This window comes from Staphylococcus caledonicus, from assembly GCF_016238465.1.
GTDB lineage: Bacteria > Bacillota > Bacilli > Staphylococcales > Staphylococcaceae > Staphylococcus > Staphylococcus caledonicus.
Genome location: NZ_JABTXV010000002.1, coordinates 57,672 through 115,342, shown reverse-complemented (window position 1 = coordinate 115,342; position 57,671 = coordinate 57,672). Strand labels below are relative to the sequence as shown.

The window sequence follows — 57,671 nt, the reverse complement described above, 5'->3', positions numbered from 1 at the left end:
AAGTCGGCTGCTTTCGCTACATCTTGTTTCACTGTTGGGAAGTATTGTTGTGCCGTTTGCATTGCTTCAATATACGTTTGTTCTAAAGCTGGCAATTCACTTTGTATCGTAGCGACACGGTTTTGACCTGTAGAAACAATATCTTGCCCTGCTTGAATGACTTGATTAATAGTGTCGAGTTTAGATTGAACACGTGATAAGGTGTTTTGACCTTGATTCAATTGTTGAGTAATCTCGTTTGATACAACTAGTAATCGGTTATTTAAATCTTTTTTGATGAACTCACGATAGTCGCTTAAGCCATTATTTAAATCTGGTAACGTACGTAATACATTGACCGCTTCAGATTTACCTGAACTACTATTTCCTAGTGCTTGAGTAAGTTGGTTGGTAGAACGTAATGTCTCATTAATACGTTGATTAGCGTGTTCAATTTCTTTGATTTGGGATGATAAATCTACATGTTCTTTGTTTTCTAATTCTTTTAAAATGTCTACGAGTTGCTGGTTGTATTTCGCATTATTTTCAAGACGGGAAGTAATATTACGCAACGTCTCATTAAACTCGGTTGGTCGATTAGAACCAAGCACGCCATATGTACTATTCTTCAAGGCTTTGATATCGGATTGAGTCGCTTTAGCCTGAGTATCGGCGTTGCTAGATAGCGCTAAGAGTGCTTCCGCAAAGGCACTATTCATCGATTTAACATCATTGTCAGACACAATTTGTTTATCATTAACGGCGTCATTACTACTATCTGTGCTTAACGGGGTCACGGTATACTTAGGCATGCTTGCAGTACTTGGTTGGCGTAACACATTATTGGCTTGGCCGTTGACTTCTTGCGCCCGGTTAGCGGCTTCTTGATAGTCTCCAACACGTTGTTGGGCCTGTGTAAGATAACCCTGTGCATCGTTCAAGCGCGTATCCGCTAAATCTAAGCCTTCGCTAGCAATATCTACGCCTCTGTTGAGCTTAGGAAATTGTGCCGGGATATCGTTTGAAGCTACATCAAGTAACTTTTCAACCTTAGGCATATAAGCATCTAAAGCGAGAATAAGCTTAGCTTTCTCATTTAATGACGGTATTGCCGCGTTGACGTCGTTGAGTTTCTGTTGGGCATCTAAAATATCGCCTTTATAGTTACCAAGCGCGCGGAATTTATTCGCATATTCATCTAACTGATCTTGATGCTCATTAAGATAGACGATGCGGTCGGCTATTTTATTAATCTTCGGTAATGAATTATGCGCGGCATAGACGGCGTTTTTAATTTTATTAATCGTTGGCACTTCATCTTCTATTTGTAGCCCTACTTTATTGGCTTCTTGAAGTAACGTTTTAGTGACGGTTTCATTGAATTGTTTATTCGCCTCATCGACGATAACCGTTGAACCTGTATCTGTCATTTTAGGTGCGACGGCATTGATTTTTTGATTTACTTTATATTCAATGTCTGCTTGTTGCGGTTTCTTTCGTAGTGTACCGGTAATGTGGTGCGAAAATGATTTAGGTATGTATATACCGGCATAGTATTTTCCCATTTTAATTTCGTGGTCTGCCTTTTCACGGCTAACGAATTGCCAATCAAATTTATCATTCTTTTTCAAATTATCTTCTAGGGTGTTCCCGACGTTAATCTTTCTACCTCGAACTTTATCACCTTGGTCTTCGTTTACTACTGCGACTTTAATATGTCCCGTATTGCTATAAGGATCCCACATCGCCCATAAGTTGAACCATGCGTAGAATGACGGCAAAATAGCTAACCCTGCGAGAATAATCCAGACGGCAGGCGTTTTGGCGACGCGTTTTAAGTCCGTTTTAAATAATTTTAGTGCATTTTTCATTTCCACACTCCTAAAAAGGAAATATTAAGATTTTATATTAAAAATGTTTTTGGCATTGTTTTTTACTTTGTAGAGTTAGTATAATATTTTTATTAAGTAAAATAACCATTAGTTGATATGTATCAACTATATAAATTACAATAAGCATTATACCAAATTATTAACTGTTCGCATACCACCACATTACATTGGTTAGGAGGATTATATTATCAATGTCCAAGCACAAATTAATGCTTTATTTTTTAACAACTACCCTGGTGTTGCCACCATTTTCAATAAATATCGCGCAAGCAAAAGAGAACTCAAACGAAGAAACAACATCTGACGCGCCTACTAAACAGGAGCGTGAAACATCTGAAGCTAAGACAGATGAGACAGTGAAATCTACTGACAATCACGAACACAGTGATGCTAATTCAAATGAAAAATCTAAAGAAGATACTCAAAGTACCGAAACTCAAGATGATGAGGCAACATCTACTAAGAAAGCTACGCCACGCTCATCTGAGAAACATCAAGCGCCGGCTAAAGACAAGAAAGAGACGCCACGCTCATCTGAGAAACATCAAGCGCCGGCTAAAGACAAGAAAGAGACGTCACATCAACAGAGCACGTATCATACTCCTTTATCCCCTGTCTTCGATATTAGCGATTTCAACGGGGAACCGGTATCTAAATTTTTAGATCCTAATCAGTATGAAGATGGTTTCAGTCTTACCAATTTAATCGCATCTTTATTCAATTTCGATAGCGATATTTCAGATTATGAACAACCAGCCACTTCTTCTGAAAATGAAGCATCCAACACTAATGACAATGATGAACGTTCTACTCAAGATAGTATACTCAACAAAGACGACACAGCTGAGGCGCCAAGTAGCGAACCAGCTACAACAGAAGACTCAACTGTTTCTAAACAAGAAAATAAAGCGTCAAACTCTAATACTAGTAGCGATGACGCGAGTGTAAGCGAAGCCTTAGATGCTATTGATGATTTAGCATCCGAGACTACTGAGGATAAAGACACCAATAATACAGATACTGACAACCAGGCATCACATGAACGCTCTTCTTCTGAAAGCAATGAGGCTTCAACAGAAGATAGCGATGCTAACTCAAGTTCTCATGCTAAAAGTGATAGTTTGTCAGATGCAGCCATAGATTCAATTCTTGATAAATATAGTGAAGATGCGACTGAAACACATCAAGATTATGAAAAGGCGCAAGACAATGGGTCATCAACTCAAGATAAAGGGAACGAGCACAAAGCTAAGGATACGGACAATCAAGCGTCATCAACAACGAATCCTCAATTGCCAACTAAAAAAGAACTTGAACACAAAAGTGAACCAGCGCAATCCTTTGAACAAGACATTAAACAAAGCAACACACGTTCAACAAGCCTGTTCCAAACCTTACCACGCCTTGATGGTAATAACGTAAGCGACGACGATATCGCGGTTGTTGAGAATAAGGATACACGCGAGTTCATTAAATCAATTGCTAAAGATGCACATGATTTAGGTCAGAAGAAAGATATTTATGCTTCTGTTATGATAGCTCAAGCTATTTTAGAATCGAGTTCTGGCAATAGTGCATTAGCACAAGCGCCAAATTATAATTTATTTGGTATTAAAGGTAGTTATCAAGGACAAGCTGTGAATTTTAATACACTTGAAGCCGGTCAGGATCATTCTATGTTCAGTATTAGTGCTCATTTTCGAAAATATCCTAACCTTAAAGCCTCATTAGAAGATTACACCGAGTTGATTAAACATGGTATTGATGGCAATCCAACGATTTACAAGCCGACTTGGAAGAGTGAGGCTGCAACCTATCAAGCGGCTACACGTCAGTTGAGTCGTACATACGCGACAGACCCTCGCTATGCAACGAAGTTAAACCAATTGATTAAGCACTATGATTTAACTGCATTTGATAAGAAGAAAATGCCTAATTTAAATCGTTATGCTAAGGCGACTTTGAACGGTACAGACGTGTCAGGTGGCGACTTTAAGCCATTTAGTATCACGGATAGTTCATCACCATATCCACAAGGTCAATGCACGTGGTATGTTTATGAACGTACACAACAGTTTGGCAAACACGTCGGTCGTGGTTGGGGCGATGCGCATAACTGGGATAATCGCGCTGAAGATGATGGTTATAACGTGACTCAGACACCGAAAGCACATACCGCTGTAGTCTTCGAAGCAGGACAAGCCGGTGCCCATGAAATGTACGGTCATGTTGCTTTTGTTGAAAAGGTAAATGATGACGGTTCAATCATTATCTCCGAATCCAACGTCAAAGGTCTAGGCATCGTGTCTTACCGCTCAATTGACTCAGAAACAGCTCAAGAATTACATTATATTGAACCTAAATAATATACATGAAAATAAGCCTGCAACATTTTTCGCAAATGTTGCAGGCTTTTCTTATAGAAGTAACTATTTGAGATACATAGGTACTAAAACTCATTTTCAACTATAGTTAATCTTACTAAGAGAGAATCTTAGTTTGTTTATGAATAAATTAAAACTTGCGTGATTAACATACCGCCACCAAAGACGAGCACGAAGACGACGATAGGCCATACGAATTTCAACCAATGTGAATATTTCATATCCAACATTTGTAACGTCGCCATAATTAAGCCAGTTGGAGCTAAGAATAGCATCGCATATTGACCGAATTGATAAGCCGTTACAATAACGAATCTTGGAATACCTACCGTATCAGCAAGTGGCGCAAAGATTGGCATTGATAGTACAGCCAAACCTGATGATGACGGAATAATAAAGCCTAGGAAGAAGAAGATAATTAATAAGATGATAATAAAGATTGGACCACTTACACCTTGTACGAGTGATGATGAGAAGTTCAAGATGGTATCTGAAATAAGTCCATCGTTCATAATCATATTAATTCCACGCGCTAAACCAATGATAAGTGATACCCCTACTAAGCTTGAAGCCCCATTTACGAAGGCATCTACTACTGCTTTTTCACCAATACCATTCTTACCTAATGCGACAATCAACATAATGACGATTGTGAAGGCTAAGAACATTGAAGCCATGACTGGGAACCACCAGCCTTGAGTCATAACGCCCCACACCATAATTGGAAATGGTAAGACGAATAGAAGTAAAATAATTTTTTTCTGTAAGGTAAATGGACTTTCTTCGCCATTATTATTAATAACAGACCATTGATTTTCAAATTTATCTTTATCTTCAATTGTATAAGATGCATTTGAGTCTTTTTTAATACGTTTAGCATACCAATATAGATATCCCACAGTGAAGATAGTTGCGATGACTAACCCTGCAATTCTCCAATACAATCCATCAACAAACGTTGTCCCTGCTGCATTAGAAGCAATAACTACTGAGAAAGGATTGACTGTTGAAAATGTACTACCGACCGAACTTGCAAGGAAGATAGAACCTACACAAATAATTGAATCATAGCCCATCGCAATGAAGATAGGCACCAGTACGGGATAGAATGCGACGGCTTCTTCTTCAATACCGCAAAGCGTACCCCCTAACACCATTAAGACTGATACTAGAAAGACTAGTAAAAATTCATGACCTTTTGTCTTTTTAGTTAGTGCTAGTAGTCCAGATTCAAATGAACCACTCGTTTGTACTACACCAATCAAACCACCAAGTACTAAAATGAAAACCATGACATCGACCGCTTCAATCGTACCGTTCACCATACTTGATGTAATTTGATCAGGTCCAGCTGGATTTTGTTCTAAACGCTCATATGTATCTGGGATAGAAATAGTTTTATTAATCGCACCTGACTTAAATTGGTCGACATCGATTTTAACACCTAATTTATCTAATTGTTCTTGCGTCCCAGGTACAGTTTTTGAATGTTGATGCGCATCCACAATTTTAAATTCTTGTGCCCCTGAATCATATGATAACTTTGAATACGCTCCGGCAGGAATTAACCATGTAGCAATGACAGCAACGATGGTCAAAATGAATAAAATTGTAAACGCACCAGGCATTTTAAAATTGAATCGTTTTTTACGACCTGTCACAGCTGTGTTAGAAATTTCTTCAGAATATGCCATATATTTCATCTCCTTTTTCTATTTTTGAAAATATATCACGCATTTAAAATGCATAAATTCTGGGTAGTTGTTTATAGCTAACATTTGCTACTATTTTATTTATCATTACTAGTGTATGTCTAATGTGGTTTACATTCAATATCAATACAAAATAAAGTATAAATATTCTGAAGGAAATTATAAACTTTTCACATAAATTTAAGAATCATTGAGAGAAATTTCACTTCTTATTTTGCGTTCTTTATGTAATCGGTTACCTGATTACAAGCACTCTTTTCAATAAGAAAAAAGTAGATAATTGAGTGATGCATACTCGATAATTATCTACTTCTTAATTGTATTATTTAATTATTTGAATGATGACGGCGTTTGCGATGTCCTATCCAAATAAATGTACTACCAATCAATACTAGAATTGTGGCAATAGGTAACGCTGATTTCTTAACTAGTTCACCTGTAGCTGGTAATGAAAGATTACCATCGTCATCAAATAGTCCACTCAACAGACCACCATCACTATCTAAGTTTCCAAGTGACAGCCCCTGTACAGGATCTGGAATATCCGGAATATTATCTAATAAACTATCCCCTGAATTTAGACTGCCTAGTAGACTACCTCCAGTAAGATTGCTTAATAAATCTGAACCTTGAGGTAAAGTGGTTGATTGGTGTGAATTACCTGAGATACAGTCCATCAATGACGGGCGTTGTGTGATTGGCGCTAAAATATAATCTAAGTTATTTTTAGCTTGGCCTAAGCGTTGTTGAAGACCTAGTAAATCATTCGCTTTACCATTTAATGTGTTTTTCACTAACGCTAACATGTCTGCTTTTCCAGTTTGTGCTTGCATAATAATATCAGCAAGCGCATGTGCTTTGGCTTGATTTAATTTAGTTGCTAATAAAGTTTCTATCGTTTGTTTAGGATTAGATGAATGTTCTAATACATCTTTTAAAATATCATCTGACGTCATTGAGGCATGCGTTTTATATTCATCTTTTAAGCGATTGACCAGCTCAGAAGTTGATAAATTTTCATTAGCTAAACGTTGCGCGATAGTTGTTGCTTCGCCATTACCTAATCTCGTAGACAATAATGTTTTTAAAAGCTTTTCTTTATCCGTTGTCTGGTCAAACATTGATGTTAAGATGTCGTCACCTGTGGTAGTTGTCAGTCCGTCTAACCGTTGCATCAGTTGGTCAGTGATTTGTTTATCAGACATACCTTTAGTATTCATATCTTTTAAGATGTGTTGCGCTTCATTTTTACTGAAAATGTCCCCAACTATATCTGCCACAGTGGCTTGCTTATTTGAAGTATGATTTAAGCGATCAAGAATAGCCTCGCGATTACTTTTTACGTTATTACGGACAGTCGTGATATCTTGTTCAATATGATGTTTCTGTGTTGAAGATAAGTCTTGGTTATCATTCACGTGTTGACGCAAGTGTCTTAATTGTTCAAGTTTACGGTCAGTATAACGTTGCGTTGCTTCATTAGATTTGTCTTCAATTTCAGTAATTGCCTGGTCGATTTTTTCAGGTGCCGTTAATTTATCTTGAAGAGGGTCTTTATGTTGAATAGCACTTGTCTCTTTTTGTTGAGATTGAGTTGATTTATTAGCTTTGTCCAAGCTATTCAACATACTTTCAGTAGAATGGTGGCTATCCGCTTCTTCTACTTTATCTTTAATAGAAGTTTCTAGTTCAGAACTTGCTTTTTCTTCAGTGGTAGATGTAGCTGTGTTTTGCTTACCCTGGTCAACTTCGTCTTTTAGATTATCTAATTCGTCTAACACAGAAGTTGCATCATCCTTATTCAAGCGAGAAGCTTCACTAGCCTCAGTAGTTGGTTGTTCTTTTGAAATCTCAGCCGTATCGTTCGAATCTTCTTCAGATGTTGTGGCATTATTTTGTTGATGGGTATCAACCTTTTCAGAAAAAGCATTCAAATCTTTTATCATTTCATCTAATTTGGTAGAAGTTGCTTGGTCATTATTCAAGTCTGCATTCTTATTGTTAGATGAATGTTCGACGCTATGATCTCTCATTTCTTGAGTAGATAAACGGTCTTCTTCTTTAGCATCTGTGATGATGTGCTTAATTTCATCCTGACTTTGTGCATCTTCAATATCCTCTTGATAACTGCGCAGTTCAGTAGCATTTAAATTATGTAGTCGGTTAATTTCTACTTTTGCCTTAGCCATCGCTTTATCTAATTCACGTTGAACAGATGTTACATGTTCCGAAACATCGGTATTGTTTTCTTTCGTTTGCGCAAAAGCATCTTTTGTAAATCCATAACCTACTAGTGATCCACTTAATAATACCGCTGAACATGACGCTTTGACGTATAAGTTTAATTTAGACATTCGCGTATTATCTTTCAATCATGTCACCCTTTTTGATTAATATTTCCCTACATTATATAACATTTATTGTAAAACTTATACGCTTTATCTTTGAAAATTAAGAACCTATACGCCACTTGAGAACATGCTAATACTTATAGTTTTAGACGTTTACAATTTACTTTTTTAATATCTGTTACATTTACCGAATATTGATATTGATTTGTTAAGTCTATAAGTGATAAATATTTGTCATGCCCTGCACCTGTGTCGATATCTAAGATGTTTTTCTTCCTATATAATTCATCAATTTTTAAACCAAGACGATAGTTTGGCACATGGCCATGTATTAAAAGCTTATTTTTAGGCACATTAGTATTCAATTCATGGTTATAATGGCCAGTAGTATATTCTTTAATTTGTTTACTTAAAGGTTTACTCGTATCTATCCCAGCATGCGCAAAAATATAATCGCCTATAACTTCTACAGTAGATAGTTCTCTTAAAAATGTATGCCAACGTTTAACCTTCTTATCTTTACTTTCTAGCCAACGCATCTCATGGTTACCAGCTAAAGCTAGTGCGCCTTTACGTTTTAATCTCTTTACCAGTTTTAACGTTCCAAATGAATCAGGCCCATTATTCACGTAATCTCCTACTAATATCAGTTGATCTTTTCTAGCATTATATTTCGCCTTTTTCAAAAGCGTGATAAGTGCTTTCCGATGACCATGAATATCAGAAACCACTAGTAGCCTGTCCTTCATTTCACTCTCTCCTAACTTTTAGTTATCACTTACCTCTTATGTAAAAAAACACTCATTAACTAACTCTAAACAAAATATTAACGTCTCCTTAACCTTTTCTATTTATGATAAAGATAGTATAGACAAATTTAATTTTTGGGGAATCAATTTATGAATACAAAGCAAATGCTTATTTTTAAACACTTTGTAGAAATACAAAACGAAAACGCAGTTGCCGATAAACTCGGCATTACGCAACCTACCGTAACGTTTCATCTTAAAAACTTAAACAAAGAATTTGGATTGTCCTTATATTTTAAAAAGGGCAAACATTTTAATCTCACAGAAGCTGGGGAACTGTTATACCATAATACCAACAAGGTTTTGAACCTTATGGAAGAAACGACAGATATGATGGAAGAGTTTAAACAATCTAAACGTGGCACTCTAAGAATCGGTGCTTCTCATGCGCCGATATATAGCATCCTGCCCTCAGCCTTCAAAAACTACATGCATGAACATCCAAATATCGATATTGACTTAACCGTTGAGACTGCGCCTATAATTATAGAGAAAGTTAAAAACAGAAAGATAGATATCGCTATTATTTCTGAAAAGGGATTTAATGAAAATGAAATTCAGACTAAAAGGTTACAAGAAAATCCTTTAGTACTCGCAATGGACAAACGTCATCCATTAGCCCAACAAGACAAAATCTCTTTAGACGATCTACAAGACTATCGCTTTATCATACATAATAGTGGCTCTACTCGAGAAAGTATCGATGAATGGCGGAAAAATAACTTTGTTAATTTAGATGTTCACATGGAATCAAATAGTATTAGTAGTATTTTAACAACGATTAAAGATTCAAATTATTTAACTTTAGTGAGCGCTAGCGTGTTATATCATCATCCAAATATTATTGCTAAGGCGCTACCTTATGCGCCATCAGCCGGTCATATATCATTATTATATCGTAACGACAGACATCTAACACCTATCATTGAGGACTTTATCACCCTGATTGATACACATACGTATTATTAATTTCATTTCATATAGCGACGAAATTGAGTCACGGATACAAGTTATTCATTTCTCAATCTCCTCGCTTTTCAATTTCATCAAACTACCGCAATATCCCTTTTATTATCATTAAACTCTTTCTAAATCTTCCTTATAAGCAACCTGTAAGTTTAATTTTTAAATTAACTTTATAAAATATTAATATTCTATAAAGTTAATTAATAAATCATCGATAAAAATATAACAATTTTACAATATATTAATATAACTCTATAAAAATAGTTAGGTAGATAATATAATAGGTATGAAAGCTCATACATACGAAATAATTTAACAATTATGCAACTATTGATTAAGGAGGCTATGTTGATGCTCGTTCTAGCAATCATTTTATTATTGATTGGCTTGATTTTGATTGGTACTAGTAGATTCGTTGCCTATCAACATGATGATATTGACCTCAGAGAAAAGATCTATATTCCCGGCGTTATTCTCGTCTTAGTCGGTGCTATATTACTTATAGGTTATTTCGTCAACTAACCACATACATATTTATTTTCAGGTAAAGTCTTTAGTAACTTACCTGTTTTTTTGTAAATTCTTCTCAAATCTTCTTTTTAAATCCAACAAAACTCTTAAAGTGTCGCATTTTCCAACGTCATAAAACTTTTAATGGTACCAAACAAGGGTATAACTTGTTACATTAGCAAATGTAACATTAAAATACGCTTATCTTTTCGTAGTTGGATTTATATATTATCTGCTCACATCTCATCAACACTACATCCATATGTTAGGCGTTCAAAATTTAATAAATAGGAGGAAATGTCTTGGCAAAGCTATTATACAAATTAGGAAAATTTATAGCTAAGAACAAATGGCTTAGTGTCATTGGATGGCTTGTCATTCTAGGTGTGATTATTACCCCGTTAATGATTAGTGCGCCTAAGTTTGATAGTGACATTACAATGAATGGTCTTAAATCATTAGACACGAACGATAAAATCAGTAAAGAATTCCATCAGGATAGTGAAAAAGCCTCGATGAAACTCGTCTTCCACTCCAATAGAGAAGATGGACTTACAAAAGACGATACTAAGAAAGATATTGAAGATGCATTAGATAACATCAAACAAAAAGATGATTATATCCAAAACATCTCAAGTCCTTATGATAGTGGACAAGTAAATGATGAAGGCGATACAGCCATCGCAAACATTAGCTATGTCGTCCCTCAAACAGGCTTGAAAGACTCATCTGAACAAACAATTGATAAAGAATTAAAAGATGTAAAAGATAACCACAACGTACAGATTGAAAAAACACAAGGTGGCGCAATGAATGCTGAACCTGGTGGCGTTTCAGAAATCGTTGGTATTGTAGTAGCATTCGTTATCTTACTTATTACGTTCGGCTCACTTATTGCGGCAGGTATGCCAATTATTAGTGCCATCATCGGCCTAGGCTCAAGTGTTGGTATCATCGCATTACTAACTTATATCTTTGATATTCCAAACTTCACATTAACTTTAGCCGTGATGATTGGATTAGCCGTAGGTATCGACTACTCCCTCTTTATTCTATTTAGATATAAAGAACTTAAGAAAAAAGGCGTCGATACAATTGAAGCAATTGCGACAGCTGTAGGAACTGCTGGTAGTGCCGTTATCTTTGCCGGCCTTACCGTAATGATTGCCGTTTGCGGATTATCATTAGTAGGTATCGACTTCTTAGCAGTTATGGGATTTGCCTCAGCAATCAGTGTATTATTCGCTGTATTAGCAGCATTAACTTTATTACCTGCATTGATTAGCATCTTCCATAAAAGTATTAAAATTAAAGACAAACCAACAAAAAGTAAAGATCCTAAAGATCATCCTTGGGCAAAATTCATTGTTGGTAAACCAATTATCGCAGTTATCGTCAGCTTGCTTATCTTAATCCTAGCAGCTATTCCGGTAAGCAGTATGCGTTTAGGTATCCCTGATGATAGCTTGAAACCAGTCGATTCATCAGCACATAAAGCATATAACTTAATCTCAGATAACTTTGGCGAAGGTTACAACGGACAAATTGTAATGTTAGTTAACACGAAAGATGGCGGTAGTAAAGACGATATCAATCGTGACTTAAGTAATATGCGCAGTGACTTAGAAGATTTAGACAACGTTGACACAGTGTCAAAAGCACGTCTAAACGATAATAACAACTACGCATTATTTACAATCATTCCTGACAAAGGACCAAACGCTCAATCAACTGAAAACTTAGTATATGACTTACGTGATTACCACAGCCAAGCTCAAGAAAAATATAATTTCGACTCAGAAATTTCTGGTCAAAGTGTAATCAACATTGATATGTCAGAAAAACTTAACAACGCAATCCCAGTATTCGCTGGCGTAATCGTTGTATTAGCATTCATATTATTAATGGTAGTCTTCCGTTCAATCTTAGTACCATTAAAAGCCGTACTCGGATTCATCCTATCATTAATGGCAACATTAGGATTCACAACACTTGTCATGCAACATGGTTTCTTAAGTGGTCTATTCGGTATCAGTAACACAGGCCCATTACTCGCCTTCCTACCAGTAATTACTATCGGATTGCTGTTCGGACTTGCGATCGACTACGAACTATTCTTAATGACTCGTGTACACGAAGAATACAGTAAAACAGGCGACAACGACCACTCAATTAGAGTTGGTATCAAAGAAAGTGGCCCAGTCATCGTCGCAGCAGCACTTATCATGTTCAGCGTATTCATTGCCTTCGTCTTCCAAGATGACAGCGCAATTAAATCAATGGGTATCGCACTCGGATTCGGCGTACTATTCGACGCATTCGTTGTACGTATGACATTAATCCCAGCCCTAACTAAACTATTCGGTAAAGCATCATGGTACCTACCTAAATGGTTAGGCGCAGTATTACCAAACGTTGACGTTGAAGGTCAAGCCCTAGAAGAAGATAATCACGATTCTTCTGCTTCTAGAAAAGGTCATGAAGATGCACGTTACAGAGAATTCACTAGCCCAGATCAACACAGCGCTAGCTATCAAGATGACAGACGTAGCGACAGATACTATGACAATAGACAAAACCAACACCCAGACAACAACTACTACAATGCAGGATATGCAGCAGGCACATACCCTCACGATAACTATCGTGACAACAATCAACGTCCTGAACATTACAACAATGAAGATTACAACCGTTCCGTACGCTTAGATAGCGACCAAGCTCAACCAAATAGACGCTACGACGACCGTCGTGACTACGACCGTCGCGAAGCTAGTCAACGTGACAGAGATGCACAATATCAACAACGCCGCGATGATAATTACCGTTATAATGATTCAGCACGTCGTCCTTATAACAACGAACAATATCATGCTCGCCCATCTTATGGACAACCAATGACACCACGCGATGATGTCGATTATGAAACATTGTATACTCAAAACGGCAATAGTTATTATCCTAATGACTATAACCACTATAATAACCAACATGATAACCATGAACGTTATTATCAAGAGGATTGTCGTCATGAAGGTTACGATCGCCAAGACGATAGAAACCATCAACACGAAGATAATTACAATTCTAGTTTCGATAAAACAACAGATTTATATAAAGATTTAACAGATAATGATACTGATCAAGATGTATTATTTAAAGCATTAATGTTATACGCTCGTGAAAACAATAAAGGTATTTACGATAGATATAACCGACAGTCTAATACAAATCGTCACGATGACGAACGCAGAGATTAATTCTAAAAAGGAGGAAATACGTTATGTTTAAACGACGTAGTTCGAAGTTTCTAGGACTACTAGCCACACTTGCCTTAGCCATTGTGCTAAGTGCATGTGGTAATAGTGGTAGCGGTAGTGGCTCATCTGACGAAAGTAAGACGTCACTTGGTAGTAAAGAAATCGAAATTCCATATATCGCAACTGACAACTCTACACCACGCTCTTTAGTAATTGCGGAAGTATTAAAAGATGTTGGATATGATGTAACAACAACACCTGTAACTGCCAGTGGCCCATTATATGCTTCAGTTTCAGAAAGTAAAGATTCATTCCATGCATCAGGTATCTTCCCTACTACTGACAAAAGTTACTACAACCAATTCAAAAGTAACTTAAAAGTTTATGACGATAAACATTTAGTAGATAACGTTAGAGTTGGTTTAGCTGTACCAAAATATGAACAAGATATTGATTCAATTAGCGATTTAAAAAATAAAGACTTTGGTGAATCTGTAGATTGGACAATTCAAGGGACAGACGCTAGAAATGGCGTTATGAAATCAACAAAAGATGAACTTGATAGCGATAATTTAGATAAATATAGCTTGAAAGAAAGTTCTGACCAAGATCAGTTCAAAAAAATCCAAAAAGCTTATAAACAACAACAACCTATCGTCTTTACTGCTATGGAACCAAGTTGGTTTACTAAAGAGTTAGACGCTAAAATGTTGAAAGACCCAGATAATATTTATGGTAATAATGATCAACATATTGATTTAGTATTTAACAGTGACTTCAAAGAACAACATCCAGCTGCATATACTATTGCTACTCGTATTGCTGATGATTGGAGTAAGAAAGACGAAGAAAAATTAGCTAAGAAAATCTTTGTCGACAACGAAAATCCAGAACAAGTTGCAAAAGATTATGTAGATAATAATGACAACAAAGTGGATGAATGGCTAGAAGATATCAATACTAAATAAGTTTTGATATCAAACAATCGGGAGAAATTTTTTAAGGGGCATGCTTGATAAAATAGCATGATAAGAGGTTAAGACATTTAATCATTAATGTCTTGGCCTCTTTTTTATATTCTGTGTTAATTATTTTCAACACTCTCCTTTAGTGTATTTTCAAACTTATTTTAATTTCCTTTCACATATATAAACGTGCCTCAACCACAAATTACTTTTTAAACTCTCACTTTTTTTTATAAAAATTTTTCAACCTACAAAGATTTAATTCAATTGGAATTATAAGCAAATATGATAGAGTAATGTTTATTTTTGGAAATGTACGAATTAATGTGATAAATTACTCTTATTAAGTCAGGCGATCTAATATAAAATTGTATAGGAGAATCAGATTATGCCGACAGCGAATCAAAAACGTATGATTAAACATATTCATGAAACAGTATTTAAGTTATTATACGACTATCATTTTGACGAAATTACTGTTCAAAAAATATGTGAAGTAGCAGAAATTAATCGAAGTACATTTTATCGCTATTTCCAGGATAAGTACGATTTGCTTTATTCTTTAACCAACTTTATCACTCAAAAAATTACTATTACTGAAAATGACTCCGAGGGTATTACTACACCTGAGTCGTTTCAGGAACTTATTTATTACATAGGACAAAATAAAAAGATATTCAAACACTTATTAGTATCTTCTCGACAAGTCGATGTATTTCGTACTTTAACAAACGTCAGTCGGGAAATGATTTTGAATGATACTAGAAAACAAAATGACCCGCTAGCTATAAAAATTCAAAACAGTAAGCATCCTGAAATTATTGCCGATTTTTATAGTAGTGGCGTTATAGAAGTGTTAAGACGCTGGGTGGAAAATGATTACAACTATAGCGTAGAAGAAGTTTTCGAAACATTAAATGATATTTTAGAATCATCATTAACCTCCCCTAATAACTAAAAGCATTCTCACCAACCATTAGTGAGAATGCTTTTTAAATTATACGTTATCGTTTATTTTCTTTAGATGGGATAGACTTATAAACCATATAACCACTATTAATTACCATCAAAATAGCGATAATAGCTAAAACCCATGTGGATAAATTAGTCATATTATAAATGATTAACATGACCAATAATATAATGTTTATGATATTAGCGATTATCATCTTCTGATCCATTAATATCACCTCATTAATCCTTTACCCTAACCAAAGTCTTCATATTTATAAGGTAAATAATACAGTGATTATCCCCTCTCTATCTACTCTTATTTTTTAACTAGTTATCTATATAAGATTATATTTATTTACGGAGTATTAATGTCGAGACTCCTGAGGAAATAGGATGAGCGTCGAGACCGAGGCTCGACCCATCCTCCTCGGAAAGCGAGACATTCAATACGAAGTATTGATAAACATCTTCAAGTAATTACTTTCAAATTTTCACTCCTACCTTTATCTTATTTCATTCTTTTTACGTGGTAAGAATAAAGCAATGACAATAGCAATAATGCCGATTACTGCAATGACATTAAATTGTACTGTAAAGCTTTTAATACGATTTAGCTCAATACTTAAAATTGGCGCAATAGCCGTACCTAAAAATAGAATAAATGTATTTACAGATAAGAAGAAGCCTTGGTTGCCATTTACAGTAAGACCTACTTTAGAAATTGTCGAAGGTATAGCAAAGGCAATCCCGCCTACAAACGTTACACTCCATACAATAAGTAAAATAATATTCGTCGTTATAGACATTAAAATAAGAGAAACTGTACTTACAATTAATGCACCTAAAATAATATTTTTTACTCCGATACGATCACTAATTCGACCTGCAATAAGTGATAACAACATACCGATAATGCCAAATAATTTAGCATTGATTGCAGTCGTCTCATTGCCTCCAATAATGTCTGAAGTGACATAATTATTAAATACGGTATACATACTAATAAACATTGTAAGTAATGTTAGTGATACCCCGTAACAAAGCAATACCGCTTTATTCGTTCTAAAATCACTGAAGTTATTAAAGAAACGTAATAGTTTAATTTGTGGATTTTTAACAGGACTTTCTGGGATGTTTTTATAAATAACGAATGCTAGCAAGATATAAAGAATAGTAAGCGTAAAGTAGACCACGTGCCAATTTGAGAAACTAACAATAATTTCACTTAAATTCTGACCGATAATCCCCGATAACATAAAACTCGTACTAATAAAGCTAATCGCCGTCATACGTTTTACTGGTGAATATGTTTCCGTCACATAAGTGATTGATATTGGTGAAAAGGCTGCTGCAAAGACGCCTTGAATTGCACGTAGAATGACTAGTAGCGTAAACGAATGAATAAACCCTATCACTAAACAAATAATAATTAGTCCGCTAATGCCAAATAGTATCGTACGAATACGACCGAACTTTTCGGATATAGTGCCATAGAATAAACAACTTACTGAGTAGGTAATCGAGAAGGCGACGCCGTTTAGCGTAGCAACAGATGGTGGAATCTTGAAGTCTTTGGCGAATTCCGCAGTTAATGGAATGGCTGTATATAAACTACTCATAACAATAATTCCAGCGATAAAGAATATCGTTGTTATTTTATTATAATTCATTGGTTTTTGAATAGACATTGTTATTACCCTTTCATAAAGTTTTTCACAACATTTATATTATGCCATGATATTTTACTTTTCTAAAGACTGTTTAAAATTTACAAAATACTTTTAAAGTTCATATATTTGCGTTAACTCTTAATATTCATGCTTCCAAATTGTTTAAGATAACGCCCTTTACGAAGGTTTCACTTTATGCGAAATAACGGGGTTGAGCCTTTTCAAAAATAAATATCTCTAATTCGAAACATTTCTATTGACTAACCTTTAAAATAGGCATACAATTCAAGTATAAAATTTATACCAATAGGAGGTGGCGTGTTGAAAATAGAATTAGGATTGACTTCATTTGCGGATAACGGAAATATCTATATGCCCGACGGAAAACAAGAAGCAGTATCCAATGCTCAGAGAATTCGCGATATTGTTGAAGAAATTGAATTGGCTGACCAATTAGGATTAGACATTTATGGATTAGGTGAGCATCATCGAGAGGATTACGCAGTTTCAGACCCTGTCACTGTATTAGCTGCGGCGGCTGGCCGTACTACCAATATTAAGTTATCTTCAGCAGTAACAGTCTTGTCGTCTGATGATCCTGTGCGTGTCTATCAACGTTTCTCAACATTAGATGCGGTATCTAATGGACGTGCTGAAATAATGATTGGTCGAGGGTCATTCATCGAATCTTTTCCATTATTCGGTTATAATTTAGATGACTACGAAGATTTGTTTAATGAAAAGTTACAATTACTCTTACGCATTAATGAACATGAAGTAGTCAGTTGGGATGGTAAATTGAGACCAAGTTTCGAAGCGACTGGAATTTATCCACGTGTAGAACACGGTAAATTACCTATTTCAATTGCAACTGGTGGCACACCTGAATCTTCATTAAGAGCTGGTGCCTTTGGATTACCAATTACGTATGCGATTATTGGCGGTAATCCTAGACGATTTACACGTAATATTGAAATTTATAAATCTGTGGCAGAATCATATGGCCATAATCCTGATGAGTTGCCAGTCTCTGTACATTCTTGGGGTTACGTAGCTGAAACAGATGAACAAGCTAAGAAAGAGTACTTCCCTTCTTTAAAAGCACATCATGACATTTTAGGTCGCGAACGTGGTTGGCCTGAATTTGATGAAAATATGTTCGAGAGAGAAATAGGAAGTAATGGTGCAATCTACCTTGGCAGTCCTGAAACGGTTGCCCAAAAGATTATTGAGACGGTAGAAACATTAGGCCTTAACCGCTTCATGATTCATACACCTGTAGGCTCTATGCCTCATGACTATGTAATGAAGTCAATTCGTCTATTTGGCGAACGCGTTAAACCTATTGTTGATAAATATTTTGAAAACAAATAAAAAGGAGATTTTTAAATTATGATTTTACGTTATGCTGCAAACTTAAAACTTGCTAAAGAATTATACACTGCTTCAAAACCAAAACTTAAAGGTGACCAAGAAATGAAAGAAACTTTCACAAATGTATTTGGTTTACCGGAAAACTCAGTTAAATTAGCTGGCTCATTAGAAGCTGCTGCCGCTGCTTTCTATGCAGTTAGTTTCTTAAATAAAAACTTATCACGTTTAGGTTCAATCGCTACTTTCGGTGTTTTAGGCGTTGCTGCTTACAAACATTTCGAAGCTGGTCATGGTAAAGAAGGCGCACAACATGCGTTAGACTTATTAGGCTTAGCTGCGTTAAGTTTCGCTGATACTTTTGATTGTGATAATAAATAATTAATTTAAAAAGAGAGGTTGGGCATTTATTAAAATGTTCCAACCTCTTTTTTCATGCCTTATTATTGATTTTTTAAGAATTCTGGAAAAGTTTGTGGCTTGTCATGAACAAGTTGTTCAAAGTCATCTGAATGTTGATCAAGTAAACCTCTAGCCCCTGCCTCGTACATTGATGCTAATAATGGACCAAACCCTTTTGGCTCATCATACATTTCTGAGAATTTTTCCAAAGAAACGGGACTATATTGAATTTCTGTACCTGTTACTTCAGATAAAATAGCTGCTAACTCTGTCATGGAATAACTATAGCCAGACAATAGATATCTTTGGCCAAACTTTTCAGGCTGTTGTAATAACGCAACAATTCCTCTTGCAATATCATTTCTTGAAATATAATTAATGCGCCCGTCACCTACTGGATAAATCAACTTCTGCATCTCAGCAAGTTCTGACAAATATGGTTTAAGTGGGTCCATATACATTGCCATTCGTACATACGTATAGTTGAGCTGACTTGAGGCTAGCAATCGTTCTGCATAACCAAAGTAAGGACTCATATGGAATGGATTATTATGTTGATCGGCGTAATACCCAATAAACATAATATGCGAAACATTAGCTTTTTGTGCTGCACTTACTAAGTTTTCAACTTCTGGAAGTCGTTTAAATGATGGATGTATGATACTTGGAATAAACACTACTGTGTCGATTCCGTTAAATGCGTGTACCATACTTTCTTCGTTAAAATAATCTAATTCACGAACCTCGACATAATCCTTCCAATGTGCCGGAACTTTATCAGGGTTACGTATCCCTATATGAAAATCGGGTAGCCCTTCTTTTATGGCGTGTTCAGTAATATGAGAGCCTAGGTGGCCAGTCGCGCCTGTTAATAGAATAGTCATATTTATCGCTTCTTTCTATGTATTTCATTAGCTTTTGTCGTGTGATACCGTACGTTTTACCTATTCTATAGTATTGCCTTAATTACTCTGATTATGCATGCTTTCCATAACATAAATTATAATTTTATTTTATACATATTTAGTTAGTATATCCGGACGAATATGGCAATAACTGATGTCTTCTGGCGATTTATCTAATCTGTCTTGATGTTCTTCGGCACTTTTAACATAATTGTTTAATGGTAAGACCTCGACCGCAATGCGTTCTTTATCTTCTCGATTGTTAATAAAGTCCTTTGCTTCTTGGAGATGCTTATCGTCTTCACTATAAATGCCTGTGCGATATTTAGGACCTTCGTCGACACCTTGTTTATTCACACTATAAGGGTCTATTATTTCGAAAAGATAATTCATTAGGTCGGTAATAGTGATACGTTGTGGGTCAAATACAGTTTTTACACATTCTGCATAACCATCATAGTCGCCATCTAGTTGACTTGTAGTTCCATTCGCACGCCCTGCTTCAGTTGAAATTATGCCAGGCAATGTCTTAATAAATGCTTGAGCACCCCATAAGCATCCCCCTGCAATATAAACTGTTTCCATCGATATCACTCCTTTTCTCTAAATTATACATAAAAGAAATAAAGTGATGTATTATTTTTATGCAGCGTTATCTTCTGAATTAGTGTCTTCTTCATCTGAAGATGATTCTGCACTTTCGGCTTCTTCTGCAGCTTTTTCTTCTTGTTCAGCTTCTGCTTCTTCTTCGGCTTGTTGTCTTTCGTACTCTGCTTCTTCCTCAGCTTGTTCTTTTTCAAACTCTGCATCTTCTTTTGCCTGTTGTCTCTCATATTCTGCTTCTTCTTGTTCGGCTTCCGCTTCTTCTTTAGCAGCTTGTTTTTCGTACTTTTCTTCTTCTTTTTCATACAATGCTTCTACACGTGCTTCTAATTGGTCATATTCGATTTCTAACACATCTTTTGACACATGATTCATCTTTTCACCATCAGTAAGAGAATTATATTCATCAACCAAGTCATTATACATAGAAGCTGGGTATGTTATACCTTCATCTTCTTCAGTATCTGTTGAGTTGTCGTCTGTTGTTGAATCGTCAGAGTCGTTTGTTGATGTATTCTCCTCGCTAGCTGAGCTATTCCCTGAAGTATTATTATTGTCATCTGAATTGCTAATGTCAGATTTATTAATAACCCATTTTGCTCTTACTTTATTAAAATTTGGTATCGCATCTAATTCTAAAGTATAGTTATCACTATCTGGAACGTCATAAGTTATGTAACCTGAAGCTGTATTATTTTGATTCAATTGATGACTAAATCCTTCATGCATATCATCACTGCCATACCACTCTTCATAGTTCTCATTATTCACTTTCATTCCAAAATCAGTATTATCTACTAATACTTGATCATCATTATTATTTTTAAATTTCATATAGACTCTTAACGCTTTACCATTTTCTGGTGCATTAAATTCATCGTAACTATTAATGAATTCTGCTTTTACAACTTTAATATCAACACCATCTGCTTCAACAACTTGTCCCATTTTAAAAGACTTCATCTTATCTGTCGCTTTGGCTTTACTATTTTTCTCTGAATTTTCATCGGAATCTTGATTATTCTCCCCGAGAGAACAACCCACTAATAAAAATAAAAACATAATGCATATAAAAAATAACCTTTTCATATTGGCCTCCTAGTTTTATTTGTAAATCGAAAAAGATATCATTCACACATATAATTCTATATCCAAAAAACTTAAATGCAATATATTTTCATAATAAAATTAATATTGTTACGCAATTTAACTATTTGCTAAATAGTAGTATCTTCGGATTCGTTTTATTACTAGCCATAATTTCCCGGAAAATATATACGCTAATAAGTTTACTTTCAAGGGTTTGATGATAAATATCTAATAAGGAGGGTTCTTATGTTTGGCAATAAAGAAAAAGAATACAACAGATTTTTAGTTGAAAAAGTTGGAGGAAATGGTTCTACAAGATGCTATATTTTAACGGATAAAAAGACAGGTATTCAATACTTATCAACTTGGATAAGTACAGGTGGCGGAATCACACCACTATTAGATGAAAATGGCAATGTTACCAAAGTAGATGTAAGTAAATTAGATGAAGAGTAAAGTAGGATTATAATATAAACGAGAGGTAAGGCATCAATAGCTTATACTCTAAAAGCTGATTAATGGAGCCCTACCTCTCGTCTAAAAATATTAAACAATGCGTTTACGAAGTGCACCTGAAATTAAATCTACGATAGCCACCATAATAACTAAGCCAATTAAAATAATACCGACACGGTCCCAAGAACGTGTTTGTAGTGCAAAGATTAATGGTGTACCGATTCCCCCAGCGCCAATCAGACCTAAAATCGAAGCTGAACGAAGATTTAATTCAAAGCGATATAAAATAAGCGATAAAAATGATGGCAGTATTTGAGGAATAACCGCAAATACCAAAGTTTTGATCTTATTGGCACCACTTGCTTTTAATGATTCTACTGCAGTGAAGTCTAGACTTTCAATTTCCTCTACAAATAATTTACCTAGCATACCCACTGAGTGAATACCTAAGGCTAATACCCCAGAGAATGACCCTGGACCTACTGCTTTAATAAAGATAAGTGCCATGATTATTTCTGGAAAAACTCGAATAACACTTAGCAAAAATTTTGTTGTTCCACTTACTGGACGTACTTTAACTAAATTACGTGCCCCTAAGAATGCGAATGGAATGCAGATAATTGCTGCAATAAATGTACCGATGACTGCAATAGCAAACGTTTCTAACAATCCACGTAATAAGTCCTCTCCTTCTGGAATATACACATAACCAAAATCCGGATGGAATAGCCCATAGAAAATAGACTTTAATATGTCGATAGATTGAGATTTTAAATGTAATAAAGGTATGCCTGCAAATCCCCAAGCGATAATAATGATAACCACAAATGCAATAGTCCAGTTCTTAATGAGTTTTCGCTTATTACTTTTCGTTTTCAAAAGATATTTTTGTTCTAAATCATACTTATCTTGTGTCATACCAATTGTTCCCTCACTTTCGAACTCACGTAGTCAATAATGACTACAATGACAAGTGTGAATAAAATAATCATCGCTGTTTTAGCATATAGGAATAAGCCCAGTGTTGAATCATAAAACAGACCAATGCCGCCCGCTCCTACGAGTCCTAATACTGCAGAAGCACGAATATTAATTTCGAAAGAGAATAATACGTAAGATAAGAATATTGAAACAGTTTGTGGGATAACACCAAACATAATCCACTTTACTTTATTAGCTCCTACGGCAGTCATAGCTTCCATAGGTCCTGGATCAATTGTTTCTAGTGATTCATAAAATAATTTAGCTATGATACATATTGATAAAATAAATAACGCTAACACCCCAGGCACTTGACCAATACCGAAAACGGCTACGAAAACTGAGGCTAACAATAAATCAGGAATTGTTCGTAAAATATTTAAAATAAAACGTGCAGGAATCGTTATCCATTTCGTTTTGATGATATTACTCGCACAAATTAAAGATATAGGAATAGACGCAATCGCCCCTAGAAATGTTCCTACAATCGCCATGCGAATGGTATCTAACATTGGTTGCATAATGGCGTGTATGTAAGACCAGTCAGGTGGTACCATTTGTACAAAGAAATTACCAATTTGAGGAAGTCCCACCAGTAAATCGCTAAAGCTAAAACCAGTGTATAAAAAGCTCCATACCACTAGAACCATCACTATTAGAATAGAGAAACTTGTTTTAAGAGATAATTTCTTATTTAAATATTGATCGTATTTACTTGTTGTAGGTGTTGTCATATTAGTCCACCCCTAGCTTTTCATCTTCTTTAAGCGCACGGCCGTAAATGTCATTAAATATTTCTTCTGTTGCTTCGCTTGCAGGTCCATCATAAACTAACTCGCCATCACGTAAACCTATGATACGAGTTCCATACTCTAGCGCTAAATCGACAAAGTGTAAGTTGATTAAAATTGTAATCCCTAACTCTTCGTTAATTCTTTTCAAATCGTCCATAACTTGTTTCGTTGTTAAAGGATCTAATGATGCTACTGGCTCATCGGCAAGAATAATCGAAGGCTCTTGGGCTAAAGCGCGCGCAATAGAAATACGTTGTTGTTGTCCACCTGATAATTCATCTGAACGTTGATTACATTTATCTAGGATATTTACTCGATCTAATGCATGCATTGCTTTGATTTTATCTTCTTTTGGAAATAGGCCTAACACCATTTTCCAAGTGGGGTGATAGCCGACACGACCACTTAAGACATTGCGTAGAACTGAAGAGCGTTTCACTAAATTAAATTGTTGAGAAATCATACCGATATTGCGTCGCATAAGTAATAATTCTTTACCTGACGCTTTAGTAATTGATTTACCTTCGATAGTAATGTTACCTGATGTCACGTCATGCAAACGATTCACAGCTCTTAATAATGTAGATTTACCTGCACCAGATAACCCTACAATGACCGCGAAGTCCCCCTTTTCGATATTTAAGTTTATATTTTTTAACCCCACGTGCCCGTTAGAATAAATCTTATTGACCTCTTTAAATTCAATTTGACTCATTTTTAACACCCTTCTTTTATAAAAAGAAAGAGGTCGGGACATTAAGTAGAGATAGGCCAAAACCTTACTTTTAAGTACCGTTCATCGGTTCCAAACTTATGTGGTTAATGACCTAAACTCTTACTATTTATATGCCCTAGCCTCTTTCTATATCGCTTATTTAATTGTGCTTGAATTAGCTTTTATTTAAGTAATAAACAAGTCACTTTATTTCATATCTTGAACTTGTTTTTCATATTTTCTAACAATATCAAAATCAGAATCTTGCGCTTCTACATAACTTTCATGGCCATATATTTCACTAATAATGTCATGACCTTCTTTTGTTTTAGCTAAATTTTTAAATGCTTGTTTTAATTTCTCTTGGAAATCTTTATTCATATCTGAACGTACTGAAATTGTATCATTAGGAATTGGTTCAGTTATTTTAATAATTTTAGTATCTTTAAATACATTAGGTTGGTCTTTTTTCACTAAACTACGTGCATCTTGATAAACTGCAGCTGCGTCAACGTCACCATTTAATAATGAAATTACCGCTTGGTCATGACCTTTTACATTGATTACTTTCATGTCTTTAGTTACGTCGAGACCTGCTTTTTCTTTAAGTGTTGCAGCTGGGAAAGTGTAACCTGATGTAGAAGTTACTTCTTGTAATGCAATTTTTTTATTTTTTAAATCTTTCAAGCTATTGATACCTGAATTTTTCTTAACTATAATTTCTGATTTATAGTTTTTCACAAGCTCTTTAGATTCAGACCCATCGAAATTAACCCCATAACGTTGAGCCATTAATAATAAATCCGCAACTTTCTGATCATGAGCTAATGTATAAGCTGTTGGAGGTAAGAAACCAACATCTACTTGTTTAGATTTCATTGCTTCTACAATAGTATTGTAGTTTGTTGATACTGATACTTTAACTGGAATATTTAACTCTTTAGATAATATTTTTTCAAGTGGCTTAGCTTTCGCTTCTAACGTGCCAGCGTTTTGAGATGGTACGAATTGAACTTTTAATTCTTTAGGCGTATAGCCGTCTTTGCCTGAACCACTGTCAGAACTATTATCTTTGTTGCTTAAAGAACTATTATTTCCACAAGCTGTCGCAAAAATAAGGATTGCCATAGCCATTACTAAAAGATAAGTGATTTTTTTCATTACATAATGCCCCCGTTCAATATGAAAAGTCTTCTATGGTGTCAAATCACTTGACAATATAAGAGTATCACAATATCGACATAAATAGTATTTAATAATCTATAAATTTTATACATATTTTATATAAAAATCAGAATACCATGCAATTTCTTTTCTATTTATTAAGTTTTCAATAAAATTTTTAGGCTAAGTGCCAAATAATTAGTTGCTTTCTCTTTAAATAGAAAAGTTATAATTAAAGAAATATAACTAAACTAAGGATGATGATTATGACACAACTCTCTTTTTATATTGTTAGCGATGTACATGGCTACATATTTCCAACGGATTTTTCGCAACGTAATCAAGCGTTACCTATGGGGTTACTCAAGGCAAACCAGTTAATTGAAGAAGAACGTTCACATGATGATTATAGTTTAAAAATTGATAATGGCGATTTCTTACAAGGCGCCCCATTATGTAATTACTTAATCTCTGAATTGGGTTCTAATAAGCCGCTAACTGACATTTATAATCGCCTTAATTTTGATTTTGGTACTATCGGTAACCATGAATTCAATTATGGATTTTCTTATCTTAAAGACACATTAAATCGTCTCAACCATCCAGTGTTATGTGCCAATATTTTAGATAATCAGAATCTGCCTTTTACGGGTAACGGGGTTTATTATTTTGAAAAAGGTGGACTAACTATCGGCGTCATTGGTGTAACGACACAATATATCCCAAACTGGGAAAATCCGGCGCATATTAAAGACTTAACGTTCACAAGCGCTGTCGATACACTTAAACGATTATTACCTGAAGTGCGTAAACAATCTGATATCGTGGTCATCTCATATCATGGTGGCTTTGAAAGAGATCTTGAAAACAATGAACCTACTGAAGATTTAACAGGTGAAAATGAAGCCTCTGCTATTTTAAATCAATTCCATAAAGATATAGACGTCCTTATCACTGGTCATCAACATCGTGAAATTGCGACGATTAAACATGATGTAGCCGTTATCCAACCAGGCACACGCGCTACTCAAGTTGGCAAAGTCACATTAACCCTTAATCATCATCGCCAAATTATTGAAAAAGAAGCCAAACTCTTACCAGTAACTTCAGATATAGAACTTACTCTTTTAGACCAAGACGCTTCGTTACTAACTCATTTAGAAGATTGGCTAGATACTAATATCACTAAACTGTCTGAACCAATGTTAATTAACGATAAATTTGAAGCTCGTAGAAAACCTCACCCTTTTCTCAATTTACTGAACTACATTTTATTAGAGAAAAGTGGTGCAGATATAGCTAGTACCGCATTATTCGATTCAGCAACAGGATTTAATCAACAAGTGACTATGCGTGAGATTATAAATAACTACCCTTTCCCTAATACATTCCAAGTATTAAAACTTTCAGGGTCTCAAATCAAAGAAGCATTAGAACAATCAGCAAGTTATTTTGCTTTAGATAACAATAATCATATAACTGTGAACGAGGATTATTTATATCCTAAACCACAACATTACAACTATGATATTTATGGAGGTATGACGTATACCATTCAAGTAGGACAACCCATTGGTCAACGTGTTACTAATATTAAAGTTGGTGAAAAACCTCTAAATCCAGAAGAATTCTACACTATTTGCGTGAACAATTATCGCGCTGTAGGCGGTGGCAATTATAAAATGTTTGCGAATGCACCTGTAATTAAAGATATTCAAGAAGAAGGTGCACAAATTTTAATAGATTTTATGACTAAACACGACGTATCCACTATTCCTCAAGTCGTGAATTTTGAAGTAATCGTTTAAATATCAATCTCTGGACTACTGTTTTAAATCCTATCATCATCGCTTTAATAAGCCTCTCGGATGTCTAACTTCAGACAACCCGGAGGCTCCTTTTATAATAGTAAATGCAATTAATTCACGTCATTTTGACTAATATAGTTGTCAAAACGACTAAGATAGTATATCGTTTTAAGTAAGGAGTTGATCAACTTGCGAAATCGCTTAAAAGAATTACGTGCACGTGATGGTTATAACCAAACACAACTCGCAAAAAAAGCTGGCATTTCACGTCAAACTGTTTCTTTAATTGAACGTAACGATTTCATGCCATCTATTTTAACTGCAGTCAAAATTGCACGAATATTTAATGAACACGTTGAAAATGTATTTATATTCGAGGAGGAAGATCTATGAAGGTACGCAGATACTTACTATTACTTGTCATCGGAGGGCTTATTGGAGGCATTATAGGTGGAGGAATGGATAGCATAGTTTCATTTATAGCGAACGCTAGTTTCTCTCATAACCAAAACATGATTATATTTATAATTGCTTCTCTTTTAATCATTGGGTTGACGATTTATTTATGGAAAGTTAAAAACGATGCGCTTAAATTTAAACGCCATTTCCTTCAATCAATTGAAGACGATGATGCAGACACGTATGAAAAGAAAGCTAACTTAAAATACAATCAAGCAAAAATAATTATTTATCTACAAATGACAATTAGTTTTTTATGTATGCTATTAATTGTCTTAGGTAAAGGTACCGATAGTGATATGCTGTATGCTATGATTCCAATTCTATTAACGTGTGTCCCTTCGATTATGGATGGATTCTTTAATCGTCGTTTTGATACACGTTTCCCTAAATTAGGAGAAAAAAATTATACCGAAAAAACACTAAACTTACTCGATGATGGGGAACGTCATATCGCCTTACTTGGCATGTATAAAAATTATCAAATAAACCTAGTGTTATTAATGGCTGGAATTATGTTTCTTGGAATTTATGCAATGGGCACCGATTCAAATCAAACGTTAGGCATTTTATTCTTAACAATTTCATTTATTTATAATAGTTTTGGATATTTATTAAAAGTACGTGAATTTTACAAATCATAGTTAATTATCAATAAAAATATACTATGATAAAAGTAACAATATTATATTTTATTATTTTCAAAAAAAGAAAGAGAGGATTACTATGAAACATCTATTGCAAGTACAACATCTTAATAAGTCTTACGAGAAATCTCAGTTTCAATTGCATGACATCTCTTTTACACTACACCCTGGCGAAGTAATCGGTTTAATCGGTAAGAACGGTTCAGGTAAATCATCATTAATTAATACCTTAGTCGGTAACCGTTTTAAAGATTCTGGAGACATATCATTTTTTGATCAATTGGTGTCTGATAAGGACCATGACTATAAAGAATACATCGGAGTCGTCTTTGATGATTTACGTGTCCCTAATAAATTGACAATTAAAGATATGGATAAAGTGTTTATGAACATTTATAAGACTTGGAATAGCGACAAATTCTTCAGTCTCATTAAAGATTTCGAACTCCCTATCGATAATCAGATTACAACGTTCTCACGAGGCATGCGTATGAAAGCAGCACTTGCCATCGCCTTATCACACGAGAGTAGATTATTAATTCTAGATGAAGCAACTGCAGGAATGGATGTTTCTGGTCGTGAAGAAGTTATCGAGAATTTAGAAGATTATATTTCTGAAGGTAACGGCATCTTAATTTCATCTCATATTTCTGAAGATATTGAACAATTAGCTAATAAATTAATATTTATGCGTGACGGAGAAATTGTGCTTGAAGAAGATAAACATTCACTTCTCAATCATTATGGCCTCCTTGAAATCCCTGAAAATGATGCAACTAACCTTCCTAATGAAATGATAGTCGCATCAAGAGTACGTAACGGACAACGCCAAATTCTTGTGAATGACCGTACTCAAACACCAGACGCGCGTCCACTCGACAATATTGATGATGCAACAAAACTACTTATGAGAGGTGAGAAATAATGAAAGGCTTATTACTAAGTAGCTTTTATGCTTCGAAAAAATCACTTATCACGTATTTAATTGTTGGGATAATCGCAAGTATTATCTTTGGTTTTATTAGTCCAATGATGTCATGTTTCATGCCAATGGTTATGTTAATTTCACCAATAACAGATAATATTAAACGAGAGAAAGATTCTAAGTGGATGTACTATGTTTCAACTTTACCTACTCACAGAAGTACATACGTTAAAGCTTACTTTGCTTTCTATGGATTACTAGTTTCAGTAGGTTTAGTTATTGGGGTGGTTGTTTGTTTAGCCACAACTCAAAATCTTATGATGACACTATTATCAGCATGCATAGGTATCGGAATGGTCGGCACTTACGCTTTAATCTTTCCGTTTACATTTAAATTTGGTCCTGAAAATTCAAATGTTATTATGATTACTACTTCAATCATTGCGCTCGTTTTATTCTTTTTAGTATGGTTTTTCGTAGTAACACCTATCCTTGTCCAATCTGGTTCATTTGAAAAAATGGCTTCAAACCCAATTGTCTTATTCGCGGTTATTGGATATGCAATTCTTGGCTTAATCATATTTGCAATCTCATACTTCACGTCACTTTCAATATTTAATAAACAAGAACTATAAGAATTTCTATAAAGACCTAGAAGAACAATGCACGTTTCTTCTAGGTCTTTTATTTTGTTATTCAGGGTAATATACTACTAAAAGCATATGACAAAGGAGTTGTGATTACATGAATATTCAAGCAATCGAACACTATTTAGATATCGATGCCTCTCAATATAACGAACCTACCCTTGAGGCGCTCAATTATTACATTAAACAGTATATGTTAACGGTGCCTTTTGAAAATATAAATGTCCAAAATGGCGTACCTATCTCTGTAGATATCGATGATTTGTACGATAAAATTATTAACCAACATCGTGGCGGTTTTTGCTATGAAATGAATCATTTCTTTGGCACTTACCTTGAAGCAAAAGGGTTCACTGTTTATCGCATGTCAGCTACAGTACATCAACCAGGAGGTACTTTTAGTCCAGATGGTTCTCACATGTCACTTGTCGTCCCAATTGAAGGCGTCAATTACGTAGCTGATGTAGGCTTTGGAGATTTACCATTACAAGCCCTACCTATTACTAACCTAGATCCAACCCAGCCAGTCACTGACATTACAGGCGAATTCCGCGCTATTTCTGAAAATGAAGCAACTTATAAAGTACAAAAGTTAGAAAACGATGAGTGGGTTACACGCTATCAAGCCTATAATGCGCCTAAACAAGTTAGTGATTTTGCGGAAATGATTGAATATAATTCTTCAAATCCAGAATCTATCTTTGTACAACAATTGATTGTGACAAAACCACAAACTTATGGTCGCGCTACGATGTCGTTTAATCATTTAACATTAAGCAAACCAAGCAATAAAGAAAAAAGCGAGGTTACATCTAACAACTATCGTAAAATTCTAAAAGACTATTTCAACCTTGATGTTAAAATCAAACTATTAGAAAAGTAAGCACCTCCATAGCAACATGGATAAAACTAAGCCTCTCAGGGTAATACAGTTATTAAGAGGTGAAAGGCATGTCTAACATAGAGATTATCGGCGCAAAACAAAACAATTTAAAAAATATAAATGTAACGATTCCAAAACATCAATTAACCGTTTTTACAGGGCGGTCAGGCTCGGGGAAGTCTTCTTTAGTATTTAACACCGTTGCTGCAGAATCAGAACGTTTGTTAAATGAAACCTATTCAAGTTACGTCCAACATCAACTAACTCAATATGAGAAACCAGACGTAGACCAAATCAAACATTTACCAGTCGCCATGGTAATTAACCAGAAACGTCTAGGTGGTAATTCACGTTCAACGGTAGGTACAATTTCTGATATTTATGCCTCAGTACGTTTACTATGGTCTCGAATTGGCGAACCATTTGTCGGCTATTCGGATATATTTTCATTTAATAATCCGAAAGGCATGTGTGAAACATGTTCCGGTTTAGGCTACGTAGAAAATATAGATTTAAATGAGTTACTCGATTATGACAAGTCACTAAATGAAGATGCAATTAAATTCCCTTCTTTTAGACCTGACAGTTGGCGTGGTAAACGCTACTTATATTCAGGACTTTTTGATAATGATAAAAAGTTAAAAGATTATACCGAAGAAGAGATGGATACATTACTTTACACTGAACCTACTAAATTGAAGAATCCACCTTCTAACTGGCCAAGAACTGCGAAATTTGAAGGCTTAATTCATAGATTCCGTCGTTCATTTTTACTTAATGATAATTTTGAAAAGAAACGCTTTAAAGAGGACATTGATCGTGTAGTTTCTAAGCATGATTGTCCTAGTTGTCATGGTCAACGTTTAAATGACAAAGTATTAAGTTGTAAAATCAATGGCTTAAATATTGCAGAATTCACGAATTTACAAATCGATGATGCGTTAGCATTTTTAGAGAAAATAGAATCAAATAAGGCGCGAGTAATTATAGAACCGCTTCAACAACAATTGAAATCGCTCAGTTATATTGGATTAAACTATTTAACGCTCGCAAGAGAAACTACTTCATTATCTGGCGGTGAATCCCAACGTATTAAGTTAATTCGCCACTTAAACAGTCCATTAAGCGATTTAGTCTATATTATCGATGAACCGAGTGTCGGCTTACATCCGGAAGACATTCAACGTATTAATAATATTATCCAGTCCTTAAAAGACAAAGGTAATACCGTATTAGTAGTTGAACATGACCCTGACGTCATAGACACGGCAGACTATATCATCGACTTAGGACCTTTAGCCGGAAAACACGGTGGTAGCATTACATTTACCGGTACTTATGAGGAGTTACTTAATTCTGAGACAAGTACAGGTCATGCTTTAAAACGTCAACACCAACTTAAAGCACAACCACGTGAAGCTACAGAAATGATTAAATTAGAGAATATTAGCCGTAATAACCTGAAAAATGTGTCAACTGAGCTACCAAAACATGCGATGACGGTAGTTACTGGCGTAGCTGGTTCTGGTAAAAGTTCATTAATAAAAGCTGGATTCGAACGTGATAATGAGGCTATTTTTATTGATCAGAAACCTGTACATGCTTCTAACCGTTCTAACTTACTGACTTATTTAGACATTTTCGATGATGTACGTAGTTTCTTTAGTAAACACACCGGCCTTAAGAAAAGTATGTTTAGTTATAACTCTGAAGGTGCTTGCCCAGAATGTCATGGTAAAGGCGTGTTGAAAACGGAGCTTGCGTTTATGCCAGACTTTTCACAAGTGTGCGAAATGTGTGGAGGAACAAGATATCGTCCTGAAGTACTCGAAGCTACAGTAGATGGTTATTCAATAGCTGACATTCTTGCGTTAACAGTAGATGAAGCGATAGAAAAATTTGAAGATAGTCCAACTATCACACGTCCGCTTCAGGCGTTGGCTGATACAGGACTTAACTATATGACGTTAGGACAGTCTCTCGACACCCTCTCTGGCGGGGAGATTCAACGTGTCAAATTAAGCCGTTACTTAACACAAGATGTGAGCGATAAAACCTTTATCTTTGATGAACCAACAACTGGTTTACACGAAGATGACCTACCGATTCTTATCGATTGCTTTAATCATCTTATCGACGAAGGTAATACTGTGATCTTAATTGAACATAATTTAACGATGATGACACAAGCCGATTGGTTTATCGACATTGGTCCATTTGCCGGAGATAAAGGTGGCCAATTATTATATTCTGGTCAGCCTAAAGGTATCTTCGACATTGATAATTCAGTTACCGCCAAACACTTAAAACGTTATATCACAAGTGATTAAACATACATTCACCCCCACATGACAACTGTCATGCGGGGGTGATTTTATTGATATAGTTTGATTGAACGGTGTTGGGCGACTCCTGGCACAAAAGAACGAAGTACGAGACCGTGGCTCGTCAAGTTCGCGCAGGAAAGCGTCACAACACAAGTGACCTCCCTTGCCCTAAACACGCTCCATACCCTGAGTCATTTATTAAGCGAGAAAGATTGAACGGTGTTGGGCGACTCCTAGCGCAAAAGAACGAAGTACGAGACCGTGGCTCGTCAAGTTCGCGCAGGAAAGCGTCACAACACAAGTGACCTCCCTTGCCCTACACACTACAAATTTCTTCTATTCTTTACTAGCTTAATAACAAGATTAATAATAATCACAATAAAAATTAAAACTTTTAAAAATAATTCAAGACCCTCAGACATATTAATCGTCCCAATAAGCAAAAAAGCCAAAATAAGTACAATTGCTAATTTGTCATGTATATCTAAATTCATAAAATTCACCTTTTATTAAATATAAATTTCCTATATACTTGCATTATACATATAAAAGGAGATGGAAAAAGTTGAAAAGATTACTCGTGGCTTTACTAGTCTTTGTAATTGCATTAGCTGCATGTGGTAACAACAACGATGATAGTTCTTCAAAAGATTCAAAAAAAGATACTAAATCATATACTACTGATTCAGGAGATAAAGTTAAAATCCCTAAAAACCCTAAACGTATCGTAGTACTAGGTACAACTTACGCAGGTGGATTAAAAGAACTTGATGCAAACATCCAAGCCGTTGCTAAAAACGTGGATGATAGCTCAGTATTAAAAGATAAATTTAAAGACGTTAAGAAAATTGACCCTGAAAATGTAGAAGCTGTAACTAAAGAAAAACCAGACTTAATCATTACATATAACACAGACAAAAACCTTAAAAAATTGAAAAAAATCGCACCAACTGTTGCATTTGATTACATGAAACATGACTACAAAGAACAACATTTAGAATTAGGTAAAATCATTGGCAAGAAAGATAAAGCCCAAGAATGGGTTGATGAATGGGAAGATAAAACAAAAGACGATGGTAAAGAAATCAAAGATGCGATTGGTAAAGATGCCACAGTATCTATCATCAAAGACTTCGACAAAAAAATCTATGTCTTAGGTAAAACATATGGTCACGGTAGTGAAGTTCTTTATGATTCATTTGGACTAACAATGCCAAGTAAAGTCGAAAAAGCTACTAAGAAAGAAGACTTAGCTGATATTTCTGAAGAACAAATCCCAGAAATGACTGGCGATTATGTTGTAACTCCAGTAGCTAAAGGCGCTGATTTATCATTTGAAAATAAAGACGTTTGGAAAAACACAGACGCTGTTAAAAACGGTCATACATTCAAAGTTGATGAAGGTATCTATTGGTTAAACGACCCTTATTCTCTTGACTATGAACGTAAAGATTTAAAGAAAAAATTATTAGATGTAGCAGATAAATAATTCTCGCTCATCACACACTCAAAATCTGGGTTATAAATCCTTAGATATAGGCGTAGAGATGATTCAATTATGAATCATCTCTACGTCTTTTCTTTTCAATTTATATAAAAACTTCGTATTGTTTGGCTCGCTTTCTTAGGGGGACTGGCTAAGCCACGGTCTTAGCCTAGCCCTGTTCCCTCAAGAGTCTCACCAACAATACTACGTTAATAAAATGTGATTTTACATCAAAACACTTTAAAAATAATATACTTTCTCAATAATATAATAAGCACTAATAAGTTAAAGATATATATCACGATTATAGAAATTCCTATTTTTTAGTCTAAGATATTTATGTCCCGAGCACTTTTTCAAACAAGACGTTCTAAACTTCTATATCATCTTGTAAATCTTCTAATGTAGGCATGCCACCTTGTGCGCCCATGCCTGTCACTGAATGACTTGCGGCTAGATTGGCAAAGGTAAGTGCTTTGGGTAATTCATAGCCTCGTTGCAAGCCGACTGCGAGTGCACCGTTAAATGTATCTCCTGCCCCCGTTGTGTCTTTCACTTCACGTTTAAAGCCTTTGATTTCAACTTGTTGCGTTCCATCATGATACACAGCGCCAAGTTCTCCTAACGTTACAATTAACTTATCAGGATAGCGTTCCAACGCTTGATCCACATCACCTTCAAACATGTTTTCACTTTCAGTTTCATTCGGCGTGATATACGTTGCTTGTTCAATTACCTCATCTGATATTTCTCTGTAAGGCGCCGGATTCAAGATAGAAATCAGATCATGCTCATAACAATATTTCACAGCCGCTTCGACTGTTTCGGCCGGAATCTCTTGTTGCAATAAGACAATATCTCCCGCCTTAGTTGATTCTAATGCATGTTGCACATAGTCCGGCGTTACTTCATTATTTGCTGAAGGTACCACAATAATACTGTTATCATTATCATTCAAAGTAATATGCGCCGTACCCGATTTCCCTTCAGTCGGTTTTACATAATCTGCGTTAACACCATTATTTTTTAAATTTTGGAAAATGTCTTCCCCAAAATCATCATTTCCAATGCGACCTACCATATGTACATGTTCTCCTAAACGCGCAGCTGCTACGGCTTGGTTGGCGCCTTTACCTCCTGGAGCAGTAAAAAAAGACTTGCCGAGTACGGTTTCACCTTTTCCAGGGACAATATCAGTCGCTACTACTAAATCCATCGACATACTACCAATAATATAAATGTGTTTCTCCATATGTCACACCTCTTTATAATTGTCTAATCTCTTATGTTCATCATACCCAAGTTGATGCTAGAGTGACAATAAAATAAAAAGAGCGAAACTGAAATCCAGCTTATACACACAGATTTCGACGTTTCGCACATATTGTTACAATTATTCAGCTTTGTCTGAACCATTTATTCTACCGGCAAACATAACTAACCACGTTGCGAAGATAAATGGCGCGGTGAAGATAGGTAACCCTACAGGCGCAAGCATAGTTGCTATAGCCCCGTGCATAACTACCGTTAATAACAAGCCGGTGATGACAGCGATATATGTATTTAATTTCGTCTTAAATGTAGCACCTAACGCAATTCCTGTAAGAATAGAGTTATAACCATATAAGCCGTTGGTAATAGATGGGTAATCGCCACCTAATGAGACAATAAATATTACGGCTAAGATACTTGAAATAACGGCAAATATACCACCTTTAACCGAGCCAATAAAGATACCGATGATAATTAATAAACTTCCAATAACCGAAGTTACAAGGAAAATTTCACTAAAGTTTGTCGTAATTCCACTTAACCAACTGATGTGATTATGACTAATGTCAGGCGGTTGAACCTCTTGCGGTAAGATATGAATCGTTACCGGTAATTTTGAAAATTGTGTAGTCATTGCTAAAACGAGCCATGTCATCAACACAAATGGAAATGTTAACATAGGTATGCCAAAGGGTTTTAAAAATTCTCGCACAGCAACGCCTACAGGTAACGTTAAGGTTACACCGATAATTAATACAATCCATGATAACGTCGAAGATTGTAAGAACAACGCTAGTCCAATGGCTGTTAGTACCGAATTGTAACCGGCTAAGCCATCACGAATTTCTTCACTACTATAATTAAAATAGGGCGCAAGTAATAATGCTAATAAGCTGCCCAACATTGCCGCTAAACCAATCTTCCAGTCTGCAATAAATAGCCCAATTAAAATAAATAGCCCTGTCCATTTATTATTAATTAATACTACTTGTGCTACATTTTTCAAAAATATGTCTATATACTTCACAAACTCACCTTACTCCTTTATATATAATCCTTATGCTTTAAAGGATACCATTATTAATAAGCCTTATAAAATAATTTTACATAATTAAATATTGTATAAATCCATTTTAATTTTAAATTGAAATTATTTGAAAGACTATATTACTTGTGAAAACTTTTCAACAGTTCTAACATAAAAATTGGACAGTCATTTTAAAAGGAAAGAAGGAATAATTTTGCATTTTACTCAGCGCGAACAAGATAAGTTAATGATAGTTGTAGCTGCAGAAGTTGCACGACGTCGTAAAGCACGCGGATTGAAACTAAATCATCCTGAAGCACTTGCTTTAATCAGCGATGAATTATTAGAAGGTGCGCGTGACGGCAAAACCGTCGCAGAATTAATGAGCTATGGTAAGACTATTTTAAATGAAGACGATGTTATGGATGGTGTTGCAAGTATGATTACAGAACTTGAAATCGAAGCAACCTTCCCTGATGGTACTAAACTCATCACTGTCCATCATCCAATCGTGTAAGGAGGATTAAATGATGATTCCTGGAGAAATTAAAGTAAAAAATACTGAAATTGAAATTAATCAAGGTCGTCCAGAAACTGTAATCACTGTTAAAAATACTGGTGACCGCCCTATTCAAGTCGGATCTCACTTCCACTTCTTTGAATCTAATAAAGCGTTACATTTTGAACGTGAAAAAGCATACGGCAAACATTTAGATATTCCAGCAGGTGCTGCAGTCAGATTTGAACCTGGCGATGAAAAGAAAATACAACTTGTTGAATATGCTGGTGATCGTAAAATTTATGGTTTCAGAGGCATGGTTAATAACACGATTGATGAAGATAGAGTATATCGTCCTACTGATGAAAAAGATGAATATGCTGGTGTGTTTAACGATGAAGGTGAAGAAAATTATAATAAAAAAGGAGAAGACGACGAATGAGTTTTAAAATGACGCAATCGCAATATACAAGTCTATACGGCCCAACTGAAGGCGATTCAGTACGACTTGGTGATACAAACTTATTTGCGCAAGTTGAAAAAGACTATGCCAATTATGGTGATGAAGCTACATTTGGTGGCGGTAAATCTATCCGTGACGGTATGGCGCAAAATCCTAACGTTACGCGTGATGATCGTAAAGTCGCAGATTTAGTCCTTACTAACGCACTTATTATCGATTACGATAAAATCGTTAAAGCTGATATCGGTATTAAAAATGGTTATATCTTCGCTATTGGTAAAGCAGGTAACCCTGACATTATGGATAATGTCGATATTATTATTGGGGCAACAACTGATATTATCGCAGCTGAAGGTAAAATCGTTACTGCTGGCGGTATTGATACACATGTTCACTTTATCAACCCTGAACAAGCTGAAGTAGCGCTTGAAAGTGGTATTACTACACATATTGGTGGCGGTACTGGAGCTTCTGAAGGTGCTAAAGCTACAACGGTAACACCTGGTCCATGGCATATCCATCGTATGTTAGAAGCAGCTGAAGCATTACCTGTTAACGTTGGTTTCACTGGTAAAGGGCAAGCTGTTAACCACACTGCTTTAATCGAACAAATCCATGCCGGTGTTATTGGCTTAAAAGTTCACGAAGACTGGGGTGCTACACCTTCTGCATTAAGTCATGCTTTAGACGTTGCAGATGAGTTCGATGTTCAAATCGCCCTACACGCCGATACATTAAACGAAGCTGGCTTTATGGAAGATACAATGGCCGCAGTTAAAGATCGCGTCTTACACATGTACCACACAGAAGGTGCCGGTGGTGGACACGCACCTGACTTAATTAAATCAGCATCTTATCCAAATATCCTTCCATCTTCTACTAACCCAACATTACCTTACACACATAACACAGTAGATGAACATTTAGATATGGTTATGATTACCCATCACTTAAACGCATCTATCCCTGAAGATATTGCTTTCGCAGATTCACGTATTAGAAAAGAAACAATCGCTGCCGAAGACGTCTTACAAGATATGGGTGTCTTCAGTATGGTAAGTTCTGACTCACAAGCGATGGGACGTGTAGGCGAAGTCATCACACGTACTTGGCAAGTTGCTCACCGCATGAAAGAACAACGTGGCGCATTAGAAGGCGATAGCGAATACAACGATAATAATCGTATTAAACGTTATATCGCAAAATATACAATTAACCCTGCGATTACACATGGTATCTCAGACTACGTAGGTTCAATCGAAGGTGGCAAATTGGCCGATTTAGTTATTTGGGATCCAATCTTCTTTGGCGTTAAACCTGAAATGATCGTTAAAGGCGGTTTAATCAACTCAGCTGTTAACGGTGATGCGAATGGTTCTATCCCAACATCTGAACCTCAAAAATATCGTAAAATGTATGGCCAATATGGCACTAATAAACAACATACTGCGATTACATTTGTATCTAAAACAGCTTATGAAAATGGAATTTACAATCAACTTAACTTACAACGTATGGTTCGTCCTGTTCAAAATATCCGTAACTTATCTAAAAAAGATATGAAGAACAATGACGCTACACCTAAGTTAGATGTAGATCCACAAACATACGAAGTATTTGTAGATGGTAAAAAAGTAACAAGTGAAGCTGCTACTGAATTACCATTAACACAAAGATACTTCTTATTCTAGGAGGTCTTTCAATGATTATAGAAGAAGTTCAAGGCAATATCGCCAACCTATCTGCCGAAGAAAAAAATAAGCACGTCGAAAAAGTTTACCTAGAGAATTCAGATTTAGTTAAACGTATTCAACGTGTCACAACGGACCACGGCAACGAAATTGGCATTCGTTTAAAACAACCTATCGACTTACAATATGGCGATATTTTATATCAAGATGACACTAATATGATTGTGGTAGATGTAAATTCTGAAGATTTACTCGTTATTAAGCCACGTACATTACAAGAAATGGGAGACATTGCCCATCAATTAGGTAACCGTCATTTACCAGCGCAATTTACAGAAACTGAAATGTTAGTCCAATATGACTATTTAGTAGAAGACCTACTTAAAACATTAGGCATCCCTTATAGTCATGAAGATCGTAAAGTCAACAAAGCCTTTAGACATATCGGACATTCACATGATTGAGCATTCACATTTAAGACTATTTCAGTTCTGTGATTCGCAATTCCCAACTGGCGCATTCAGTCATTCGTTCGGACTTGAAACCTACATTCAACACGATGCCGTGCATGATGCGACATCATTTAAAGAATGGCTTCAACTGTTTCTTAATGAACAATTAACGTATTCTGATGGTCTAGTCATGCGTTTAGTATACGAAGCTTTAAACAATGACGATGCAGACAAGGTATTGCACCTTGATCGCTTAATCTTCGTGCAGAATTTACCACGCGAAACACGTGTAGGTACAAAACAAATGGGTACTCGCATGGCGAAACTTGCAATGGAGCTTTATGACAGTGAATGGATTACCTGGTATCATACGCAAATGACTAATAAGCGTGCTAAGTTACATCCAGCCATTTGTTTTACCATATTAGGACATTATTTAGGCGTTGATATAGAAACGATTATTGATTATTATCTTTATCAAAATGTTTCGAGTTTAACGCAAAACGCGGTACGTGCAATTCCACTCGGCCAAACCACTGGTCAACAAGTCGTGACGGAAATGATTCCGTACATTGAACGTACACGTCAACACATTTTCACATTAAAAGAGGAAGACTTTGGTATGACGGCTCCAGGATTAGAGCTTAACCAGATGGAACATGAGAATGTTAATGTGAGAATCTTTATTTCATAGGAGGTATATTATGGCAAATCCAATCAAAATTGGTGTAGGCGCTCCTGTTGGTGCAGGTAAAACGCAATTAGTTGAAAAATTAGTGCGCCGTCTGTCTAAAGATTTAAGTATCGGAGTTATTACAAACGATATTTATACGAAAGAAGACCAAAAAATCTTAGTTAATACAGGCGTATTAGACGAGGATAGAATTATCGGTGTGGAAACTGGTGGTTGCCCTCATACAGCCATCCGTGAAGACGCATCAATGAACTTTGCGGCGATTGATGAGTTATTAGAACGCAATGACGATATCGAACTTATCTTTATCGAATCAGGTGGCGACAATTTAGCTGCAACATTCAGTCCAGAACTCGTTGATTTCTCAATTTATATTATCGACGTAGCACAAGGTGAAAAGATTCCACGTAAAGGTGGACAAGGTATGATTAAATCTGATTACTTTGTGATTAATAAAACAGACTTAGCAGAATTTGTTGGCGCCTCATTAGACCAAATGGCTGAAGATACGAAGACATTCCGTGGCGACCGTCCATTCACATTCACTAACCTTAAAACTGATGATGGTTTAGATAACGTTATCGAATGGATAGAACGTGATGTATTACTTAAAGGGTTGTCTTAATGGCTAAAGAAACGACTCAAGGTACTACACAACCTTGGACTGGTCAACTTAATCTCACCGTTTTCAATAATGGTAAGCGTTCAGTTGCGCGTGATATCTTCTTTGAAAAGGCCCTAAAAGTTATCCGTCCAGTCTATTTAAATAATTCGACGATTCCAACGTTCTATATCGTAAACGTGGGCGGCGGTTATTTAGACGGCGACCGTTATAATATGAATATTAATGTAGAAGAAGCAGCTTCAGTCACCTTAACTTCACAAGGTGCTACAAAGATTTACAAGACATTAAATGACCATGTAGAACAATATCAAACCTTTAATATCGCTAAAGATGGTTATATGGAGTATGTGGGCGATCCAATTATCGCGTATGAAAATGCAAAATTCTTCCAACACAATGTATTTAACTTGGACGCTAGCGCCTCAATGTTTTATACAGATATCCTAACGCCTGGATATTCGATGAAAGATGAAAATTTCACATATGACTATATGCATTTAATTAATGAAATATATGTAGATGAAGAATTAGTGGCATATGATAATCTACGTATGCACCCAAGTGAAACGGAGATAACGTCAATTGGTTATATGGAGAACTATACACATTTAGGTTCTGCTTACTGTATCCATCCTGACGTGACGCAAAAGTTAATCGATACAGTCTATGACGAAATTAAGGATTATACGAAGACTTATGATTGTCGTATCGGCATTACTCAATTGCCAACCCAGGGCTTTGCGGTACGTGTGTTGTCAAATATGACCCAGGAAATTGAAGAGATTCTTCATACTGTACAAGCCTATATTGCTAAACAGTTATATGACCGTCAATTAGATTTCTTACGTAAATACTAATTGATATAAATAAGCACTTTATAAGTTTGGGCATTGCGCCTACTTATAAAGTGCTTTGTTTTTATTTATTTTTCTTCATTAAATATATAACCGTAAATATCTTGTGTAACTTGATCGAAGTTATCTACACATAATGAAATATAGAATTTAATTTTAGGTTCTGTCCCTGATGGTCTTAGTGCAATAAATCCTTCATTAAATATAATTCGGATGACATCGGCTTGTGGTAATGTGATTGCCTCGACAGTTTGGGTTTGTTTATTTAATGTTTGTTGTATCTGATAGTCTTCTACTGCCACGACCTCAAGCCCTGCAATAGTATCTGGCACGTTTTGACGTACTTTCGTCATAATATCAGCAATATGTTGCTGACCTGCTTGACCTTCAAATACTTTAGAAGTCGGTTTATCCCGATACTCTCCTACCTCGTCATAGATTTCATTTAAAGCCCCGAGAAGTGTTTTACCTTCATTTTTCAAAATAGAAGCGTATTTAATAATGAGTGGTACGATTTGAACGGCATCTTTATCGCGCACGAAATCATCTGCTAAGTATCCATAACTTTCTTCGTAGGCAAAGAGTAACGATTCATTTGTCTCAAATTCACGAATAGCTTTAGCGATATGTTTAAAGCCAATTAAGACTTCCCGCACACTTACGCCATGTTTCAGTGCCAAGCGTTTACCTAATTCACCACTTACTATGGATTGTACAACGACGGCGTCATTAGGAATGTCAGTATATTCAAGAAGATATTTGAGAAGCAACGCACCAATTTCACTGCCACCGAAGTAATACGTGTTACCCTCACTATCTCTTTCTACAAAGCCCATGCGATCCACGTCTGGATCTGTCGCAATAATGAGATCAGCTTTAGTCTCTTGTGCTTGTTGAATGGCTAAGTCAAAGGCGTCACGTTCTTCAGGGTTCGCACTTTTCACTGAACTAAAGTTAGGGTCCACCTTACATTGCGCTTCAACTAATTTAAAGTTTTGAAAATGGAGATGCTGTAGCACATCAGGAATAATCGGTACTCCTGTGCCATGTAAACTGGTATATACTACCTTTAACTCTGATTGTGGAATAGCACCCACAAGGCGTGTTACATGAGATATGTAATCTTGATACACGTCATCAGATACAATGTGACGATTCTTTTGAATACGTCTTTCATCTAATTCAATAGTTAGGGCAAGTGGGTCACCCAATTGTTCAATATAGTCAGCTACTTCAAGCGAGGCCTGTTCATCTAATTGCGCCCCGTCTGGTCCATAAACCTTAATCCCATTATAATCTTTAGGATTATGACTTGCCGTAATCATTATGCCGGCAGAAGTTTGTAAGTATCTTACCGCGTGTGACAGTTGTGGAGTCGTTTGATATGTATCTGCCAAATAGACCTTAATATCATTAGACGCTAAAATTCGAGTGATGATTTCGGCAAATTCTGATGAGAGATGACGAATATCATAATGAATGACAATTGAAGGATGCGCCTCTTTGTCTTGTAAATAATTGGCAATACCTAGTGCTAGGCGTTGGACTGTATAGCGATTTAAACGACCTGGACCTAAGCCAAACTGTCCACGTATCCCTGCTGTACCAAATGCTAATTCAGTTTCAAAACCCTGTGCCTGAAACTCAGGTGATTGTGCATCATAAAACGATGCCACAAGACTATCTTGTTTATGTTTCGTCCAACTGTCTTTCATTTTATACACCTTTCTTATCATTATTAATTTATACTTATTCATTTTTAGTATACTGGATATTAACGTAAGTTTCACAAGATATGTGAATATTGTATAGGAGAATTACCGATATATTGAAAAGTGAGATACTTCAATAAATATTGCAATAAGTAACTCATAGTGATATAATATCCTAATAAAGTAGCTCCAACACAACACCAAACCCCTCACTGTTGGGACAGTAAGGGGTTTATTAGGTGAGCTAGATACTGTCGCTGATTACTTATTACGGTTCTTTAGCCAATACTTAAAAGCCGTAATAATACATCCTGATATGACAGGAGCAATGATGCTAACAAAAAGTAGCGCCATAGTACAAAATAACTCCAACAGACATTTTTATACTATGGTGCTTATTTTTAACTTATATCATTATTTTCTTGCTTTCACTTATTTGAATTGATAACTTTCGTGGCCTTTCGCAAATCCTTCTACTGTATAGATCATTGAACCACCTTCTGAGTCGTTCTCAATGTCATTTGTACAAATAAGTAATTGGTTTGTACCAGGAATAAATTGAGGGTGTGTTGAACGTAACATTTTACCTTCGTCTCTACCTGGCATTAAAATCTGACCAATTGGATACCCACGTTTATTAAATACTAATACACGGCCTTGTCCGTACATAGCAACGTATAGATTATCGTCGCTATCGATACAACATGAGTCTGGACCTTCATGACCGGTAAAGTAATACGGAATCGTCGCTCCAAATGGCGCAATCGTCACGCCATCATCTTCTAATTGAATACGGTGAAGACGATTTGTTGTAGTTTCAGTAACCCATAACACTGATTCATCAGTGCTTAACGCTACACCATTCGCTACTGAAATATTTTGAATGACAGGCGTTACTGTCTTGAAGTCAGGTGAAACATAATACACGCCACCTTTAGGTTGAGTAGAATACCCTCTAAAATCAGTAAAATAGAACCCGCCTTTACTATCAAAGACCATATCATCTATACAATAGTCTGTATTTAATTCCGAAATAATTTCCTCGAAGTGTTCACCGTGTTCATCAGTCGCAAAAATACCACCAGTTGACTCAAAGTCGCCTAAATAACATGTAAATAATCGCCCATCTTTATGTATTTTCACTGCAGCCGGATTTTGCTTAGTAGATTGAAAAGCCGTAGTTACCTCTTTAGATGGTAGGTCTACTTTCAAAATTTTGCCTCCAAATACTTCACATAAAAATAGATTATGCTCTCTATCAAAGATTAAACCTTCCAATTGAAGACCTTCATCCGAAACTTTTAGCCAAGGTTCCGCCGTCACTGTTTGTAACTCACTTTCAGAGATAATTGGCACTGCACTTTTAGATGCGCCAGTGTAAGTTAATTTAGGTAATGAATGATTCGTCATTATTAACGCTCCCTCTCTTTTTGAAAAGTATTATCGTAAACCATTATATTCTAAAGCTGTACTTAATTCTTATCTTACTATATGTAATCGTTTTCAAGAAGAATAACGTATATTTCTATTGCTCTATGGCAATATTTGTAAATCAAAATATTGAAAGTTACTGTAATTTTGGTAAAATTATATAATGTTGAATTTTGTAAAAAAGTAATGATTTAATATTTATACACATTACACGGCTTGCCCTTATGATAAATTAAAATTTTTAGAGGAGAATCAGAAAATGGATTATAGAGTATTATTATATTATAAATATACTACAATTGATGACCCTGAAACATTCGCATCTGAGCACTTAGAATTCTGTAAAGCAAACAATTTAAAAGGTAGAATCTTAGTTTCTACTGAAGGTATCAATGGTACATTATCAGGTACTAAAGAAGATACAGATAAATATATCGAACATATGCATGCAGATGAGCGTTTCGCAGATATGACTTTCAAGATTGATGAAGCTAAAGGTCACGCTTTCAAAAAAATGCACGTTCGCCCAAGAAATGAAATCGTTGCTTTAGGTCTTGAAGATGATATCGATCCACGCGAAACAACAGGTAAATATTATTCACCTAGTGAATTTAAAAAAGCTTTAGAAGACGATAATACAGTTATTGTCGATGCACGTAATGACTATGAGTTCGATCTAGGTCACTTCCGTGGCGCGATTCGTCCAGATATTACTCGTTTCAGAGATTTACCAGACTGGATTCGTGAAAACAAAGACCAATTAGAAGGTAAAAACATCGTAACGTACTGTACAGGTGGTATCCGTTGTGAAAAATTCTCTGGCTGGTTAGTTAAAGAAGGTTTCGAAAACGTAGGTCAATTACATGGCGGTATCGCAACTTACGGTAAAGACCCAGAAACTAAAGGCGAATACTGGGACGGCAAAATGTACGTCTTCGATGAACGTATTAGCGTTGACGTTAACCAAGTCGAAAAAACAGTTGTCGGCAAAGAACATTTCGACGGCACACCATGCGAACGTTACATTAACTGTTCAAACCCAGAATGTAACAAACAAATCTTAGTATCAGAAGAAAATGAAGAAAAATATCTTGGCGCTTGTTCATACGATTGCGCTAAACATGAGCGTAACCGTTATGTCGCTAAACATAATATTAGCGATGAAGAATGGAATCGCCGTCTAGAAAACTTCAAAGATGTGCCTGAACACGCACACGCATAATTCAAAGAGAGGGACAGAAATTCCACTAAATTTCTGCCCTCTCTTTTTATTATTCACAATCGATATACATTGAAATATCCAGATACAAACTTTATAATTGATAATAGTTCTCAACTATAAACGAACGGAGTTGATTAATATGTGTACGGGCTTTACTTTTCAAGCAAAAAATGGCGACATCATCTTAGGTCGTACAATGGATTATGATTACCCGCTTACCGGCCATCTCGCCGTGCAACCACGCAACTTCTACTGGGAATCCCGTGTAAATTATAAAGGGACGACTAAATACGGTTTCACAGGCGCCGGTTCTGATATGGAAGGATTCATCTTTGGCGATGGCGTCAATGAACATGGACTCGCCATTTCCAATCAATATGACCGTGATTATGCTTCTTATGCGACAGAAGTTCGCGAAGGTTATATCAATATTTCTCAAACCGAAGTGCTTACATGGGCGCTTGGCTACAATAAAACTATCGATGAAATTATCAATAACGCACCACAAGTCAACGTTGTTGGTCATACATTAAATGATATTAACGAAGCGCCACCGCTTCATTTCCACGTATCCGATAAAACAGGTCGCACTGCAGAAATTACATTTGTCGAAGGGCGTATCGTCGTACATGACAATCCAGTCGGCGTACTTACCAATAACCCCGACTTAAACTGGCACTACGAGAATTTAAAAAATTACGTTAACATTACACCGTATAAACCACAAAGTAAGACATTGAATGGTATTGAACTTAAGCCTCTAGGCAATGAAGGCGGTACGTTTGGCCTTCCAGGAGGTTACACGTCTGGCGAACGCTTTGTCAGAGCAGCATATCTTATTAATAATATGTTACCCGATGATGGCGATGATGCTGTACTAGACGCCTTCAGAATTCTTGATAGCGTCAGCATTCCTAAAGGTGCCGTTCGTCCTTCTGAAAATGAGTTCCATTACACGTTGTATCAAACAGTATTCAATCTTACTGACCAAACAGTTTATGTGAGCTATTATAATTCTAATCGTATCGCCCAATTACAGTTAACCGATGACTTATTAAATAGCGACGATTTAGTAATATTCGAGCCTATTCCACAAGGCATTGCTACGGAACATGTAAAATAGACTTTAGGGAGTCTATTATGTAACTAATTTAAAATTTAAGGGGATGTTGATATGTTTATCTCACAAGCTACTTTCTCAACTGACGAAGAAGCAGGTAAAGAAATATTAAAAAATAAAGCTGATAACGCAAAAACAGATTTTGAAGGTTATGAAGGACTAATAAGCGTAGAAGTTTGGAAAAGCGAATCTAAATCAAAGGTAGAATATTCTATTGTGTCAAAATGGGAAGATAAAAAACACTTCCAGAATTGGGTTTCTAGACCATCACATGTTGAAGGACATAAAAAAATGAGACAAGATGATAAGCCGAAACCAAACATAGAGAAAAAATTAAAAAAATATGAATTATATGATTAATATGTGAGTTATTGTTTAGGAGCAGAACAGAAATCTAGGGAGTACGTCTCGCCAACAATACATCTTACTTTGATTCAAGTAGAGCCTAGAACATTTTAAATGCTAAATGTTCTAGGCTCTTTTCATGTATATAGATTTATATCTTACATTTACTTTACATCAATTTTTAAGCTTTTACATTTTTTGGTATTAGGATAAAGGCGGATGTGACACCGAGTATCATAATAACAGCTCCGGCAAAGAATGAAATCATAGCCGCTATTTCTACTGGATAAATTTGTTGGGATATCGTAAAGATTGTGGTGTTCAAGGCAATACCGAACGCTCCACCAAGTGTAGCCCCCATTTTGTATAAACCAGTCGCAAAACTCACTTTTTCTTCTGGCATGTTAAACACCGCAATCGTTAAACCAGGTGTAGCTACTAACCCATTACCAATCGCACATATTACAAATGCAAACGTAACTAGACCTACATACCAACTTGGGGTTAAGAACGTTAAACTGATCAAAATAATCCCAATTGCCGGGAATAATGGACCCGCAATTAACATACTTTTCCCACCGTAACGTTGGATTGCTTTTTCACCTAAACGTACCATCGCAATAGCCATGAAGACGTACGGCACAGTGACCAAGCCTGTTTGTGCTTCACTCATGCCAAATTGTTTTTGCGCATAACCATTGAAGACGACAGTTGTACCGACACCTGTATTGACTACAAAGTTATTCAATGTTGAACCTAGAAATGCTCGATTTTTTACTATTGAAAAATCGATAAATGGCGTGGTTCTGCCTTTTTCAAAAAGATAAAAAATCGTTAATGCGACGAGGCCGAGACCTGCTACTGTTAATGAGAAGTTACTTGTCCAACCGTATGTGAAACCTTGGGTCATGAGTAGCATAACGCAAGCGATGAAAATACCGAAGATGAGCATTCCGATATAATCGAACGGTTGATGATCACGTTCTGCGCGAGGCGTTTCTTTCTTACGGCTTAGGATAAGAATAGCAATCACGGATAAAATAATGGAGCATGCAAAGATGAATTGCCAACTCCAAAGACTAGAAATAATACCGCCGACATATGAAGAAAAACCAATTCCGCCTACTGTAGCTATCATCATAAAACTATAGGCTTTACGTAAATTCTGACCTTCGAATTTGTCAGATACGAGACCGATAGTGGATGGTAATAAAATTGCTGCTGAGAAGCCTTGGAAGATACGACCAATTACTAGGAATGGTGTAGCTGGTACAATGATTAAACTTAGACAACCAATAATACTTAGTACTAGCCCAATAATGGTCATCTTGAGGTTACCTACTTTATCTGCAATATCTCCTGCGCCAACCATGAAGATACCTGTAACAAATGAAACTAAGCTAATGGAGAGATTCAATGTTGAATCTGTGGCGCCAAATGTCTTTTGGACACTTAAGCCTATATTAATAAATGATTGTGCGAACAACCAATATGTTAACACTGCAAAACTTGTTGCAATGACTAAACTCCAGTCAAATCTATTCTGATGTGTCATCACACCTACACTCCCTTATCAAGAAATATAATATTTATTACTGAGAATAATTCTCAATTAACTTAGATTATTATATCACGCGATAAAGAGAAGTACTATACCATTCTAGGTTTCGAGAAAGTTTTTACACCTAAATACCAACAGATTAGAAGATAATTTCAGTCAAAATTCTATAATCATGATATAAATGATATAAGATGAAGAATTACTAATATATGTTTATTTGTTTAAACTCGACACATAGTAGTAAGGAGGATGTAATTTATGAAGATATTAGTTACGGCGTTTGAGCCATTTGGTGGGGAAGTTATTAACCCCGCGTTAGAGGCAGTGAAACGATTGAACGCTACAATTGGTGAACATGAGATTACGAAGTTAGAGATCCCTACAGTATTCCATGATTCAATAGAAGCAATTCATACGATGTTAGCTCAAGGAAACTATGATGCCGTGTTAGCAGTTGGACAAGCTGGTGGACGAAGTGCATTAACTCCAGAACGTGTCGGTATTAATATCGATGACGCTCGTATTCCTGATAATAAAGGGCAACAACCAATCGATATCCCTATTCAACCAAACGGTGCGCCCGCCTACTTTTCAAATATGCCTGTTAAAAAGATGACTGAAGCCATTAAACAAGCTGGTGTCCCTACAAGTCTCTCCAATACAGCAGGTACCTTTGTTTGTAACCATATCCTCTATCAATTAGGATATTTAGCTGAACAATCTTACCCTAACTTACTATTTGGCTTTATTCATGTGCCATTTATTCCAGAACAAGTGACTACTAAACCAGAGACACCTTCTATGTCTATTGAAACGATGACTAAAGGACTTACTGCGGCTATCAAAGCTATTTCATATGAAGACGATATTAAAGTTGCACTAGGTCAAACACACTAGAAGTTAAATTTTACTTCTATATTAATAAGCTACTTCTAATAACTAGGGTGTGATTATATTAAATGAGATAGCTCGCCCTTAAAGTGAAAAAAATCTACCTCGCCAAATTTTAATAATCTTTGAAAAGCGTGTATCATATAATAATGTCTTTGATAGATTTATATATTTTGAATATAAATTAAATTCTAAATATATATACATTAATACAATTGAAAGAAGGTAAAACATTGAATAAGCGCATGTTATCTGCCCTTACCATGTGCGCTACGCTAATTTTAAGCGGTTGTGCTCCACATCAACATGATAATGAGAAAGAAGTTAAAGTATCATTACCTCGAGAATTTAATCCTAAGCAACTTGATGCTCAAGGTTTCGATGCCCCTATGCCAGTGTATAGCGCAGTCTATGAATCTCTTGTGAAGTATGGTAAGAATGGCAAGATTGAGCCTGGTCTCGCCACATCATGGAAGGCTTCAAGTGATGGTAAAGATTATCTATTCCATCTAAAACATAATGTGAAATTTAATGATGGTTCTCAATTTGACGCGTCGGCGGTCAAATTTTCAATAGAAAGAGCGAAGGCAACAGATACCACCGACCCTATGGAGACGTTAGACAAGTTACAATCCGTTACAGTGAAGGACAAATATACGGTCGAGATTAAATTAAAAGAACCGTCCAACCAAGTCTTACCCGAATTAACACAAATCAGACCGCTTCGTATAATGAGTCCACATGCGGTTAAAGATGAAAAAACAACAGGTAAGTTCGAGAAAGCAATTGGCACAGGGCCTTTTAAAGTGGCAGATTCAACGAATGAAACAGTCACATTTAAACCCAATACATATTATCGTAACGGTCACCCATTGGATTACAATTTAACCTTCCAATCCATAGAAGATAGTGATTCACGTCACCTTGCTATAGAAAGTAATTCTATCGACATTACAGGTGGTGCGTTAGGTCAAATGACGCCACAACAAGTTAAAGAATCGCAACGTAGTGAGAATTTAAAAGTACATAAATATCCAAGTACTGAAACACAGTTTATGGGCTTTAATCCTCAACACAAAGTACTGCAAGATAAAAAAATGCGTGAAGCTATCAGTAAAGCAATCGATACAGAAGACCTCTCATCAAATAAAAAGTTGAAAGGTTTATTCCAAAGTGGCGTGCAATATGTGAATGCTAACAATCAACATGACCATCGCTATGCACCTAATGAATCAGAGAAATTGATTAAAGAGTTAGGTTATGAGAAGAATTCGAACGGTTATTTTGAAAAAGATGGCAAAGTACTCTCATTAAAACTAGCACTTCAAACAGATGAGTTCCCAGAATGGAAGACGAAAGCCGTAATTATGCAACAAGCATTGAAAAATGTAGGCATTAAGTTAGATGTTAATGTATTAGACGCCCAAACGTACTATGAAACGTTAACGGTACGTAAGGACTTTGACCTTATTTACTATCGTACATATACCAATGCTTTAATGCCGTATAACTTCCTCAATGCGCGCTTTAAACAAGCCGATCAACAACCCGGCGCCTTTGCGGATGATGCGAAATTAACCGGCATGATTAAAGAATTCTCATCTATTATAAATATGAATCAGCGTCAACAAGCATTCGACAGACTATCCAATTATATCGATAGCCAATACTTAGTCCTCCCTATCTCCTATCCAGATGAAACGTTTGTGACAAGTCCGAAGATTAAGCAATTCCAATTTTCAGGACAAACTGACGCACCGATAAACTTTGATAAATTGAAGGTATCCGATCATGATTAGTATCGTAAAACATTTCATAAAGTTAATTATTTATTTAATTGTCATTTCATTTATTCTATTTGTACTGTTGGAAAATACTACCGGTAACCCGGCCATTCAGTATTTACAAGAACATGGTGTCGCACAAATTACGCCTGAACGCATCAAAATGGCGCAAGATAAATTAGGCCTTAGCCAAGCAATGCCGATTCGTTATGTGCAATGGCTCGGCCACGCCTTTACCGGCGACTTAGGCACAAGCTTTAGTAATGGCGAGCCTGTCACAGACCGTATTACGCAAGCTATTGTTCCAACGCTTAAGCTTATTCTAGGTTCAGCTATTATTTTATTCCCACTCGGGTATATTATTGGTTATCTTTGCGGGAACTATCCACGTAAAAAGTGGGCAATCATTACTACGCGTATATCTCAAATAATTACATCATTACCTGAATATTGGTTAGCGATTATCTTTATTTACTACTTTGGCGTCAAATGGCATCTCTTCCCATTTGTAGGTAGTAACAGTTGGCAATACTTCGTCCTCCCTATCACCATTTTAGTATTAGTGGAAGGCAGTCATATGGTGCTATTGAGCAGTCATCTTTTTGAAAATACACTTCATAGCCAACCATATCAATTGGCTCAACTACGCCATTTCAAACTCAAAGATCGCATCTACGTTCAAGTAAAAGAAATTCTAGCGCCATTATTAACAATTACCATTAATAATTTCATTCATTTGTTTAGCCGTATCATTATCCTTGAATTCATCTTCAGTATTTCCGGTTTAGGAAAATTGTTAATTAACGGTATCAACCTACGTGATTACCCATTAATTCAAGGTATTCTTATGATTATTATTTTAATGATTATGGTACTGAATTTCTTCGGCGACTTATTACTTGAAAAGAGTGACCCACGTCTTAGAATGTCTAAAAAGTTAGGAGGCCGTGTGACCTATGAAGATTAAACATTGGATATGGCCTATTATCATCATCATTTTAGCATTGCTTGCCTATTTGTTATACGACAAAGCGAACACTATTCATCAATCTGAAGCACTATTACCTCCTAGTCTGACACACTTACTAGGTACCGATCACTTAGGACGTGATTTTTTAACACGTCTATTTGTAGGTAGTATCGTTACACTCGGCTTAACAACTTTAATTCTAGTCGTCACCGTCGCATTAGGACTTATTCTCGGATTACTATCGGCGCTTGTCGGTAAATGGCTTGATTCCATGATGATGGCCTTGGCCGATATGTTAATCGCTTTGCCTGCAATTATTATTGCATTGGTAATTTTAGGATTTATGAACAATTCTGTACTTGGCTTATGTTTCGCTTTAATTATCGGATGGCTTGGTCGCTATTTACGTTACTTTAGAAACTTAGCACGAGACGCTAAAACACAACCTTTCGTTAAATACGCATCATTGAGCGGCTTTTCAAAGTTACAAACAACAATTTATCATATCGTCCCGCACCTATTAAGTAACGTAATGGCGCTGATTACTGCGGATTTCGGTAAACTGATGCTTAGTATTTCCGGCTTAGCCTTTATCGGATTAGGCGTTAAGCCACCACTGCCTGAGCTAGGCGCCATTTTATTTGATGGTAAAAGTTATTTCTATTCTGCACCATGGTTATTCTTCTTCCCAGGTGTGTTGTTAGGAGGTTTCGCACTCATATGTCAACTACTCAACCGTCGCTACATTCGTTAACGCCGTTACTTCATTTTGAAAATGTCTCAGTCTACGACGGCGAAACAGCATTATTAAATAACGTGAATTTAGAAGTGTTAGAAGGAAGCTTTCATTGTTTAGTAGGTGAAAGTGGAAGCGGTAAATCATTATTAACACGTACGGCACTTGGCATGCGTCAACCTCAATTGCGCTACGACGGCCAAGTCGAAATAGACATAGATAATACCGATGCCATGTTTCAAGATACTAATAGTAATTTCTTCCAAAATGTTAAAATTCACAAACACTTTGACGCGCTATTTGATTCATTAAATTCAACATTGTCACGTAAAGAACAACATGAATTTGTGAAACGTCAATTTACACATCTCGGTTTAGAACAACCGCAAGAATTACTACATTATTATCCTTTTCAATTGAGTGGAGGTATGGCACAACGGATTGCGTTAGTAATGTCTATTGTCCGTGAAGCGAAGTTTCTTATATCTGACGAACCTACTAGCGCATTAGACTATGAGAACCGTAATGGTTTGATGTGGCTCTTAAACCATGTTGTGCGTGAACATAACATGACCATTCTTTTTATTACGCATGACTTAAGTTTAGCGATGGATTACGCTACACACATTAGCGTCATGCAGAATGGACAAATTATTGAAAGCGGAGACGCTAAAGAGATTTTAGAGTCTCCTCAGCATCCCTACACTCAACAATTGATTGAACTGGCGAATAGGAGAAATCGTTATGTTGCAGATTAAACAGTTGAATAAGTCATTTTCAGAAAAAGAGATTTTTAAAAACTTTAATTTAGAAGTAAATAAGGATGAAAATTTAATTATTAGTGGTGTAAGTGGGAGCGGTAAGTCTACCCTAGCTCAAATCATGGCAGGGTTAGATGATGATTACCAAGGAATTGTGAACTACAATGATTTAACACTTGGCAAGGTATCGCGTCATGAATGGATGAAACATATTCAATATGTCCCACAATATAATGCGATGACGTTAGATCCTCGAAAAACGGTGAAATGGACACTACAACAACCATTAAAGAACTTTAACATTTCTTCTAATGAGCATGAGACCAGATTAAATAATGTGTTGTCGCAATGTAAATTAGATAGAGATTTGTTAAATAAAAAGGTAGGTACGTTAAGTGGTGGTCAATTTCAGCGCTTATGGATTGCCAAAGCGTTACTAGTCAATCCAGATATTCTTATTTTGGATGAAGCTACAACAAACTTAGATGTAATTAATGAAGAAATGATTATTCAAATGTTACGAGAATTGAAAAATCTTCAATTAATTATTATTACACATGATCCCTATTTATTACACAGCCTACCGGGTAAAAAGCTAACTATTGGCCAATCACATTAATTTAAACTATAACGAAAGCTCGAAGATGTTCTAGAATACAATCTTCGAGCTTTTTTATTAATACTTCGTATTGTTGGGAGCGGGACAGAAATCTAATTTAATTTCTAAGATTTCGTAGTCCCGCCCCGGCAAGGTTGACTAGAAATGAAGAAAGTACAGGTTGGATGCATTTTCATTTCAGTCAACTACTGCCAAGCTTGGTCTCGACACTCATCCTCTTCCCCTAGGAGTGTCACCAACAATACTTCGTTAATTGCAATGAAATTTATATTGGAATATTTAAAATAATAGGAGACTTCCGTTTAAATTACCATGAAATTCAAGAAAGTGATATTTACCACCAAAAGTTAGATAGAAATACCGATAATATATTACTTAATGCATGAATAACAATAGGAACTTCGAGTCGTTTAGTTTTTAAATATGCGATTACAAGTACAAGTCCTGTCAGTCCATAAATAAGCCATTCACTTATATTTGTAGGTCCATGTGCCCCTGCAAATAATATAACTGACACAACTCCTCCAATGATAGGCGCTCCTCTAAATACTCCTTTAATTAATAATCCTCGAAACATCACTTCTTCTATAATTGGGCCTAAAATACCTACAGATAATATTTGTAAATAAAACGGTATATGTTCAAAAGATGCGTCCAAATCCTTTTGATTTGGCGGTGTTGGCATAAATGACAAATACAAAAAATCAATCGCACTAACGACTACAAACGCAATAAGAATAAAGAGCCATTGTTTTTTAGTAAGCATACTAAAATTAAATAACTTTAACTTAAAAGCGTATAACAATAAGAAAGCGATGATTACAATTAAAATAGCTATCCAATAATACTGAGGTTTTTCAGCTAAAAATAGAATAAAAGATTCGGCGATAATCATCACAATAATCATAAATATAGATTGGAGTAATAACTTCCAATAGGATTTATGTGAAATTTGAAATGCTTGTTGATGATTTTGTGTTTCGGAAATCTTTTCCGACATGATATTCCTCCTTCGTGATATAGCGTAATAAATAGATTTGTTCAAAATTCAAATAACTCATAACTTAATCCTTAGCTAACATTGTAGTTCGTGTAAAATATATGTTACATTTAAAAAGAAGTATTCGTTTTCAAGTTTCACAATATTAAATAAAGGTGGGTTTAACATGAAAGAACATGAAAATATGAATACACACTCCGCTACACCCGTTTCTTCCAATGAACACCAAGCTAAGGAAGATGACTTACATAATGAAGAGCGCTATCCGAAAGGTAATAAATTTGTCAGAGCACTTATCTTTATCGGTTGGCTCCTCCTCGCACAAATACCTTTAGTTACCATACTCTTTATTTACAGCTTTTCTCTCTACATGGACCTATTAACCGGTACGATTACTACTCTCATCTTTCTCATATTAACAGCAGTTATCACATGGTTTGTAAGAAGCTATTACAAACGTCATACATACGAGCATCCTTCAAAATTCAAAGGCAAAGATATTATGACTAATATTGGTTGGGCCGTATTACTTCGTTTAATCGTTATCGGGATGAGCTATTTAATGTTGTTTGCGACAGGTTCTATGCAAACGCAAAATGATAAATTCTTACTCGGCGACATGAATGCGAATAAACCGACACCTGACCAATTAGGCCAAATTTTCCCATTTGTTGTCTTCGTCATCGTTATAATTTTCGTTGCGCCTTATTTAGAAGAACTTATTTATCGTGGCATCTTTAAAGAAACTTTATTTAAACGTTCCCGCTTTTGGTTGCCTTTTATTCTGTCTTCATTAATTTTTGCATCTCAACATGGTCTATCCAACTG

Annotated in this window: 54 protein-coding genes (2 of these 54 cut by a window edge); 34 read left to right on the top strand and 20 right to left on the bottom strand. The window is 35.8% G+C overall.

Going from position 1 to position 57,671, the window contains the following annotated elements:
• A protein-coding gene (locus HS848_RS07245) for a YhgE/Pip domain-containing protein (RefSeq protein WP_198611794.1) crosses the window boundary here: on the bottom strand, positions 1-1,850 show its 5' portion. The gene continues 967 nt to the left of window position 1, outside the view; 1,850 of the gene's 2,817 nt are visible here — the first part of the coding sequence; the start codon lies at positions 1,848-1,850; the stop codon falls past the left edge of the window.
• Between the two features lie 212 nt (positions 1,851-2,062).
• On the opposite strand from HS848_RS07245, the gene HS848_RS07240 reads away from it, so the two are divergent.
• Positions 2,063-4,237, top strand: a complete 2,175-nt coding sequence (locus HS848_RS07240) for an amidase domain-containing protein (RefSeq protein ID WP_198611793.1) — start codon at positions 2,063-2,065, stop codon at positions 4,235-4,237.
• A 137-nt stretch (positions 4,238-4,374) separates the two neighbouring features.
• Here HS848_RS07240 and HS848_RS07235 read toward each other — a convergent pair whose 3' ends face one another.
• From HS848_RS07235 to HS848_RS07225, 3 genes are all read right to left on the bottom strand, one after another.
• Entirely contained in the window at positions 4,375-5,949 is a 1,575-nt protein-coding gene (locus HS848_RS07235) for a YfcC family protein (RefSeq protein ID WP_198611792.1), read from the bottom strand.
• Positions 5,950-6,293: 344 nt separating this feature from the next.
• Positions 6,294-8,339: a hypothetical protein gene (locus tag HS848_RS07230; RefSeq protein ID WP_332871287.1), complete on the bottom strand. Its 2,046-nt coding sequence runs from the start codon at positions 8,337-8,339 to the stop codon at positions 6,294-6,296.
• 116 nt (positions 8,340-8,455) lie between these two features.
• Positions 8,456-9,067, bottom strand: coding sequence for a metallophosphoesterase (locus tag HS848_RS07225; protein WP_198611791.1), 612 nt, complete (start codon positions 9,065-9,067; stop codon positions 8,456-8,458).
• A 150-nt stretch (positions 9,068-9,217) separates the two neighbouring features.
• Between HS848_RS07225 and HS848_RS07220 the strand changes: the two genes are divergently transcribed.
• The 5 genes from HS848_RS07220 (at position 9,218) to HS848_RS07200 (ending at position 15,786) form a co-directional block, all read left to right on the top strand.
• Positions 9,218-10,096: a LysR family transcriptional regulator gene (locus HS848_RS07220; RefSeq protein ID WP_198611790.1), complete on the top strand. Its 879-nt coding sequence runs from the start codon at positions 9,218-9,220 to the stop codon at positions 10,094-10,096.
• Between the two features lie 348 nt (positions 10,097-10,444).
• Positions 10,445-10,615 carry a hypothetical protein gene (locus tag HS848_RS07215; protein WP_198611789.1) on the top strand — a complete coding sequence of 57 codons (171 nt, stop codon included), beginning with the start codon at positions 10,445-10,447 and terminating at the stop codon, positions 10,613-10,615.
• Between the two features lie 290 nt (positions 10,616-10,905).
• The gene (locus HS848_RS07210; protein WP_198611788.1) at positions 10,906-13,863 is read left to right on the top strand and encodes an MMPL family transporter; all 2,958 of its coding nucleotides are present in this window, start codon (positions 10,906-10,908) and stop codon (positions 13,861-13,863) included.
• Between the two features lie 23 nt (positions 13,864-13,886).
• Positions 13,887-14,831, top strand: a complete 945-nt coding sequence (locus tag HS848_RS07205) for a glycine betaine ABC transporter substrate-binding protein (RefSeq protein WP_198611787.1) — start codon at positions 13,887-13,889, stop codon at positions 14,829-14,831.
• A gap of 385 nt (positions 14,832-15,216) precedes the next feature.
• Positions 15,217-15,786, top strand: a complete 570-nt coding sequence (locus tag HS848_RS07200) for a TetR/AcrR family transcriptional regulator (RefSeq protein ID WP_198611786.1) — start codon at positions 15,217-15,219, stop codon at positions 15,784-15,786.
• Between the two features lie 46 nt (positions 15,787-15,832).
• Here HS848_RS07200 and HS848_RS07195 read toward each other — a convergent pair whose 3' ends face one another.
• The gene (locus tag HS848_RS07195) at positions 15,833-16,009 is read right to left on the bottom strand and encodes a hypothetical protein (RefSeq protein ID WP_198611785.1); all 177 of its coding nucleotides are present in this window, start codon (positions 16,007-16,009) and stop codon (positions 15,833-15,835) included.
• Positions 16,010-16,285: 276 nt separating this feature from the next.
• Entirely contained in the window at positions 16,286-17,464 is a 1,179-nt protein-coding gene (locus HS848_RS07190) for an MFS transporter (protein WP_198612166.1), read from the bottom strand.
• A 309-nt stretch (positions 17,465-17,773) separates the two neighbouring features.
• Between HS848_RS07190 and HS848_RS07185 the strand changes: the two genes are divergently transcribed.
• Positions 17,774-18,826, top strand: a complete 1,053-nt coding sequence (locus HS848_RS07185; protein WP_198611784.1) for an LLM class flavin-dependent oxidoreductase — start codon at positions 17,774-17,776, stop codon at positions 18,824-18,826.
• Positions 18,827-18,844: 18 nt separating this feature from the next.
• Entirely contained in the window at positions 18,845-19,204 is a 360-nt protein-coding gene (locus HS848_RS07180) for a DoxX family protein (protein ID WP_198611783.1), read from the top strand.
• Positions 19,205-19,266: 62 nt separating this feature from the next.
• On the opposite strand, the gene HS848_RS07175 is transcribed toward HS848_RS07180, so the two are convergent.
• From HS848_RS07175 to HS848_RS07165, 3 genes are all read right to left on the bottom strand, one after another.
• A complete protein-coding gene (locus HS848_RS07175; RefSeq protein ID WP_198611782.1) occupies positions 19,267-20,109 on the bottom strand; it encodes an SDR family oxidoreductase in 843 nt (280 codons plus the stop codon).
• Between the two features lie 129 nt (positions 20,110-20,238).
• Positions 20,239-20,715, bottom strand: coding sequence for a peptide-methionine (S)-S-oxide reductase (locus tag HS848_RS07170; protein ID WP_107507287.1), 477 nt, complete (start codon positions 20,713-20,715; stop codon positions 20,239-20,241).
• 57 nt (positions 20,716-20,772) lie between these two features.
• Entirely contained in the window at positions 20,773-21,822 is a 1,050-nt protein-coding gene (locus HS848_RS07165; RefSeq protein ID WP_198611781.1) for a DUF4352 domain-containing protein, read from the bottom strand.
• A gap of 246 nt (positions 21,823-22,068) precedes the next feature.
• Between HS848_RS07165 and HS848_RS07160 the strand changes: the two genes are divergently transcribed.
• Complete coding sequence (locus tag HS848_RS07160) at positions 22,069-22,278, top strand: DUF6440 family protein (protein WP_198611780.1); 210 nt, start codon at positions 22,069-22,071, stop codon at positions 22,276-22,278.
• 90 nt (positions 22,279-22,368) lie between these two features.
• On the opposite strand, the gene phnE (HS848_RS07155) is transcribed toward HS848_RS07160, so the two are convergent.
• The 4 genes from phnE (HS848_RS07155) to phnD form a co-directional block, all read right to left on the bottom strand.
• Complete coding sequence (gene phnE, locus HS848_RS07155; RefSeq protein ID WP_198611779.1) at positions 22,369-23,196, bottom strand: phosphonate ABC transporter, permease protein PhnE; 828 nt, start codon at positions 23,194-23,196, stop codon at positions 22,369-22,371.
• A complete protein-coding gene (gene phnE / locus HS848_RS07150; RefSeq protein ID WP_198611778.1) occupies positions 23,193-23,993 on the bottom strand; it encodes a phosphonate ABC transporter, permease protein PhnE in 801 nt (266 codons plus the stop codon). The genes phnE (HS848_RS07155) and phnE (HS848_RS07150) overlap by 4 nt, the downstream gene beginning before the upstream one ends.
• 1 nt (position 23,994) lies before the next feature.
• Positions 23,995-24,768 carry a phosphonate ABC transporter ATP-binding protein gene (gene phnC, locus HS848_RS07145; protein WP_198611777.1) on the bottom strand — a complete coding sequence of 258 codons (774 nt, stop codon included), beginning with the start codon at positions 24,766-24,768 and terminating at the stop codon, positions 23,995-23,997.
• Positions 24,769-24,975: 207 nt separating this feature from the next.
• Positions 24,976-25,929, bottom strand: a complete 954-nt coding sequence (gene phnD, locus HS848_RS07140; protein ID WP_198611776.1) for a phosphate/phosphite/phosphonate ABC transporter substrate-binding protein — start codon at positions 25,927-25,929, stop codon at positions 24,976-24,978.
• 269 nt (positions 25,930-26,198) lie between these two features.
• Between phnD and HS848_RS07135 the strand changes: the two genes are divergently transcribed.
• The 8 genes from HS848_RS07135 to HS848_RS07100 all read left to right on the top strand — a co-directional run bounded on the left by HS848_RS07135 (position 26,199) and on the right by HS848_RS07100 (position 35,117).
• Positions 26,199-27,740 carry a bifunctional metallophosphatase/5'-nucleotidase gene (locus tag HS848_RS07135; protein ID WP_198611775.1) on the top strand — a complete coding sequence of 514 codons (1,542 nt, stop codon included), beginning with the start codon at positions 26,199-26,201 and terminating at the stop codon, positions 27,738-27,740.
• Between the two features lie 189 nt (positions 27,741-27,929).
• On the top strand, positions 27,930-28,133 hold the full coding sequence (locus HS848_RS07130) for a helix-turn-helix transcriptional regulator (protein ID WP_103165535.1): 204 nt from the start codon (positions 27,930-27,932) through the stop codon (positions 28,131-28,133).
• Positions 28,130-28,843: a DUF3169 family protein gene (locus tag HS848_RS07125; RefSeq protein WP_198611774.1), complete on the top strand. Its 714-nt coding sequence runs from the start codon at positions 28,130-28,132 to the stop codon at positions 28,841-28,843. The genes HS848_RS07130 and HS848_RS07125 overlap by 4 nt, the downstream gene beginning before the upstream one ends.
• Before the next feature lie 82 nt (positions 28,844-28,925).
• Positions 28,926-29,771: an ABC transporter ATP-binding protein gene (locus HS848_RS07120; RefSeq protein WP_107507279.1), complete on the top strand. Its 846-nt coding sequence runs from the start codon at positions 28,926-28,928 to the stop codon at positions 29,769-29,771.
• Positions 29,771-30,406, top strand: coding sequence for an ABC-2 transporter permease (locus tag HS848_RS07115; protein WP_198611773.1), 636 nt, complete (start codon positions 29,771-29,773; stop codon positions 30,404-30,406). The genes HS848_RS07120 and HS848_RS07115 overlap by 1 nt, the downstream gene beginning before the upstream one ends.
• Positions 30,407-30,515: 109 nt before the next feature.
• The gene (locus HS848_RS07110) at positions 30,516-31,301 is read left to right on the top strand and encodes an arylamine N-acetyltransferase family protein (RefSeq protein WP_198611772.1); all 786 of its coding nucleotides are present in this window, start codon (positions 30,516-30,518) and stop codon (positions 31,299-31,301) included.
• 68 nt (positions 31,302-31,369) lie between these two features.
• Complete coding sequence (locus HS848_RS07105) at positions 31,370-33,631, top strand: ATP-binding cassette domain-containing protein (protein WP_198611771.1); 2,262 nt, start codon at positions 31,370-31,372, stop codon at positions 33,629-33,631.
• 562 nt (positions 33,632-34,193) lie between these two features.
• Entirely contained in the window at positions 34,194-35,117 is a 924-nt protein-coding gene (locus HS848_RS07100) for an ABC transporter substrate-binding protein (RefSeq protein WP_198611770.1), read from the top strand.
• A 367-nt stretch (positions 35,118-35,484) separates the two neighbouring features.
• Here the strand turns inward: HS848_RS07100 and rbsK are convergent, their stop codons facing one another.
• A complete protein-coding gene (gene rbsK / locus HS848_RS07095) occupies positions 35,485-36,366 on the bottom strand; it encodes a ribokinase (protein ID WP_198611769.1) in 882 nt (293 codons plus the stop codon).
• Positions 36,367-36,507: 141 nt separating this feature from the next.
• Positions 36,508-37,413: an urea transporter gene (gene yut / locus HS848_RS07090; RefSeq protein WP_198611768.1), complete on the bottom strand. Its 906-nt coding sequence runs from the start codon at positions 37,411-37,413 to the stop codon at positions 36,508-36,510.
• Positions 37,414-37,627: 214 nt separating this feature from the next.
• On the opposite strand from yut, the gene HS848_RS07085 reads away from it, so the two are divergent.
• The 7 genes from HS848_RS07085 to HS848_RS07055 are packed head-to-tail and all read left to right on the top strand — an operon-like array spanning position 37,628 to position 42,694.
• Complete coding sequence (locus tag HS848_RS07085) at positions 37,628-37,930, top strand: urease subunit gamma (protein WP_107507272.1); 303 nt, start codon at positions 37,628-37,630, stop codon at positions 37,928-37,930.
• A 13-nt stretch (positions 37,931-37,943) separates the two neighbouring features.
• Entirely contained in the window at positions 37,944-38,354 is a 411-nt protein-coding gene (locus HS848_RS07080) for an urease subunit beta (RefSeq protein ID WP_198611767.1), read from the top strand.
• Complete coding sequence (ureC, locus tag HS848_RS07075; RefSeq protein WP_198611766.1) at positions 38,351-40,066, top strand: urease subunit alpha; 1,716 nt, start codon at positions 38,351-38,353, stop codon at positions 40,064-40,066. Before HS848_RS07080 ends, ureC begins: the two co-directional genes overlap by 4 nt.
• 11 nt (positions 40,067-40,077) lie before the next feature.
• Positions 40,078-40,530 (top strand): urease accessory protein UreE, encoded by a 453-nt coding sequence (gene ureE / locus HS848_RS07070; RefSeq protein WP_107507269.1) that lies wholly within the window; start codon positions 40,078-40,080, stop codon positions 40,528-40,530.
• Entirely contained in the window at positions 40,523-41,212 is a 690-nt protein-coding gene (locus tag HS848_RS07065) for an urease accessory protein UreF (protein WP_198611765.1), read from the top strand. Before ureE ends, HS848_RS07065 begins: the two co-directional genes overlap by 8 nt.
• A gap of 10 nt (positions 41,213-41,222) precedes the next feature.
• The gene (gene ureG / locus HS848_RS07060) at positions 41,223-41,837 is read left to right on the top strand and encodes an urease accessory protein UreG (protein WP_198611764.1); all 615 of its coding nucleotides are present in this window, start codon (positions 41,223-41,225) and stop codon (positions 41,835-41,837) included.
• Entirely contained in the window at positions 41,837-42,694 is an 858-nt protein-coding gene (locus HS848_RS07055; RefSeq protein WP_198611763.1) for an urease accessory protein UreD, read from the top strand. The genes ureG and HS848_RS07055 overlap by 1 nt, the downstream gene beginning before the upstream one ends.
• 65 nt (positions 42,695-42,759) lie before the next feature.
• Here the strand turns inward: HS848_RS07055 and HS848_RS07050 are convergent, their stop codons facing one another.
• The 3 genes from HS848_RS07050 to HS848_RS07040 form a co-directional block, all read right to left on the bottom strand.
• On the bottom strand, positions 42,760-44,406 hold the full coding sequence (locus HS848_RS07050; RefSeq protein ID WP_198611762.1) for a phospho-sugar mutase: 1,647 nt from the start codon (positions 44,404-44,406) through the stop codon (positions 42,760-42,762).
• A 258-nt stretch (positions 44,407-44,664) separates the two neighbouring features.
• The gene (locus tag HS848_RS07045) at positions 44,665-44,757 is read right to left on the bottom strand and encodes a type I toxin-antitoxin system Fst family toxin (protein ID WP_198611761.1); all 93 of its coding nucleotides are present in this window, start codon (positions 44,755-44,757) and stop codon (positions 44,665-44,667) included.
• Between the two features lie 78 nt (positions 44,758-44,835).
• Entirely contained in the window at positions 44,836-45,813 is a 978-nt protein-coding gene (locus HS848_RS07040; protein WP_198611760.1) for an SMP-30/gluconolactonase/LRE family protein, read from the bottom strand.
• A 280-nt stretch (positions 45,814-46,093) separates the two neighbouring features.
• On the opposite strand from HS848_RS07040, the gene trhO reads away from it, so the two are divergent.
• The 3 genes from trhO to HS848_RS07025 all read left to right on the top strand — a co-directional run bounded on the left by trhO (position 46,094) and on the right by HS848_RS07025 (position 48,536).
• On the top strand, positions 46,094-47,056 hold the full coding sequence (trhO, locus tag HS848_RS07035; RefSeq protein ID WP_198611759.1) for an oxygen-dependent tRNA uridine(34) hydroxylase TrhO: 963 nt from the start codon (positions 46,094-46,096) through the stop codon (positions 47,054-47,056).
• Between the two features lie 139 nt (positions 47,057-47,195).
• Complete coding sequence (locus tag HS848_RS07030; RefSeq protein WP_198611758.1) at positions 47,196-48,179, top strand: choloylglycine hydrolase family protein; 984 nt, start codon at positions 47,196-47,198, stop codon at positions 48,177-48,179.
• A 51-nt stretch (positions 48,180-48,230) separates the two neighbouring features.
• Positions 48,231-48,536, top strand: a complete 306-nt coding sequence (locus tag HS848_RS07025) for an antibiotic biosynthesis monooxygenase family protein (RefSeq protein ID WP_198611757.1) — start codon at positions 48,231-48,233, stop codon at positions 48,534-48,536.
• A 166-nt stretch (positions 48,537-48,702) separates the two neighbouring features.
• Here HS848_RS07025 and HS848_RS07020 read toward each other — a convergent pair whose 3' ends face one another.
• Positions 48,703-50,076, bottom strand: a complete 1,374-nt coding sequence (locus HS848_RS07020) for an MFS transporter (protein ID WP_198611756.1) — start codon at positions 50,074-50,076, stop codon at positions 48,703-48,705.
• Between the two features lie 264 nt (positions 50,077-50,340).
• Here HS848_RS07020 and pcp point away from each other — a divergent pair, with 264 nt between their 5' ends.
• The 6 genes from pcp to HS848_RS06990 all read left to right on the top strand — a co-directional run bounded on the left by pcp (position 50,341) and on the right by HS848_RS06990 (position 55,843).
• The gene (gene pcp, locus HS848_RS07015; protein WP_198611755.1) at positions 50,341-50,979 is read left to right on the top strand and encodes a pyroglutamyl-peptidase I; all 639 of its coding nucleotides are present in this window, start codon (positions 50,341-50,343) and stop codon (positions 50,977-50,979) included.
• A gap of 227 nt (positions 50,980-51,206) precedes the next feature.
• Positions 51,207-52,772: an ABC transporter substrate-binding protein gene (locus HS848_RS07010; RefSeq protein ID WP_198611754.1), complete on the top strand. Its 1,566-nt coding sequence runs from the start codon at positions 51,207-51,209 to the stop codon at positions 52,770-52,772.
• Entirely contained in the window at positions 52,765-53,724 is a 960-nt protein-coding gene (locus HS848_RS07005) for an ABC transporter permease (protein ID WP_198611753.1), read from the top strand. Before HS848_RS07010 ends, HS848_RS07005 begins: the two co-directional genes overlap by 8 nt.
• Positions 53,714-54,481, top strand: a complete 768-nt coding sequence (locus HS848_RS07000; protein ID WP_198611752.1) for an ABC transporter permease — start codon at positions 53,714-53,716, stop codon at positions 54,479-54,481. The genes HS848_RS07005 and HS848_RS07000 overlap by 11 nt, the downstream gene beginning before the upstream one ends.
• Positions 54,448-55,221, top strand: coding sequence for an ATP-binding cassette domain-containing protein (locus HS848_RS06995; RefSeq protein WP_198611751.1), 774 nt, complete (start codon positions 54,448-54,450; stop codon positions 55,219-55,221). The genes HS848_RS07000 and HS848_RS06995 overlap by 34 nt, the downstream gene beginning before the upstream one ends.
• The gene (locus HS848_RS06990; protein ID WP_198611750.1) at positions 55,208-55,843 is read left to right on the top strand and encodes an ABC transporter ATP-binding protein; all 636 of its coding nucleotides are present in this window, start codon (positions 55,208-55,210) and stop codon (positions 55,841-55,843) included. Before HS848_RS06995 ends, HS848_RS06990 begins: the two co-directional genes overlap by 14 nt.
• A 334-nt stretch (positions 55,844-56,177) precedes the next feature.
• Here the strand turns inward: HS848_RS06990 and HS848_RS06985 are convergent, their stop codons facing one another.
• Positions 56,178-56,843 (bottom strand): CPBP family intramembrane glutamic endopeptidase, encoded by a 666-nt coding sequence (locus HS848_RS06985; RefSeq protein ID WP_198611749.1) that lies wholly within the window; start codon positions 56,841-56,843, stop codon positions 56,178-56,180.
• Between the two features lie 166 nt (positions 56,844-57,009).
• Here HS848_RS06985 and HS848_RS06980 point away from each other — a divergent pair, with 166 nt between their 5' ends.
• Positions 57,010-57,671: the 5' portion of a CPBP family intramembrane glutamic endopeptidase gene (locus tag HS848_RS06980; protein ID WP_198611748.1), read on the top strand. 157 nt of this gene lie beyond the right edge of the window; only the first 662 of its 819 coding nucleotides appear in the window; the start codon lies at positions 57,010-57,012; its stop codon lies off the right edge, out of view.

Coding starts and splice junctions, on each gene's coding strand:
- ureC (WP_198611766.1), top strand. CDS start 38,351: ATGAGTTTTAAAATGACGCAATCGCAATATACAAGTCTATACGGCCCA.
- HS848_RS07165 (WP_198611781.1), bottom strand. CDS start 21,822: ATGAAAAGGTTATTTTTTATATGCATTATGTTTTTATTTTTATTAGTG.
- phnC (WP_198611777.1), bottom strand. CDS start 24,768: ATGAGTCAAATTGAATTTAAAGAGGTCAATAAGATTTATTCTAACGGG.
- HS848_RS07200 (WP_198611786.1), top strand. CDS start 15,217: ATGCCGACAGCGAATCAAAAACGTATGATTAAACATATTCATGAAACA.
- HS848_RS07040 (WP_198611760.1), bottom strand. CDS start 45,813: ATGACGAATCATTCATTACCTAAATTAACTTACACTGGCGCATCTAAA.
- phnE (WP_198611778.1), bottom strand. CDS start 23,993: ATGACAACACCTACAACAAGTAAATACGATCAATATTTAAATAAGAAA.
- HS848_RS07000 (WP_198611752.1), top strand. CDS start 53,714: ATGAAGATTAAACATTGGATATGGCCTATTATCATCATCATTTTAGCA.
- HS848_RS07135 (WP_198611775.1), top strand. CDS start 26,199: ATGACACAACTCTCTTTTTATATTGTTAGCGATGTACATGGCTACATA.
- HS848_RS06995 (WP_198611751.1), top strand. CDS start 54,448: ATGTCAACTACTCAACCGTCGCTACATTCGTTAACGCCGTTACTTCAT.
- phnD (WP_198611776.1), bottom strand. CDS start 25,929: ATGAAAAAAATCACTTATCTTTTAGTAATGGCTATGGCAATCCTTATT.
- HS848_RS07050 (WP_198611762.1), bottom strand. CDS start 44,406: ATGAAAGACAGTTGGACGAAACATAAACAAGATAGTCTTGTGGCATCG.
- HS848_RS07220 (WP_198611790.1), top strand. CDS start 9,218: ATGAATACAAAGCAAATGCTTATTTTTAAACACTTTGTAGAAATACAA.
- rbsK (WP_198611769.1), bottom strand. CDS start 36,366: ATGGAGAAACACATTTATATTATTGGTAGTATGTCGATGGATTTAGTA.
- HS848_RS07235 (WP_198611792.1), bottom strand. CDS start 5,949: ATGGCATATTCTGAAGAAATTTCTAACACAGCTGTGACAGGTCGTAAA.
- phnE (WP_198611779.1), bottom strand. CDS start 23,196: ATGACACAAGATAAGTATGATTTAGAACAAAAATATCTTTTGAAAACG.
- HS848_RS07020 (WP_198611756.1), bottom strand. CDS start 50,076: ATGACACATCAGAATAGATTTGACTGGAGTTTAGTCATTGCAACAAGT.
- pcp (WP_198611755.1), top strand. CDS start 50,341: ATGAAGATATTAGTTACGGCGTTTGAGCCATTTGGTGGGGAAGTTATT.
- HS848_RS07205 (WP_198611787.1), top strand. CDS start 13,887: ATGTTTAAACGACGTAGTTCGAAGTTTCTAGGACTACTAGCCACACTT.
- HS848_RS07160 (WP_198611780.1), top strand. CDS start 22,069: ATGTTTGGCAATAAAGAAAAAGAATACAACAGATTTTTAGTTGAAAAA.
- HS848_RS07125 (WP_198611774.1), top strand. CDS start 28,130: ATGAAGGTACGCAGATACTTACTATTACTTGTCATCGGAGGGCTTATT.
- HS848_RS07180 (WP_198611783.1), top strand. CDS start 18,845: ATGATTTTACGTTATGCTGCAAACTTAAAACTTGCTAAAGAATTATAC.
- HS848_RS07105 (WP_198611771.1), top strand. CDS start 31,370: ATGTCTAACATAGAGATTATCGGCGCAAAACAAAACAATTTAAAAAAT.
- trhO (WP_198611759.1), top strand. CDS start 46,094: ATGGATTATAGAGTATTATTATATTATAAATATACTACAATTGATGAC.
- HS848_RS07115 (WP_198611773.1), top strand. CDS start 29,771: ATGAAAGGCTTATTACTAAGTAGCTTTTATGCTTCGAAAAAATCACTT.
- HS848_RS07110 (WP_198611772.1), top strand. CDS start 30,516: ATGAATATTCAAGCAATCGAACACTATTTAGATATCGATGCCTCTCAA.
- ureG (WP_198611764.1), top strand. CDS start 41,223: ATGGCAAATCCAATCAAAATTGGTGTAGGCGCTCCTGTTGGTGCAGGT.
- HS848_RS07195 (WP_198611785.1), bottom strand. CDS start 16,009: ATGGATCAGAAGATGATAATCGCTAATATCATAAACATTATATTATTG.
- HS848_RS07045 (WP_198611761.1), bottom strand. CDS start 44,757: ATGGCGCTACTTTTTGTTAGCATCATTGCTCCTGTCATATCAGGATGT.
- HS848_RS07055 (WP_198611763.1), top strand. CDS start 41,837: ATGGCTAAAGAAACGACTCAAGGTACTACACAACCTTGGACTGGTCAA.
- HS848_RS07025 (WP_198611757.1), top strand. CDS start 48,231: ATGTTTATCTCACAAGCTACTTTCTCAACTGACGAAGAAGCAGGTAAA.
- HS848_RS07170 (WP_107507287.1), bottom strand. CDS start 20,715: ATGGAAACAGTTTATATTGCAGGGGGATGCTTATGGGGTGCTCAAGCA.
- HS848_RS07065 (WP_198611765.1), top strand. CDS start 40,523: ATGATTGAGCATTCACATTTAAGACTATTTCAGTTCTGTGATTCGCAA.
- ureE (WP_107507269.1), top strand. CDS start 40,078: ATGATTATAGAAGAAGTTCAAGGCAATATCGCCAACCTATCTGCCGAA.
- HS848_RS07175 (WP_198611782.1), bottom strand. CDS start 20,109: ATGACTATTCTATTAACAGGCGCGACTGGCCACCTAGGCTCTCATATT.
- HS848_RS07120 (WP_107507279.1), top strand. CDS start 28,926: ATGAAACATCTATTGCAAGTACAACATCTTAATAAGTCTTACGAGAAA.
- HS848_RS06985 (WP_198611749.1), bottom strand. CDS start 56,843: ATGTCGGAAAAGATTTCCGAAACACAAAATCATCAACAAGCATTTCAA.
- HS848_RS07240 (WP_198611793.1), top strand. CDS start 2,063: ATGTCCAAGCACAAATTAATGCTTTATTTTTTAACAACTACCCTGGTG.
- HS848_RS07080 (WP_198611767.1), top strand. CDS start 37,944: ATGATTCCTGGAGAAATTAAAGTAAAAAATACTGAAATTGAAATTAAT.
- HS848_RS07215 (WP_198611789.1), top strand. CDS start 10,445: ATGCTCGTTCTAGCAATCATTTTATTATTGATTGGCTTGATTTTGATT.
- HS848_RS07005 (WP_198611753.1), top strand. CDS start 52,765: ATGATTAGTATCGTAAAACATTTCATAAAGTTAATTATTTATTTAATT.
- HS848_RS07225 (WP_198611791.1), bottom strand. CDS start 9,067: ATGAAGGACAGGCTACTAGTGGTTTCTGATATTCATGGTCATCGGAAA.
- HS848_RS06990 (WP_198611750.1), top strand. CDS start 55,208: ATGTTGCAGATTAAACAGTTGAATAAGTCATTTTCAGAAAAAGAGATT.
- HS848_RS07030 (WP_198611758.1), top strand. CDS start 47,196: ATGTGTACGGGCTTTACTTTTCAAGCAAAAAATGGCGACATCATCTTA.